This is a genomic window from Parasutterella muris (assembly GCF_009767915.1).
Taxonomy (GTDB): domain Bacteria; phylum Pseudomonadota; class Gammaproteobacteria; order Burkholderiales; family Burkholderiaceae_F; genus Parasutterella; species Parasutterella muris.
This window is the reverse complement of sequence record NZ_WSRP01000014.1, coordinates 1-57671: the sequence shown is the minus strand read 5'-3', so window position 1 is coordinate 57671 and position 57671 is coordinate 1. Positions and strand designations below refer to the sequence as shown.

47 protein-coding genes and 1 tRNA gene (1 of these 48 running past the window's edge) are annotated in these 57671 nt (G+C 50.7%); 14 read left to right on the top strand and 34 right to left on the bottom strand.

Annotated elements, in window-relative coordinates; genetic code table 11:
- Positions 1–578, bottom strand: the 5' portion of a protein-coding gene (locus tag E5987_RS05745; protein WP_160335143.1) for a ribonucleoside triphosphate reductase. The gene continues 1438 nt to the left of window position 1, outside the view; 578 of the gene's 2016 nt are visible here — the first part of the coding sequence; its start codon is at positions 576–578; the stop codon falls past the left edge of the window.
- Positions 579–1834: 1256 nt separating this feature from the next.
- On the opposite strand from E5987_RS05745, the gene E5987_RS05740 reads away from it, so the two are divergent.
- The 4 genes from E5987_RS05740 (at position 1835) to E5987_RS05725 (ending at position 6737) form a co-directional block, all read left to right on the top strand.
- Positions 1835–2656 carry a hypothetical protein gene (locus tag E5987_RS05740; RefSeq protein WP_160335142.1) on the top strand — a complete coding sequence of 274 codons (822 nt, stop codon included), beginning with the start codon at positions 1835–1837 and terminating at the stop codon, positions 2654–2656.
- 107 nt (positions 2657–2763) lie between these two features.
- Positions 2764–3054, top strand: a complete 291-nt coding sequence (locus E5987_RS05735; RefSeq protein WP_160335141.1) for an addiction module antidote protein — start codon at positions 2764–2766, stop codon at positions 3052–3054.
- 2 nt (positions 3055–3056) lie between these two features.
- Entirely contained in the window at positions 3057–4904 is a 1848-nt protein-coding gene (locus E5987_RS05730) for an AMP-dependent synthetase/ligase (RefSeq protein ID WP_160335140.1), read from the top strand.
- Positions 4905–6737, top strand: a complete 1833-nt coding sequence (locus E5987_RS05725) for an AMP-dependent synthetase/ligase (protein ID WP_160335139.1) — start codon at positions 4905–4907, stop codon at positions 6735–6737.
- 105 nt (positions 6738–6842) lie between these two features.
- Here the strand turns inward: E5987_RS05725 and cysE are convergent, their stop codons facing one another.
- Positions 6843–7532 (bottom strand): serine O-acetyltransferase, encoded by a 690-nt coding sequence (gene cysE, locus E5987_RS05720; protein ID WP_160335138.1) that lies wholly within the window; start codon positions 7530–7532, stop codon positions 6843–6845.
- An 8-nt stretch (positions 7533–7540) separates the two neighbouring features.
- Positions 7541–8332, bottom strand: a complete 792-nt coding sequence (locus tag E5987_RS05715; RefSeq protein WP_160335137.1) for an RNA methyltransferase — start codon at positions 8330–8332, stop codon at positions 7541–7543.
- A gap of 227 nt (positions 8333–8559) precedes the next feature.
- On the opposite strand from E5987_RS05715, the gene E5987_RS05710 reads away from it, so the two are divergent.
- Both E5987_RS05710 and mutS read left to right on the top strand, forming a co-directional pair.
- Complete coding sequence (locus E5987_RS05710; RefSeq protein WP_202074560.1) at positions 8560–9339, top strand: inositol monophosphatase family protein; 780 nt, start codon at positions 8560–8562, stop codon at positions 9337–9339.
- A gap of 75 nt (positions 9340–9414) precedes the next feature.
- Entirely contained in the window at positions 9415–12045 is a 2631-nt protein-coding gene (gene mutS / locus E5987_RS05705) for a DNA mismatch repair protein MutS (protein WP_160335135.1), read from the top strand.
- 9 nt (positions 12046–12054) lie between these two features.
- Here mutS and E5987_RS05700 read toward each other — a convergent pair whose 3' ends face one another.
- The 8 genes from E5987_RS05700 to E5987_RS05665 all read right to left on the bottom strand — a co-directional run bounded on the left by E5987_RS05700 (position 12055) and on the right by E5987_RS05665 (position 18547).
- A complete protein-coding gene (locus tag E5987_RS05700) occupies positions 12055–12576 on the bottom strand; it encodes an FKBP-type peptidyl-prolyl cis-trans isomerase (protein WP_160335134.1) in 522 nt (173 codons plus the stop codon).
- An 83-nt stretch (positions 12577–12659) separates the two neighbouring features.
- Positions 12660–13139: a pyridoxamine 5'-phosphate oxidase family protein gene (locus E5987_RS05695; RefSeq protein ID WP_160335133.1), complete on the bottom strand. Its 480-nt coding sequence runs from the start codon at positions 13137–13139 to the stop codon at positions 12660–12662.
- Positions 13140–13197: 58 nt separating this feature from the next.
- A complete protein-coding gene (bamC, locus tag E5987_RS05690; protein WP_160335132.1) occupies positions 13198–14373 on the bottom strand; it encodes an outer membrane protein assembly factor BamC in 1176 nt (391 codons plus the stop codon).
- 92 nt (positions 14374–14465) lie between these two features.
- A complete protein-coding gene (gene dapA / locus E5987_RS05685; RefSeq protein WP_160335131.1) occupies positions 14466–15347 on the bottom strand; it encodes a 4-hydroxy-tetrahydrodipicolinate synthase in 882 nt (293 codons plus the stop codon).
- 94 nt (positions 15348–15441) lie between these two features.
- On the bottom strand, positions 15442–16002 hold the full coding sequence (locus E5987_RS05680; RefSeq protein WP_160335130.1) for a class I SAM-dependent methyltransferase: 561 nt from the start codon (positions 16000–16002) through the stop codon (positions 15442–15444).
- A 10-nt stretch (positions 16003–16012) separates the two neighbouring features.
- Positions 16013–16666, bottom strand: coding sequence for a site-2 protease family protein (locus tag E5987_RS05675; protein WP_202074556.1), 654 nt, complete (start codon positions 16664–16666; stop codon positions 16013–16015).
- Positions 16667–16758: 92 nt separating this feature from the next.
- Complete coding sequence (locus E5987_RS05670) at positions 16759–17382, bottom strand: L-threonylcarbamoyladenylate synthase (protein WP_160335129.1); 624 nt, start codon at positions 17380–17382, stop codon at positions 16759–16761.
- Positions 17383–17707: 325 nt separating this feature from the next.
- The gene (locus E5987_RS05665) at positions 17708–18547 is read right to left on the bottom strand and encodes a PHP domain-containing protein (protein ID WP_160335128.1); all 840 of its coding nucleotides are present in this window, start codon (positions 18545–18547) and stop codon (positions 17708–17710) included.
- A 492-nt stretch (positions 18548–19039) separates the two neighbouring features.
- On the opposite strand from E5987_RS05665, the gene hslO reads away from it, so the two are divergent.
- Positions 19040–19990: an Hsp33 family molecular chaperone HslO gene (hslO, locus tag E5987_RS05660; RefSeq protein WP_160335127.1), complete on the top strand. Its 951-nt coding sequence runs from the start codon at positions 19040–19042 to the stop codon at positions 19988–19990.
- A gap of 66 nt (positions 19991–20056) precedes the next feature.
- Here hslO and E5987_RS05655 read toward each other — a convergent pair whose 3' ends face one another.
- The 4 genes from E5987_RS05655 to E5987_RS05640 all read right to left on the bottom strand — a co-directional run bounded on the left by E5987_RS05655 (position 20057) and on the right by E5987_RS05640 (position 24882).
- Positions 20057–20461, bottom strand: a complete 405-nt coding sequence (locus tag E5987_RS05655) for a cytochrome c3 family protein (RefSeq protein WP_160335126.1) — start codon at positions 20459–20461, stop codon at positions 20057–20059.
- Between the two features lie 10 nt (positions 20462–20471).
- The gene (locus E5987_RS05650) at positions 20472–21995 is read right to left on the bottom strand and encodes an FAD-dependent oxidoreductase (RefSeq protein WP_160335125.1); all 1524 of its coding nucleotides are present in this window, start codon (positions 21993–21995) and stop codon (positions 20472–20474) included.
- 102 nt (positions 21996–22097) lie between these two features.
- The gene (locus E5987_RS05645; protein ID WP_160335124.1) at positions 22098–22811 is read right to left on the bottom strand and encodes a response regulator transcription factor; all 714 of its coding nucleotides are present in this window, start codon (positions 22809–22811) and stop codon (positions 22098–22100) included.
- A complete protein-coding gene (locus E5987_RS05640) occupies positions 22777–24882 on the bottom strand; it encodes a sensor histidine kinase (protein ID WP_160335123.1) in 2106 nt (701 codons plus the stop codon). The genes E5987_RS05645 and E5987_RS05640 overlap by 35 nt, the downstream gene beginning before the upstream one ends.
- A 144-nt stretch (positions 24883–25026) precedes the next feature.
- On the opposite strand from E5987_RS05640, the gene E5987_RS05635 reads away from it, so the two are divergent.
- Positions 25027–25788, top strand: coding sequence for a sulfite exporter TauE/SafE family protein (locus E5987_RS05635; RefSeq protein WP_160335122.1), 762 nt, complete (start codon positions 25027–25029; stop codon positions 25786–25788).
- 111 nt (positions 25789–25899) lie between these two features.
- Here the strand turns inward: E5987_RS05635 and alr are convergent, their stop codons facing one another.
- From alr to pncB, 10 genes are all read right to left on the bottom strand, one after another.
- Positions 25900–26982 carry an alanine racemase gene (gene alr / locus E5987_RS05630; RefSeq protein WP_160335121.1) on the bottom strand — a complete coding sequence of 361 codons (1083 nt, stop codon included), beginning with the start codon at positions 26980–26982 and terminating at the stop codon, positions 25900–25902.
- A 60-nt stretch (positions 26983–27042) separates the two neighbouring features.
- Positions 27043–27945 (bottom strand): ZIP family metal transporter, encoded by a 903-nt coding sequence (locus E5987_RS05625; protein ID WP_160335120.1) that lies wholly within the window; start codon positions 27943–27945, stop codon positions 27043–27045.
- A gap of 132 nt (positions 27946–28077) precedes the next feature.
- The gene (locus E5987_RS05620) at positions 28078–28383 is read right to left on the bottom strand and encodes a septum formation initiator family protein (protein ID WP_160335119.1); all 306 of its coding nucleotides are present in this window, start codon (positions 28381–28383) and stop codon (positions 28078–28080) included.
- Between the two features lie 5 nt (positions 28384–28388).
- Positions 28389–29678 carry a phosphopyruvate hydratase gene (eno, locus tag E5987_RS05615; protein WP_160335118.1) on the bottom strand — a complete coding sequence of 430 codons (1290 nt, stop codon included), beginning with the start codon at positions 29676–29678 and terminating at the stop codon, positions 28389–28391.
- A gap of 21 nt (positions 29679–29699) precedes the next feature.
- Positions 29700–30557, bottom strand: coding sequence for a 3-deoxy-8-phosphooctulonate synthase (gene kdsA / locus E5987_RS05610; RefSeq protein ID WP_160335117.1), 858 nt, complete (start codon positions 30555–30557; stop codon positions 29700–29702).
- Positions 30558–30560: 3 nt separating this feature from the next.
- Entirely contained in the window at positions 30561–32210 is a 1650-nt protein-coding gene (locus E5987_RS05605) for a CTP synthase (protein WP_160335116.1), read from the bottom strand.
- Between the two features lie 165 nt (positions 32211–32375).
- Complete coding sequence (locus E5987_RS05600; protein WP_160335115.1) at positions 32376–33293, bottom strand: cation diffusion facilitator family transporter; 918 nt, start codon at positions 33291–33293, stop codon at positions 32376–32378.
- Positions 33290–33985, bottom strand: coding sequence for a hypothetical protein (locus E5987_RS05595; protein ID WP_160335114.1), 696 nt, complete (start codon positions 33983–33985; stop codon positions 33290–33292). Before E5987_RS05595 ends, E5987_RS05600 begins: the two co-directional genes overlap by 4 nt.
- Positions 33986–34140: 155 nt before the next feature.
- Positions 34141–35559, bottom strand: a complete 1419-nt coding sequence (locus E5987_RS05590) for a sodium:proton antiporter (RefSeq protein ID WP_160335113.1) — start codon at positions 35557–35559, stop codon at positions 34141–34143.
- Positions 35560–35753: 194 nt separating this feature from the next.
- On the bottom strand, positions 35754–36917 hold the full coding sequence (gene pncB, locus E5987_RS05585; RefSeq protein WP_160335112.1) for a nicotinate phosphoribosyltransferase: 1164 nt from the start codon (positions 36915–36917) through the stop codon (positions 35754–35756).
- 184 nt (positions 36918–37101) lie between these two features.
- On the opposite strand from pncB, the gene fdxA reads away from it, so the two are divergent.
- Genes fdxA through nth form a run of 4 tightly spaced genes read left to right on the top strand, consistent with a single transcriptional unit; the run spans position 37102 to position 39440 of the window.
- Entirely contained in the window at positions 37102–37437 is a 336-nt protein-coding gene (fdxA, locus tag E5987_RS05580; protein WP_160335111.1) for a ferredoxin FdxA, read from the top strand.
- On the top strand, positions 37434–38207 hold the full coding sequence (locus E5987_RS05575; protein ID WP_160335110.1) for a ferredoxin--NADP reductase: 774 nt from the start codon (positions 37434–37436) through the stop codon (positions 38205–38207). The genes fdxA and E5987_RS05575 overlap by 4 nt, the downstream gene beginning before the upstream one ends.
- The gene (locus tag E5987_RS05570; protein ID WP_160335109.1) at positions 38200–38766 is read left to right on the top strand and encodes an RnfABCDGE type electron transport complex subunit B; all 567 of its coding nucleotides are present in this window, start codon (positions 38200–38202) and stop codon (positions 38764–38766) included. The genes E5987_RS05575 and E5987_RS05570 overlap by 8 nt, the downstream gene beginning before the upstream one ends.
- Positions 38763–39440, top strand: coding sequence for an endonuclease III (gene nth / locus E5987_RS05565; RefSeq protein WP_160335108.1), 678 nt, complete (start codon positions 38763–38765; stop codon positions 39438–39440). Before E5987_RS05570 ends, nth begins: the two co-directional genes overlap by 4 nt.
- Before the next feature lie 50 nt (positions 39441–39490).
- Here the strand turns inward: nth and E5987_RS05560 are convergent, their stop codons facing one another.
- A complete protein-coding gene (locus E5987_RS05560; RefSeq protein ID WP_160335107.1) occupies positions 39491–40243 on the bottom strand; it encodes a spermine/spermidine synthase domain-containing protein in 753 nt (250 codons plus the stop codon).
- 129 nt (positions 40244–40372) lie between these two features.
- Positions 40373–42280: a molecular chaperone HtpG gene (gene htpG, locus E5987_RS05555; RefSeq protein ID WP_160335106.1), complete on the bottom strand. Its 1908-nt coding sequence runs from the start codon at positions 42278–42280 to the stop codon at positions 40373–40375.
- A gap of 230 nt (positions 42281–42510) precedes the next feature.
- On the opposite strand from htpG, the gene E5987_RS05550 reads away from it, so the two are divergent.
- On the top strand, positions 42511–43719 hold the full coding sequence (locus E5987_RS05550; RefSeq protein ID WP_160335105.1) for an aminotransferase-like domain-containing protein: 1209 nt from the start codon (positions 42511–42513) through the stop codon (positions 43717–43719).
- A gap of 57 nt (positions 43720–43776) precedes the next feature.
- Here the strand turns inward: E5987_RS05550 and ypfJ are convergent, their stop codons facing one another.
- From ypfJ to E5987_RS05535, 3 genes are all read right to left on the bottom strand, one after another.
- Positions 43777–44649 (bottom strand): KPN_02809 family neutral zinc metallopeptidase, encoded by an 873-nt coding sequence (gene ypfJ, locus E5987_RS05545; RefSeq protein ID WP_160335104.1) that lies wholly within the window; start codon positions 44647–44649, stop codon positions 43777–43779.
- A 115-nt stretch (positions 44650–44764) separates the two neighbouring features.
- Positions 44765–47140: a DNA topoisomerase IV subunit A gene (gene parC / locus E5987_RS05540; protein WP_370267717.1), complete on the bottom strand. Its 2376-nt coding sequence runs from the start codon at positions 47138–47140 to the stop codon at positions 44765–44767.
- A gap of 393 nt (positions 47141–47533) precedes the next feature.
- Positions 47534–49510: a DNA topoisomerase IV subunit B gene (locus tag E5987_RS05535; RefSeq protein ID WP_160335102.1), complete on the bottom strand. Its 1977-nt coding sequence runs from the start codon at positions 49508–49510 to the stop codon at positions 47534–47536.
- Positions 49511–49924: 414 nt separating this feature from the next.
- Between E5987_RS05535 and E5987_RS05530 the strand changes: the two genes are divergently transcribed.
- Positions 49925–49999, top strand: a tRNA-Arg gene (locus E5987_RS05530).
- 523 nt (positions 50000–50522) lie between these two features.
- Here the strand turns inward: E5987_RS05530 and E5987_RS05525 are convergent.
- The 4 genes from E5987_RS05525 to E5987_RS05510 all read right to left on the bottom strand — a co-directional run bounded on the left by E5987_RS05525 (position 50523) and on the right by E5987_RS05510 (position 57306).
- Positions 50523–51146, bottom strand: coding sequence for a MarC family protein (locus E5987_RS05525; RefSeq protein WP_160335101.1), 624 nt, complete (start codon positions 51144–51146; stop codon positions 50523–50525).
- Between the two features lie 25 nt (positions 51147–51171).
- Positions 51172–52398 (bottom strand): DUF401 family protein, encoded by a 1227-nt coding sequence (locus tag E5987_RS05520; RefSeq protein WP_160335100.1) that lies wholly within the window; start codon positions 52396–52398, stop codon positions 51172–51174.
- Positions 52399–52478: 80 nt separating this feature from the next.
- The gene (locus E5987_RS05515) at positions 52479–55520 is read right to left on the bottom strand and encodes a DEAD/DEAH box helicase (RefSeq protein ID WP_160335099.1); all 3042 of its coding nucleotides are present in this window, start codon (positions 55518–55520) and stop codon (positions 52479–52481) included.
- Positions 55521–55656: 136 nt separating this feature from the next.
- Entirely contained in the window at positions 55657–57306 is a 1650-nt protein-coding gene (locus tag E5987_RS05510; RefSeq protein WP_160335098.1) for a fumarate hydratase, read from the bottom strand.
- Positions 57307–57671 lie beyond the last annotated feature (365 nt).

Below are 57671 nucleotides of genomic sequence, written 5' to 3'. Positions count from 1 at the left end.
TTAAGACCTTCGTTGAGCAGTGTCTTTAGCGACCAGCCGGCACAGTAGCCGGAAAGCATGTCCAAATCATGAATATGAATATCAGCTTCACGATGCGCCTGACCGACTTCTTTCGGATAAACGTAACTGAGCCAATAGTTGGCAACAACCTTACCGGAAACGTTCAGAATCAGACCGCCCAGAGAATAGCCCTGATTGGCGTTCGCATTGACGCGCCAGTCAAGCTGCTGCAGATATTCGTTCATGGAGCTTTCCACATCAACGAGACTGCGGCGGGCGTCGCGGGCTTTTGCACGCTGTTCGCGGTAAACAATATAAGCACGCAGCGTCTTACGGTAACCCGTATCAAAAAGTGCGTTTTCCACCGCGTCCTGAATCTGCTCAATGGTCGGTGTTGTGTACTGTTTGAGCCTTTCCATCACTTCAACATGCGTGATCCGGTTGGCAGTGGCGTCATCAAATTCACCGGTCGCAGCGCCGGCTTTAGCCAGGGCCGCGGAAATCTTATTCATGTCAAAGTCTTTTACGGTACCGTCACGCTTGATTACGTGAAGCGGCATCACTATAGATAGGCTCATTAATCACTCCGTTTGGAAAATTCTGGTTCAAAGTTGATGGCCTCGATACTACTATGCAAACTTTGAATATACAAACGGCCTCGCTCATTATGAACACAATCAATTGTAGGTTAGCAAATCATTGCAACTAAATAAAGGGTTATTGGAGAACCGCTAAGGATTGTGGGTGCGTCATTTCAATTTTTTTCCGTCATTTCATACGGATAACTTTTAGCAATCGGAGTTTGATCAGCTCAGACAAAACACAAGATGTTGAAGGCAAGATATTCGGACTGAATTCAGCAGACCCGGATTCATTGTCCTGACAGATTAAAAATTTAGGCTAGAGAGCATAAAAACTAACAAATAAAGTTCTTTTATAAAAACATGAAGTTATCGGTATGCACGAAGAATCCGTCTTTTAAGAGAAACAAATCTAAAAAAGAGAGTATATTTTTTAATTATTGTTTTTTAGATATACGCTTAAATTTTTCATTAGATTTATATTTTATTGGTGTCAAATTAAATTAAATTCACTTCTTTACAGATAAGGAATAGTCCTAATTAGGGATAGTTCTAATGAGATTTTTATCAAATAGCTGCCCGGTGAACTGTTCTCCAGTTCAAAGGACCGCAAAAAGGTCCCTTTAGTGAACCGCTGCTGGATGAATTTATAACATCCCGGACGCTTGGCGTTTCCAATGCAGCCTCGATGTTTCTTCAGCAATTGCGAGATCAAAATATCGAAGGCAAGAAAAAACCGCCTTGCCGGCGGTTTTTGGGTCTTAGACATACCATCCGGGACCAACCGGAGGTATCTCGCGTTAAATAGAGGAGAAACGCATTTAATAAGACAGTGCCAATAGAATACATAAAAAAATTTTCTTTTTGCAAAATTGAAACAAGAAAATTTAATAAGAAACAAGTTGTTAATCAAATTTCAATAATTTTAGATAAATAATTAATAAATATATCAAGATTTTTTCAATTTTATTTCATGATTGATTTCATTAAATTGACACTATTTAGTTTTTCAAAAGTATTCAAATGGAATTTTCTAGTCACAAACCAGGCTAAAAAGGGTAAATTACTTTCTATACGAAGATTTCAAAATTCAACTTTTCAGCTGATTTGTTCGTAGCGTTTGAAAATCATACCGCTGCGCAGTTTTTCGTCTTTTGTTTTATTTTTTTGTATCTGTCCTCTTTGTTGCGCACAATCTATTTTTTGAATCGGTACAATGTATTCCCCGTTTAATTTTTACTTAGTTTTTTGCAATGCGCCTCACTACTCCGAATCGAACTTTGCCCGCGATTTGTCTCGCCGTATACGGCTGCGGACAGCTCGAACGCGTCGCTGAGTTCATCAGCGCCCTGCCTGCTGATTATCGTGAAGAAGGCGTTCGTTTTACTGCCGGTCAGATTGCCGGCCAGTATGCATTCGAACAGGTAAAACTTGACCGTAAAGGCTATGACACAAGAAGACTGCTGCGCTGTCTTTCTATTCTGAATAACGCCGGAGCCGTTTTCCCGACCGATGAGGCGCTCGCTCATGCCGATGATCTAATCAACAACTTCACCGCTGACTTCGGTCACGATGAAGACGGCGAGGCGACTTTCCGTATCAAAGCTCAGAGCTACCGTCTTAAAAAATATGACTGCCACGCTCTTTGGGCGCGTATCCGTCAGGCCGACCTTCTTGTGGATTCCGTGTCAAGAGAAAAACTCTTTGACGCGGAAGAATCCGACGATCTTTCCTTTATGGACGATTCGCTCGACTTCCGCCTGACCGCACATCTTGTCGACCCTCAGGGCGAAAAATTCGCCTCGGTGCAGCAGTACTTTACCGTCACCGACGGCCGCCTCTCCGTTGAAGATCTGATCGATTACGATTTCACCGACTATCCCAACTTTCATGACGAAAGCGGAAACACCTATCGCCTAATTGAACTTCTGACCGAAAAGTTCATCGATCGCTCCGTCGGCGCTGTCAAGAACTTCCTTGCCAGCCAGAACATGACGCCGCCCTCAGAAGTTCAGAAAAGAGAGACTATCCCTGAATACGTCTACTCTGTCAGCCCGTACAGCTTTAACCAGTAGATCATTGCGGCAAACCCGTATCTACGCTTCTACGCGAACTTCCGCTGCTTCTGTATCCTGTAGGCTACACTTCAGCCCTGATACTTGTGAAACAACGGGAAATAACCATGTCACAAATACAAGACTTCCCGGTGCGGGCGGAGTCGGCGGAAGCGAGAACGCTCAACGACATCCTTGACCGCACCCAGGACGATGCTGCGCAGATTATTCTCGCGCTCGGCGCTCTTGCCAAAAATTACGGCATGTCGCGTCTTGCCAGAGAAACCGGCCTTTCTCGAGAAAGCCTCTATAAGTCGCTCTCGGGAACGCGTTCACCGGAATTTGCGACCATTCTTAAAATTCTTTCTGCCTTAGACCTCGACCTTGTTGTCCGGGATAAGCCGATTTCTGCGAGATAACAATGACAATGTTTGACGACAGCCGGGAAAGAGCCGCTGAAATTAGAAAACTTTCCATTATTCCCGAACTCATTTCTCACCACCTCAGCATTCGGGGAGACGATCCCGCGCTGAGCGAATATGATGCCAAAAAACAGGAATGGGTCACGCTTTCTTTCAAAGAACTTTGGGAGCGCGCTCAGCTGTGGCACAAAGCCATTACCGCGAGCGGACTTAAAAAAGGCGACAAAGCGGCAATGCTGCTTCCCAACAGCATCGCTGCGGTCTGCTTTGACCAGGGCACACTCATCGGAGGACGCGTCCCGGTTCCGCTTCATATCATCGACACCGCCGCAAACTGCGCATATATTCTGAACGACTCAGAAACCAAACTTCTGGTTATCCTGAATCGAGCCCGCTGGCATGCCATCGAACAGGCCGGAATCGATCTGCCACACCTTAAAACCGTTGTCTTTATCGATGACGAAGGCGAAGGCATCAGCAGCAGCGGCGTCGAAACACTCGGGTTAAACGAGTGGCTCGCAAGGGGACAGGAAAGCACTCTCCCTTTCGAGGGCCCGACCGAAGAGGACCTTGCTGCTCTCGTCTACACGTCCGGCACGACCGGCAAACCCAAAGGCGTTATGCTGACGCATAAAAATATCATGAGCGACATATCCGCCCTGCTCTACAACCTTGCGCCGGTCGGCGGAGACGAGTGGCTCTCATTCCTGCCGCTTTCACACACGTTTGAGCGCACAACCTCTTACTACATTGGTCTCGGCATGGGAAATAAAGTGACGTTCAGCCGCGGCGTCACCCGAATCCTTGATGATTTAAAACATACTCGTCCCACTATCATGATGTCGGTCCCGCGTGTGTACGAAAAAGTCGCGGCCAAGATTAAAGAACGCCTGAAAACGAAGGGATCTGCCGCGCAGTTTGTTTTTAACAGCGCCGTCAATGCGGGCTACCGCCGTTTTGAGCGCCGCAACGGCTTAGCCGCTCACAATCCGTTTATCAATACGCTCGACGATCTGCTTGATCCCTTCTACAACAAAACCGTCCGCAATCAGATCAGAAATTCATTCGGCGGCAGACTGCGCGTCGCCGTCTCCGGAGGTGCGGCCCTAAGTACGGATGTCGCGCGCACACTGATCGGACTTGGCGTGGAAATCTATCAGGGCTACGGCATGACTGAAACTTCGCCGATCATTTCTGTCAATAAAATAGGCGCCAACCATCCGGATACGGTCGGACCAATCCTTCCCGGCATCGAAGCAAAAATCGGAGACAAAGACGAGCTTCTCGTCAGAGGTCCTCAAGTCATGAAGGGTTACTGGAAGCGACCGGAAGATACCGCTAAAACCATCAGTCCTGAGGGCTGGCTCTCAACCGGAGATCAGGCAGAAATCGGAGAAGGCCGATACCTGAAAATCAAAGGCCGAATTAAGGAAATTATCGTAACGTCGACCGGCGAAAAAGTTCCGCCCGTTGACATCGAACAGGCGATTGAAACTGACCCGCTGTTTGATCAGGCGATGATCTACGGCGACAATCGGCCGTTTATCTGCGCGCTGCTCGTAGTGAACCAAGATCAGTTTGCGGATTTTGTGAAGCAGCTCTCTTTGGACCCGAACGATCCGGACATCATGACCAACAGCACGGTGATACGCGCGGTCCTCAAACGTTTGAAATCTGACTGCCGACAGTTCCCTCAGTACGGCGTACCGCGTGCGGTTAAGCTCCTCTCTGAGCCGTGGACAATTGATAACGGCGCCCTGACTCCGACGCTCAAAATCAAACGCCGCGTTATCGTTGCGGATAATCAGACAGATATCGACAACCTTTATAAAAATTTTGGAAAATAAATGACAGCCGAAAATTCCATAGAACCCAGGGTGCTTCCCGACCTGCTCAGAAGAAACATCCGAATTCGTCCCGATAAAGTCGCTTACCGCGAATTTGACGCCAAAACCAACGCTTGGGTCACAATGACCTGGAAGGAGTTTGGAGACGGTGTGATGCGCTGGAGAAAAGCGCTTGCCGCTTCCGGCCTGAAGCAAGGCGATCATGCGGCTATACTGATGCCCAATTCCACCACCGCCGCGCTCGCTGATCTCTCGCTTCTGAGCTCGGGCCTGGTCCCGGTGCCGCTGCACGCGGTCGACACCCCGGCGTCAAGCGCATTCATTCTGAATAACTCGGAAGCAAAAATCCTTTTTGTCCCGCGCACGTTGCGCTGGAACGCGATGCTCAACGCCGAGCGCGACTACCCTAATCTGAAAGCGGTCATCACTTCCGGAGAAGATGCCGATACGGCTGATAAAGATTCTCCCGTTCCGGTCTATAACCTCTCTGATTGGCTTAACGCGGGCAGCGGCACTGAGATCGAAGACCCGTACATTGATTCCGAAAGTCTTGCCGCCATTGTGTACACATCCGGTACCACCGGCAAACCCAAAGGCGTCATGCTGACGCACGGCAACATATTTGCCAACACGATCGGCATTTCCAACGCACTCGATATGGGGCCGGATGATGTGTTCCTTTCTTTCCTGCCGTTCTCGCACACCTTCGAAAGAACCGTCACCATCTATAACGCGCTGAATCTTGGCGCAGAGGTCGGATTCGCCCGTTCCGTGCTCAAGCTGCCGGAAGATCTTCAGATCATTCGCCCCACGATCTTCGTTGCGGTTCCCCGAGTCTTTGAACAGTTCTACAACAAGATCAAACATTCGTTAAGAAACAAAGGCGGATTTACTGCTTCTCTTGCTGATCAGGCCGAGATTATCGGCTGGAGAAAGTTCTGCAAAGAAAACGATCTGGCCATTCCCTCTTCCTCCTACTCTTGGATGGACAAATTCCTAGCGCCCTACATCCTGCCCAAATTCAGCGAACAGATTCTCAAGCTCTTTGGCGGCCGCCTGAGAACCGCGGTCGCGGGCGGCGCCGCGCTGAATAACGCAATCGGCCACTTCTTCTGCGGCATGGGTATCGATATCAGACAGGGGTACGGTCTCACAGAAACCGCCCCTGTGATTTCCGTCAATCGTCAGGGCGCTAACAATCCGACAACCGTCGGAGAACCGCTTGAAAAAATCGAAGTACGCCTTGGTGATATGGATGAGCTTCAGGTGAGAGGACCCTCGGTCATGAAGGGTTACTGGAAACGTCCCGAAGCGACCACAGAGGCCTTTACCTCAGACGGTTGGTTCCGCACCGGAGATCAGGCAGAGCTCTCGGACGCCGGACGCATCCGAATCAAGGGCCGTATCAAGGAAATCATTGTGACTTCGACCGGAGAAAAAATCTCGCCGACTGACTTGGAGCTCGCTATACAGACAGACCCGCTCTTTGAACAGGTCATGGCCGTCGGTGAAGGCCGTCCCTTTATTACAGCTCTTGCTGTCGTAAACGAAAAAGAATGGGAACATTTTGCCGCAGAGCACGGTATTGATCCGAAGGACGACAGCGCAATGATGCGCCGAGACATTAGAATGGCCGCCCTGAAGCGCCTGAAGAAAGCCGCCGCGAATTTCCCGCAGTACGGAATTCCGCGAAATGTCCGCCTCCTTCGTGAGGGCTGGAATGTGGATAACGGCGCGCTGACAGTCACTATGAAGCTGCGCCGCCCCATCATTAAAGAGCGTCTTGCGGCGGAAATTGAAGAACTCTATACGGTTCCTCAAAACAAACCCTAAATTAACCCAACGGTGCGGTCCTGTCAGGCCGCCCTAAAAATAACGGCAGCCTCGCGGACTGCCGTTATTTTTTTACTTCTCGTGTAATACAAAGACTTAATCGTCTTATTTTGCTGAGCTCTTTTCCAGCGCTTCTATTCTTGCCTGCTGTTCCGCAAGCTTTGCTTCCATTTGCTTGAGCTTCAGCACATACGGGTCTTCCTCATTGGCGACGATACCGTAGGCGGCAAGCCGAACCTGAGCTTTTGCATCTTCGACCGCTTTTTTCTCGGCGCTCTTTTTCTTATCGACAATTCGTGCCGGATTACCAACCGCGGTTGAATTAGCCGGAAGCGGCTTAATCACCACAGCGTTGCTGCCGATACGGCAGTTATCGCCGACTTCGAAGCCGCCAAGCACTTTGGCGCCCGCGCCGATAATACAGTTGCGTCCGATCGTCGGATGACGCTTCGTCCCACTCTCAAGGGACGTACCGCCGAGGGTCACACTGTGATAAATCGTGCAGTCATCACCTACTTCAGCGGTCTCGCCGATCACGACGCCCATCCCGTGGTCGATCAGCACTCTGTCTCCGATCTTAGCTGCCGGATGAATCTCAATCCCGGTTAAAAACCGACTGACCTGCGAGAGCCAGCGGGCGCAGACGCGCCAATTCTTCTGCCACAGCCAATGAGAGACGCGATGCGCCATCACGGCATGAAGCCCCGGATAACACAGCAGTACTTCCCATTTGGAATGCGCCGCCGGGTCTCGTTCATAAATTGAGTCTACGTCTCCCTTGATTCTGCTGAACATGCTTTTCCTTACTTGTTTCTTTGAGTTTTTCTGCCGGCTCTTTCTTCCCTCGGGCAGATAATTGCCCCGCAGATACCTCTTAGCATATCGACATCTGAGGACGAAAGCCCCGATCTCGACAAGATTCTTCTGAGTTTCGGCATCATAAATTTGGGCTGCTGCGGATTAAGCGCCCCGCAGCTGATCATCGCTTTTTCCAAGTGCTCAAAGAGTCCTTCGATCGCTTCAACTTTGGCGGGCTCTTCATCTTCAAAACGATGCGCATGCGCGTCAAGCGCCCTTCCGCGAAGCGTCTGCTGAAGCTGATACGCCGTGACCTGCACAGCCTGAGCTAAATTAAGAGAATCGCACTCGGGATTGGCGGGTATCGCCGTACAGAGCTGACAGAGCTCCATCTCCTCATTCGTGAGACCGCTTCTCTCAGTGCCGAATACAAAAGCGATCTCAGCGTCCTCAAATCGCTCCAGACGATCGCGAACCTCCTCGCAGCTGCTCTGAAGATCTTTAAGCGGAGGTCCGTATTCACGGTCATAGCCGGACAGCGCACAGGCAAAAGAGACACCGTCAAGCGCTTCAAGCAGTGTCGGAGCGGACACGCTCTTTTTCAGAACGTCGGCCGCGTGCGTTGAAAATGCGAGCGCGTCTGCGTTCTCCCGATAATCCTCATGACGGGGATTGACAACATAAAGCCGATCAAAACCCATGGTCTTGATCGCCCGAGCGGCGGCTCCGATATTGCCCGGGTGACTCGGAGAAACAAGGATGAAACGGATCCGCCCGCCGTGAGTGACAAATTCCATATATTGCCTGTGGTTGCGTTAAAATCGCATACTAGTTTAAAGCACCTATTTCGGTGCATCCGATTCTTACAGAGGTTTAAATGGCAGTTACTAATAAGCCCGCAGCCAAGCCGCAGCGCGCGAAATCCGGTGCGGGCAAGCGCTCCGCTTCCGCTAAGACAAAAGAACGGTCCGCAGAAAAAAAATTGTTCAGACCTGCTCCGACAATGCCGATGCAGAACAGCGGCATGCTTAACATCGCGATTAAAGCAGCAAGAGAAGCTGCCCGCATTCAGATGATGGCTTTCCGCGACAGAACCCGCCTGCACATCACGAACAAGGCCGCAGGCGATTATGTCACCGAGGTTGATAAGGAATGCGAACGCGTCATTACCGAAACCATTAAAACGGCTTTCCCGAATCATGCGATCCTCGGTGAGGAAAGCGGAGAAAGCGGTACTGTCGGCGCTGAATATCTCTGGGTTGTCGATCCGCTTGACGGAACCACTAATTTCATCCACGGCATCGACGTTTTTGCCGTTTCCATCGCGCTTCTCAAAGACGGAGTTCCTCAGTGCGGCGTCGTTTATGATGCCAACCGCAACCAGCTCTTTACCGCCGAGAAAGGCAAAGGCGCTTACCTGGACGAACGCAGAATCCGCGTTTCCAGTCTGACTTCTATTCAGGATGCGCTGGTCGCAACCGGTTTCCCGTTCCGTGAAGGTGACGATTACGGCGCCTACATGGAAACCATGAAGAAAATGATGGAAAACACCTGCGGCCTCAGAAGATGCGGCTCCGCTGCCCTGGATTTATGCTGGACCGCCTGCGGCCGCTTCGACGGTTACTGGGAAAAAGGCATCAAGATTTGGGATATCGCCGCAGGAGCTTTGATCGCTCGTGAAGCCGGCGCCATCGTGACCGATTTCTCCGGCGAGGGCGATTACCTCTCCAAGGGCGAAATCGTTGCCGCGACACCGAAGGTCTATGCCGATATGATGAAAGTCATCAGACCTCAGTCCGAGTAATTTTTTTTATTTGCATTTATCAAGAACCTTCTGCAGTATTAGAAGGTTCTTTGTTTATTCAGAGAGACGTTTCATATGTCCGCTCAGTCCATCCGATTCGAAGATATTGACGAAAACCAGCTGCTCAGCTTCACACCGGCGATGAGACAGTTCGTCGAAATTAAGCAGGCCAACCCCGGACTGCTCATTCTCTATCGCATGGGGGATTTTTACGAAACGTTTTTTGACGATGCGGAAACCGTGCACCGCACGCTCGGGCTGACACTGACTTCAAGAAGCGCGCTCGTGAGCGGAGCGCGCATTCCGATGGCGGGCATTCCGTATACAACTCTTGATCAGTACCTGCTTCGCCTCGTAAATCAGGGCTTCAGCGTCGGCATCTGCGAACAAATCGGCGTACCGGGCAAGGGCACTATGGATCGGAAACTGGTCCGCACGATTACGCCCGGAACCCTTACCGATGAAAGCCTTCTGAGCGAGAGAAGCGAAAGCTGTCTTCTGGCTCTCTATGCTTCCGGGAAAAAAGGCAAGATCGGTCTGTCCTGGATGATTATTTCTTCAGGCGTTTTCAAAGCGATCGAAACCGACGAAAGCGCGCTGATGAGCGAGATCGAACGCATCAATCCCTCGGAAATCCTGATTCCCGATTCCATGAGGGACACCGCGGAAAGAGTCTTTCCGGACAGAAGCGTGACGGCGCTTCCCGACTGGCACTTTGATCGGGTGCGGGCAGAAAAAACGCTGCTGTCGCAGTTCGGAACATCGACCCTGGAGCCTTTCGGCATCAGCGACTCTGATCTCTTAATCACTGCGGCGGGCGTTGTCGCCGAGTATGCCCGCGGAACGCAGGGTACTGAGCTCACGCACATCACCGGCATCGTCCGTGAAACAGACAGCGAGCACCTCGGTTTGGATGCGGCAAGCCGCCGCAATCTGGAAATCTCCCGCACGCTGCGGGGAGAACAAACCAATACCCTGCTCTCGACGCTGGATCACTGCAAAACCGCGATGGGCAGCAGAAGACTGCTCTCATGGCTCACATCACCGGCAAGCGCTCAGAAAACCGCATCGGCTCGAAGCGACGCGATCGAAATTCTGCTTGAGTCGATGCCTGAATTGGAAAATATTCAGGACTTCTTAAAGTCCATACCGGATTTTGAAAGAACCGCGACACGAATCGCGCTATCGAGCGTCAAGCCGCGTGAGCTCGCCTCTCTCAGAGACTGCATCCCGTCTCTAAATGTCCTGACGGAGAATATTCAGAAACTTGCCGCGCCGCTGCTTGCGAACACCGCTGAGAAACTGCCGCTTCCTCAGAGTCTCTACGATCTGCTCGACAAGTCAATCAAAAAAGAACCCAATACGTTTATCCGGGACGGGGGCGTCATCGCCGAAGGCTACAGCGCAGAGCTTGACGACCTTCGAGCAATCAAAGATCACGGCGGCAAATTCCTTGTCGAATATGAAGCCAAAGAAAAGGAAAGAACCGGGATCCCTACTCTGCGTGTGGAGTTTAACTCGGTTCACGGCTACTTTATCGAAGTCTCTAAGGCACAGATCGATAAAGTACCCGACAACTACCGAAGACGTCAGACGCTGAAAAACGTTGAACGCTACATCACGCCCGAATTAAAAGAATTTGAGGATAAAGCGGTCAGCGCCGAAGAGCGTTCAAAAGCGCTTGAAAAGCAGCTTTTCGATGAAGTCGTTGAAGAGTGCAAAAAGTACGTCACCGAACTCTTTGAGTCCGCGCACGCGGTGAGTGTTCTTGACGCGCTCTCGTCGCTTGCGACACACGCCGACCTTTATCGCTGGGTGAAGCCTGAATTCACACTCAATCCCGGCATCGATATCAAAGGCGCCAGACACCCAGTGGTGGAACGCACCATTGAGAACTACGTGCCTAATGACTGCGAGCTGTCCGCACAGAGAAAGCTGCACATCATCACCGGTCCGAACATGGGCGGTAAATCAACCTATATGCGCTCTATCGCGCTGATTGTGCTGCTTGCCTACAGCGGAAGCTTTGTGCCTGCGGATTATGCTGAGATCGGACCGATTGATAAGATTCTGACACGCATCGGCGCGGCCGACGACTTAGTGCGCGGACTCTCGACATTCATGGTGGAGATGACCGAAACCGCTTCTATTCTTCGTCAGGCGACGGATCGCAGTCTTGTGCTGATGGATGAAGTGGGCCGAGGCACATCGACTTTTGACGGTTTGTCGCTTGCCGCCGCCATTGCTGAGGATCTGGCCGTCAATCGTCAGTGCTTCACGCTTTTTGCGACGCATTATTTCGAGCTGACGCAGCTGGAAAAAACCGTGCCGAACGTTGTCAACATGCACGTCGCGGCTACAGAAACCAACCGCGACATCGTATTTCTGCACGAAATCCGTGAAGGAGCCGCTAACCAGAGCTACGGCATCGCTGTGGCAAAACTTGCCGGAATTCCGAGAAATGTCATTCGCGGCGCATCAAAAGTTTTAGAAAAATTGGAAGAGAGGGCCGCTCAGACCGATGATCGGCAGCTCGACTTGTTCTGCGCACCGGCTGAACCTCAGTTCGAGCAGGCTGCGGAAAAAGAAACGGAGCTCAATGAGCTCCTTGATAAGATCGAAGATATCGATCTGGATGATTTATCGCCGCGTCAGGCTTGGGAAGCGCTTGCTGAGCTTCAGAAAACCGCGAAACAGTTCCGATAAATCGAGACCTTATTCGATATCTTTGCGCGTCACATCCGCGACCTGAAGGAAGTCCGGCATCATTTCCGAGGATTCCATTTCTTCGACTTCCTCAGGTGTGGCTTTCTCAACCTTCAAAACCTTGATGATGAACTTGAGCGACCATCCGGCAAGCGGATGGTTGCCGTCAAGATAAACGCGGTTCTCGTCGCTTCCGATTACCGTATAAATATGTTCGTCTGTCGGGTCGTTGGGAACACCTTCAAGCCTCATCCCCTCTTCCACGTTGTCACCGAGAAGATTCAGCGGGACCGCCTTAATCAGCTCCGGATCGCTCTCGCCAAACGCGTCTTCAGGCTCCAGCGTAACGTTGACAACATCTCCTTCTTTCTTGCCCAGGAGTGCTTTTTCCAGAGCCGGAAAAATATCGCCGTGTCCGAAAAGCACCGGGATACCTTCAGCGGGGCCTTTTTCAATTTCTTCGCCTTTGAGATCGAACATATCGATCTGCAGCCAGGCAACTGTATCCGGACCAATGGTTGTTTGTTCCATAGTTATCTCTTCTTCTCAGTATTTCAATCGGCTTATCCTACGTCCTAAAAACGGCAGGACAGCGCAAAATCCGCTCAGATCGGTTATTTCACACAAATTTTGCAGGAGAAACTCTCAAGCTCCATGCACAGAACTTCAACCGCCTCTGTCATTTCTTCAGTGAAGTTTTCTTCAATACCCGAATAATGCTTAAAGACAACTTTAAGTCCGTGCGCTTTTTCCTGAGCGTCTTCTACAATACGGAGCCGTCCGCTTCCCATGAAACTGCGGTAAGAAAATCCGCTGCGGCAGACCACCACCGGATCGAGATACAGTTTGCCGTCACAGAAAGCGCTGACAGCTGCACGATCATGTCCGTTTCTCAGAATACTGAGTCTTCTGCCTTCATGAGCGCAGTGACTGTAAAAACGCATTTTTCCGTCTTCAGTCATTTCATAGCCGAAGGACATCGGTACGGAGTAAGGCTCTTTGCCGTCATAGAGGCCGTAAGTCACCGCCTGGCAGTGATCAAGGACATCTTTGATTATTCCAATATCCGTAACTTCTCGGTCGGTTCTTCTCATAGCTTCACCTAAGAAAAAACCGGATAGCATTTATCCGGTTTGTGTTTTGATTAACTGACTAGCGAATCTGTTCCTGGAGCAGATTCAGGATTCTCGAAGAGGTACTCAGCGGATCTGTCTTATCGCTGTCGGGCATTGCCGTAACCTTTGTCTTATCTCCGTCGGAAGTCAGACATACGCGATACAGCGGAGCATCGATCGGTTTTTCTTTTCCGAACCAGCGAGCAAACAGTCCTTCATCATTTCTCTTCTTAACTTCGTAATCCGGGTCAAGGTAGCGGATAAAGTAAATGCCCTGTGCTCTGTCACGGTCGGCAATCGTCAGACCGACTCGATCAAGACCGACACCGACTCTGCGCCAAGCGCGATCGAACGGCTCATCAACTTCAAGCGCCTCGGTCTTGCCGTCAGCGCCTCTGATTTCGCGGCTGATATAAACCGGCTGTGCCTTCTGAAGTGCAGGCTGTTTTTCGATTTCTTCACGTGTCTTCTGTTTCGGGTTGTAGTCGTTTTCCAAACGCAGCGAGAGACGCGTCAGCATTTCGGCTTCCAGCTCTTTATCTGCGGGAGCGGGCTGCCAAGCGGTGTGTTCTTCGGAACTGTTGGTATAAACCTCGATCATGCGGCGGTTCGTCACATAAATATCAGTTCCGCCGTTGGCGTTGCGTTCCAAGCGGGTGCGGTAGCGATCTCTTTCGCCAGTGGAATACACGGTATCAAGGATCTTGCCAAGCGTCGCACGAATAATATCCTGCGGCAGATTAGCCTTGTTTTCCGCCCAGTTTGTTTCCATCACGCCTGCTCTCGGATCTTCACGTTCGACCTGAAGTCCGACGGAAGGCCAGAAATCTAAAACATTTTCCCAGACCTGATCGGGCGGGAGATTGACCTGCAGGTAACGCTGGCCGTCTTCCTTAATGATCTTGGTCATGACTGTCTTCGGCAGGACCGGAGCAGCGGCGCCGACTTCAGCCTGAACTCCGGCAGCAGCCTTGCGGGCTTCCTCGACATCCGCAACCTGTGTCGCTGTCACAACTTGAGGCTTGCCGGGAACCGTAAAGCGATCATCAACCGGGATCTGAGACAAATCCGGAGGAACTTCTAAAGGCGCACGGCTGGAAGTGGTTTCATACTGAATCTTCTCGTCAGTAAATTTAGAACCTAAATACTGACAGCCGGTTAACGATACGGCCGCTACAGCCAGGGTTAAAGCTCGCAGAGGAAATCTGCCCATTCTGAACTCCAAATCTTCCCTTGGTCGGGATACAAAAATTGATTTAAGGCGGTCATTTTAGACTATGCCGCCTTAATTTAAAAACTTACCGATTAAATACAGCCGCCGATCTGCAGCGCACGTTCAACCTGCTCTCTCTTACTCGGTGAAAGCGGCACCAGCGGAAGGCGAATACCGCCCGGGATCAGACCCATGCGCTGAAGCGCCCACTTCGGAGCAACCGGGTTAGGTTCGCAGAAGAGTTCCTTATGGAGCGCCATCAGACGGTCGTTGATCGCACGGGCACCCATCACATCATTCTGCAGAGCAAGCTCGCACATCTCAGACATCAGACGAGGCGCGACGTTGGCGGTGACGGAAATCACGCCGCTGCCGCCCATGAGCATCAGCGCAAGCGCGGAATCGTCGTTGCCGCTGTAAATCGCAAATTCTTTGTCTTTAGCAAGACGGCTCATCAAATCTGCCGCACGCGCCAAGTCTCCGGTCGCGTCTTTGACACCAATAATGCCCGGAACTTCGACAAGACGCAGGATGGTGTCGTTTTTCAGATCCGCAACGGTTCTTCCCGGTACGTTGTAAAGAATCATCGGCAGATCAACCGCTTCGGCGATTGTTTTGAAATGCTGATACAGACCTTCCTGAGTCGGTTTGTTGTAATAAGGAACAACCTGAAGAGAGGCTGCCGCGCCGACGCTTGCGGCATATTCGGTTAATTCAATCGCTTCGCGCGTGGAGTTGGATCCGGTACCGGCGATAATAGGAATACGACCGGCCGCCGCTTCCACCGCAACGCGAATCAGCTCGTTATGTTCGGGAAAATCCACCGTCGGGCTCTCACCGGTGGTACCAACCGCCACAATCGCGTTTGTGCCGGCAGCAATGTGCATCTCGATAAGATTTCGATAGGAATCGTAATCAATCGATCCGTCTTCGAACATCGGCGTCACAAGTGCAACAATACTTCCTTTAATCATTCTTCTCTCCTGAGACTTGATAGATTGAGTTGCTCCATTTTAACGAATAAGAACGCCTATCCGTTGTTTTAAAAATGATTATGCGAGCAAAACACTAGGACCTGAGGGATTTTTGAGCTAAAAACTGCTGGAAGCAGTCCCCCTTTTCTCCTAACTCCTGTCCGTAAGCAAGAATTTCCATCTGATCACGGTACACATCGATAAGCTCAAGCGGCTTCAGAACAAAGTCCGGGTTCTTCGCGCGATTGCCGTCAAATCCGGGATAAGGGAGCATGAACGTTTCGTAGATCAGGAATCCGTCTTCTTTCAAAACCTCAAAGAGGTTCTGATACAAACGACGCTCCAGATAGAAACTCACCAGAACCGCGTCAAAACTTTTCGGTTCAAAAGGCCAAGGGCTGCCCTCAAAGTCGGCCTGAACAAAAACGGCCCCGGGGATTGCTTCGATGTAGGGGCGGCAGCGCTCATCAATATCGGCGCCCACCACTTCAAAACCGCAGGAGGCCAAAAGACGCGTGTTGCGTCCGCAGCCGCAGGCCAGATCCAGAACTCTGCCGCCTTTAGGCAGCTTCGGAATAAAACGCTTCACCCATTCGGAGGGGGCCCCCTTCAGTCCTTTGAGCGAGTGTTCGCTCGGAATATACGGCTCTTTCATCTTTTTTTACTCACAGGAAAAGTCTGACAATGGAGCTTCCCAAGTGCATGAACGGTCTCATGAAGAAAGAAAGCGTGCCGGTAAGAATCAGCGCAAAAAGAATATACATTCCGTAGGGCTCAATTCTTGAATACTGCCAGGCCATTCCGGGAGGCAACAGACCTGTTACGATTCGTCCTCCGTCCAGCGGAGGAATCGGAATCAGATTCAGCGCCATCAGAACGATATTGCAGCTCACGCCGGCAAGACACATTTGCGCGAGAAAGTCGCTGTCAATGCCGGCAATAAAAAGAATCTTCAAAATAATCGCCCAAATAACCGCCTGAACAAGATTTGCGCCGGGGCCGGCCGCCGCGACCCAAATCATATCGGTCTTCGGATTGCGCAGGTTGCGGAAATTGATCGGAACCGGTTTTGCCCATCCGAAAATGATGCCGCTCATGCCGGTGACCGCGCTCATGATAAGAAGCGCGCCTGGAACCAGAATGGTTCCGACCGGATCGATGTGTTTAATCGGATTGAGCGTCAGACGCCCGAGCATATAGGCAGTTGGGTCTCCGCACATCCTGGCGACATAGCCGTGCGCCGTCTCGTGGATGGTGATCGCAAAGATCAGAGGAATCGCGTACACCGTGATCGTCTGAATGATTGAAGCAATATCCATGTTTTTTCTTTATTCCAATAATTATTCGTAATTTCTTACTCTAATCAATTGCGGTCCGCTCTCGGCCTTCTGTTTTGTTAGCAAATGTGCGGTTATAGACCGAGCGCCTTGACGCTTCCGAGTCCCTCTCGAACGATTTCCGGAGCGTCGCCCGAAAGATCCACTACAGTCGTGTCTCCGATTGCGGAGCTTCCGTCGTCGAGCACAAATGCCAGCTGATCTCCGATACGGTCCTGAATTTCCCAAGCGGAGGAAAGCGCCTCTTCTTCCCCCGGCATGATCACCGTTGTACCGATAAGCGGCTCTCCGATTTTTTCCAGCAGTGAATGAAGTACTTTATTTGATGGAACTCTGAGTCCGATTGTTTTTTTTGAAGGATGTGCGAGACGGCGAGGCACCTCGCGCGTCGCTTCCAAAATGAATGTATAAGGTCCCGGCGTCACGCTTTTTGCCATACGGTAACCGGTATTGTTGACTCTGGCGAGATGACTCATCTGAGAGAGAGATTCGCACAGAAGCGTAAAGTGTTTTTTTTCACCAAGCTGACGAATCTTTCTAATTTTATCCAGTGCTTCTTTGTCATCGAGACGACACACCAAAGAAAATCCGGTATCTGTCGGAACTGCCGCGACCTGACCGCGGCTGAGGAGCTCCGCTGCCTGATTAATTCGGTGCGGCTGAGGACTGTCAGGCATAACCTGAAGAATATATCCCATGATTGACTCCTATTGAATTCGTTATTAATTAATCTTTGTATAAATCCCCGATCCTTCGAGGCCTGCCTGATAATTGCCCTGCCTTGTCTGCTGCCGGACAAAACGCGGATTCATTGTAGATTTCTCATATTGCCCTGACAAGAGCGTTAGGTCCTGTTATGACGCATTGCTTTGCGGATTTCTTCAGCGCATTTTCGTCGTCTAAAGTTCACAGACAAAAAGACGAAGCCGATGAAATAGGATCAGACTTTCCGGCGCCGACTGTGCCGAGATATCTTATGTTTTTGATGCATGGACGAGTTCAGGCAGCCCTGACCGTTCGAAGCTACGAGAAATGGCGCCAAACCGGATCAAGATTGGACGGGAGATCGCCCTGAAGCCCCAGCTGCGCAGGCGAACCTTCAAAATGAAAATCACTTCCCGTGGAGACCCAGAATCCCAGCTTCTCAGCCATCTTGGCGTAAATTTCAGCCTGGCCGGGCTTATGACTTCCTGTCGTCACCTCAAAAGCTTTCCCGCCTGCGGCTGTGAACTGCGCAAACATCTCATCAAATGCCCACCTCTTGAGCGGGTAGCGTCCGGGATGCGCTAAGACAGTGATGCCGCCCGCATCCGATATTGCTCTGACAGCCGCGGCGATCGGGGTAGTTTCTCTCGGCACATAGGCCGGTTTGCCGGTGCCGACCCATTTGCGAAAAGCGTCCTGTCGATCTTCGGCCTTCCCGATTTTTACCAGCCAATCCGCAAAATGAGGCCTTGCGAGCAGCATGGAATTTGCCGCCTGCTCCCGAGCACCCTCCAGAGCTCCGTGCAGTCCGAGTTCTTCAAACTTCTCTGCCATTTTGAGGGCGCGATTAAAACGTTTTGCCCGAATATCTTTGAGAAGGTTCTGCAGTGCTTCATTTTTTTGGTCGAAATTCAGACCCACAATGTGGATCGGCACGTGAGCGAAATCCGTACTGACTTCACAGCCGGTCACAAAGTCCATACCAAGCTCTGAAGCCGCGTCTTTCATTCTTTCCAAACCTGCCGTTTCGTCGTGATCGGTAAGCGAAATCAGCTCCACACCATTGTCATACGCTTTTTTAGCCAATTCCTCCGGAGTCAGTACTCCGTCAGAAAAAATCGAATGCATATGCAAATCCGCTCTCTTGTACTCTTTCACACTTACCTCTTTTGCTGAGCTGCCCGCGACTTCAGCGACACACCAGCCGCACTCTTTATCAATGTATTCCGCGGCCGCTGAAGGAAGATCAGGTTAATTGAAAGACGATTCCTGCAGCTGCGCAGTTTCATATCTCATCGAACAGATTACCGTTTTTGTCTTAAAAAACTGTCCGCTGCGCTAGATTTTTTATCAGCGGAGGGCCGCTTCTGCAAAACTGATCTGTCTCTTTGGAAAGCGAATCTTAGATTTCCTTCCGCGATTTTGCCTCACTTAGTCTTAAGACGGATCCGACTTTACTAAGCGTGCTAAACAATCGCTTACAAACACTGCGAGCGAAGAACCTGCCTGGGATCCGCATGTTCCGCCTTCTTCGCACTATGGACACGACTGGTAAGATTGAGACCGTTTTGGACATTTTGGTTACTAAGTAATTTGAGCAGTCGATAAAATGACTGACCAGTCAGTGACTTAGTTGTAGATAAATTGAATATGACAGAAAATAAACAAGAAAACCTTTCGAACCGCATGATTAAGTTCCTCTTTGAAGGAGCTCCGGTTCGCGGCGCCGTCGTTCAGTCCTCTGACGAATGGCAGAACATGATTCGTTTCCATAAATACCCGGAAAATGTCGCTTCGCTGCTCGGACAGTTTGCTGCCGGTGCGCTTCTTTTATCAAGCACTATCAAATTCGACGGCGCTCTGATCCTTCAGGTTAAAGGCTCCGGTCCGATTCAGCTGATCGTAGTCGAAGTCAGAACACCGCTTTCGGTCCGCGCTATGGCTCAGCTTCGCGAGGGTGCAGAAATCACTCCGGATATGGACCTGCAGGCGCTGATCAATCAGGACAAAAAAGGCCAGTGCGCCATTATTCTTGATCCTAAAGGCCGCAGAGCCGGCGTCCAGCCCTATCAGGGCATCGTGCCTCTGTCCGGCGCCACCGTCGCGGAAAATCTCGAGGGCTACATGGTACGAAGCGAACAGCTCGAAACCAAACTCTGGCTTGCCGCAAACGGCCAAAAGATCGGCGGACTTCTGGTTCAGAAGATGCCGGGTACCGGCGGAACAGCCGCCGAAGCCAATGACCCTGACGCCTGGGGCAGAATCATTCAGGTCGCCAATACCGTCAAGAACGAAGAACTTCTGGAGCTGGCCGCGCCGGAACTTCTGCATCGCCTCTTCTGGCAGGAAAAAATGAAACCGATCGCCGAGGACGACGTCAGCTTCAGCTGCAACTGCTCACGCGAAAGAACTTCGTCCATGCTGCAGCAGCTCGGCTATAAAGAATGTATGGATATCATCAAAGCCGAAGGCAAGATCGATGTCACCTGCCGCTTCTGCAACCAGACACAGACGTACACGCCTGAAGAAGTTGAAGCGCTCTTTATCGAGGCCAATCCGGACGCCGGCGCCAAGGGCGCTGATCCGAAGCGTCCTCAGTAACCGCTTCTAGGTAAATAAATGCCTTCGATTCCGCAAGGACTCGAAGGCATTTTTGTTTATAGCGTGTTACTTCGGATCTTTCATATTCCACGCTTTAACGTCGTGGCACGTCGCGCAGTCATTAACGCTTGCCCTATGCTCTCTGTGGCAGTCGGTGCAGTCCTCCGTACGGCCGAAATGATAGCTGTCGTGCGGATTCACTAAAGCGATATGCTCCTTCACTTCGCCCGTCTTAGGATTTTTCATGCGGGACGTGTAGTTAAGACGTTCCGTACTTTTCGCAAGCTGATCCTGATTGTGGCAGGTGACGCACTGCGCGGTCGGTACCGGTGCAAACGTTCCGTTCTGATGACAGCCTGTGCATTGAATATTTCTCTGTGCATGCTTACTCATCTGCGGCATCTGAGCGGAAGCGGCAGCGGCAAAAATGAGCGAACACAGCAGGACTGAGGTTTTGAGTATTGTCTTCATTGATTTTCTCCTATTGACGCTTACGCTGGGCCGCGTTTTCCGCCGCAAGCATGGCAAATACACAGCATTCGGGCATTGAGCAGGCCGTCATGCGTTCCTGTCCGTGAAGACCGCCGGAGGCCTCTCCGACGACATAAAGTCCTTCAATCGGTTTGCCGTCGGCAAGCGCGATCGCGCGGCCCCTGAGGTCCGTACGAATTCCGCCGGGCGTGTAATTTAACCGCGGATTGATGACCATCGCATAAAGCGGACCGCTTAAGTCGAGCGTCTGCACTTTCCTTCCGGAGCGCTCCATCTGCTTATCAAAATCGGAGTCTTTGCCGGCTGCAATCAGTTTGTTGTACTTTTCAAGCTCATCAGCGACAACTTTGGGATCAGCGCCGTACGCCGCACACAAATCTTTCAGCGAATCGTACTTGTACATCGTGCCGTCAATACCGTTGAGGCCGTTCAGAGAACGCTGGACACGATTAAGGTTGTGGAATTTGCCGAGCGCTTTTTCGTCGTAAATAATGAAGGGCTTTTTATCGCCGTTAGTCATTCTTCTCAGAAGAACCGACTGCGCAAGCGCGTTTCTCGTGAGCCCCTCATTCAGGAACCTGCGGCTTGTCGCCGGATCGATCATAACGCCCCAGATCATATCTTCAGTCGGCAGCGGATAAGCGAAACGGAATAAGGACAAATGCATCGGCTGAGCGCCCGCTTTCACTAAAATCTTGAGCGCGCCGGAAGTCGCGCCGGGATTTGTCGTTGTCGCCACGCCGGCAAGAAACGGAACTTCCGCAGAACGAAATGCTTTGTCTCTGGCGTAACCGCCGGTCGCGAAGATGACGCCCTGATTGGCGCGGATCTTTTTCTCCACGCCCGTACGATTGGTCAGATCGTCGCTCTCAGGCGTATCAAAGTAATAATTCTCTCTGACTTTCAGACCGACCACCGCTTTCTTATCATCAAAGAGGACTTCATCGGCTTTGCAGTGCACTCGAACGGTCACGTTCTTAAGACCTTCCATGTACTTCCACAGCGCGTTCAGAAGACCGGCGCCGTCGCCCTCGGAAATCAGCACGCGCGGCTGGGAGTGACCGCCGAGCTTCAGAAGCCGTCCGTCCCACTTAACGCCTCTTGCAGTCATAAACGCTTCTGCTCTGGCGGTATTTTTCGCCATTTCCAGGGCTTTCTCATAGTCGCCCATAGAGCCGGACACTTTGTACATGTCAGAGGCAAGCTGCTCCGGAGAATCCTGAATGCCTTTGGCCTTTTGCGCGGGAGATCCGACACAGGCAAAATTCAGGCCGCTGATGCGGGAGGTACCCCCAAGACGGCTCATCTTCTCAATCATGAGCACTTTGGCGCCCTGCTCAGCTGCGCTCAGCGCGGCCATTGTTCCGGCAATACCGCTGCCAACCACAATAATGTCGAATGTCTCGTCAAAGGACGGTTTGTCCTGAGCCTGCGCGCCGCCTGCGGAGACCGCGGCCGCCGCGGCCGCGGCTGCCGTCTGAAGGAACTTGCGTCTGCAAAGAGATGAGGTCATATATTTTTCTCCTAGTGTTGAGAAATGGTTTTATATGACCCTCAGTGTGGCGCAAAGATGTTTCCAAGCCGCCACGAATTTTTCAAAAAGATTAAAAAAACGCTACAAAACTTCTTCCGAAAGATCTTCAATGTAGTAGCCGATGCCGGAGTAGGATGCGATCGCCGTTCCGGCCAAGCCCGCCTCCGTCAGCTTTTTGCGAATGCGGGAAAAAGACACGCGAAGATAATTGAGCTCGCCGATATATTCCGCGCCCCACACCTGACGAAGCAAATCCTCATGCGTGAAGATTGTTCCAGGACGTTTATTTAAAACCAGCAGCAGACGGAATTCGGTATCCGCAAACTTAATATCCGCATCTTTGTAGCGGCACATTCTTCGATCCGGGAACATCACCAAGTCTCCGTTGTGCACAGTTTGTTCGGGTGCCTTTTCCGAATTAACGCGGCTTCTTCTCAATACCGCTTTGATACGCGCCGTCAGCTCTTCCATCGAAAACGGTTTGACGACGTAGTCATCGGCTCCGAGCTCCAAAGCCTTTGTTTTAATGCGGACTTCATCACGAGCCGATAAGAATATCGTCGGAATCGAGTACCTTTTACGCATCTCACTAAGAAATGTCAGTCCGTCAACCTCCGGCATCATATAGTCAAGAATGATAATGTCCGGTTTGCTCTTCTCAAGCAGAAACATTGCTTCTTCGGCCGACGCAGACAGGAGAACATCAAATCCGAAACCGTCGAGTGAACGAGAGAGAAGGCGCCTGATCTTGCTTTCGTCATCAATAATCAGGACTGTCGGTCTGATGCTGTTCATCATTATCTCCGCCGGGTTTTAAAAAAATGGGTAATTCAATTGTAAAAACCGATCCGACTCCGGGCGTACTTTGCACCGAAATCGTTCCCTCATGAAGTTCTGCAAGCCGCTTGGTAATAAAGAGCCCGAGCCCTGTTCCGCTGATCCTGCGCGCAGAATCCATTCTGCACTGATAGAACCGATCAAAAACCTTTTCGCAATCAGCGCGTTCCATCCCGATTCCATTATCAGCAATTGTAATGACAAGACGGTCCTCTCTTCGTTCCGCATGCAGTGACACCCGACAAGGCCTTTCCGCCGAGCGGTAACGGTCCGCGTTGGAAAACAAATTCAGGAGTATTTGCAGAAACGCCTGTTTGTCGATAAACGCGGCTTTAGCCTCTTCGCTGATAGATACCTCGCAGCTGAAGTCATCCTGCCGAAGAAAACGTTTAAGCGCCTTTGAAATAAGCGGTTTTATGAGACAAAGCTCCCGATGAATCATATAGGAGCCGGACTCAAGTCTTGCCACATCAAGCCAGCGGGAAATTAAAGACTTCATTTCGTCTGCTTCATCAAGCAGCGCCTGAGCTGAAGATTTCAGCGCGTCACGGTCGGAGTTGTTGCGCAGATATTCCGCTTCGAGACGAATACAGGAAAGCGGCGTTTTGAGTTCGTGCGCCGCAACACCGATCAGCTCATCCTTTAATTTATCGACCTGAACCTCGGATGTGGCGTCCCGCATCAACACAACGACTAAGTCGTCTTTATCGATCTTCAGAGCGCGTAATTCATAAATAACTTTCTCGTGTTCACGGAAAATTTTCCCAAACGGGTTGGCGATGGCTGCTTCAATAACCTCATCAAGCTTGAGGGAGCGATCAGAGAGCACTGCCTTGGCCGCTTTATTGGAAAACAAAATACCGCCTTCTCTATTAAGAAGAACGACACCCTCGCTAATATCCGAGAAGACCACGCGCAGCATCGACTCCTGTTTATGAATCACATCCACCTGAGCCTGCACTTTATCTTCCAAGGATCGATTCAGCTGACTGAGCCTCTCGGTGGCTTCGTTCAATTTCTTCTGCATACGGCTGTAAAGCACCTGAAGCTGAACGATTTCTTTAGGAGAGCGTACTCGTTCGGATTTATCCGGAAGACTTCTGCCCGCCTGCATCTGCTTTGAGAGCTTTTCCACCGCACGCGCCACCGATACGGAAGCGGCATATCCGAACAAAATTGCCGTACACGCGGTAAAGAGCCAGACGATTAGATTGTTAAAAATCAGTTTCTTATAGACACCGGCTCGATCTGTCTCGCTTGAGAACACGCCAACCAGCCAGTCTGAGCGGCTCAGCGGCTGAAGTATGCCGAGAAAACCGTTGATCGATATGGCCGAGGCACCCTTCGTGACCACTTTCAGTTCCGAAGAAGTCAGGTTCACTGCACCGGTTCCTTTTGCGGATGAAGAAAAAATTTCTCTGCCCCTGCGGTCAAAAATCGCGATTCGAAACTTGTCATCAGGCAAATCCTTCAAAACCGAATCGGAAAGCTCCCTCAAATCGAGCGCCGCCACCGCCAAACCCAAAAACTCCGATCCTTCGTACACAGACTTAGTGATGTTGACAATATCGCTGCGGGTCGCACCAACCGCATGGACAAGCCCGGACACGGTGACATCGGAGCTTCCCGCTCCTTTCCAATGGTCCCGACCGTTATGTGAAATTCCGAAGTTCGGCTCCCCTCGATCATTGAACCGCGGAGAAAAGGCGACGCTTCTGCCCTCAGCATCATCGAAATGGATGTTCAGAATTTCGGGCGCGCTTCGTCTGAGTTCATCTAAATGCCTCGAGAGTTTTTCCTGCTGATGACGCTCCTCCTTAAAGTACTCGGCGGCAACGCTGATCAGTCTTAGAGAAGACTCGAGCTTTGCATCAAGGCGATCGGAAACATACAGCGAAATCTGCTTTCGATTGGTTTCTTCCTTTGCGAGCTCATTCTGTGCTGACGAATACTGAAGCAGCCCGAGCACAACACACGGGAAGGTCGCGGCGGCCGCAGAAATGCAGAAAAGGATCGTACGAAATCGCATGGACAGTCGCTTTTTAAGAAGGAAGCTCGACTCATTATCTCCTAATTTCGCAGGCCGTTCGCTTGGCGTTTTCCATACTACGGACTTTCATAAAATCAAACAGCAAAGAGGATAATGTTGGTAAACCACAAAAAAGCTCAATCCATGGAAATCACCTTAACCATCATTCTGATCTGCTGCGCAGCCTTCTTTATTGCAGGATTCGTCGACTCTATCGCCGGCGGAGGCGGTCTCATCACAATGCCCGTGCTTCTTCTGCTGGGACTTCCCGCGCATTACACGCTCGGCACAGCCAAACTCTCTTCCTGTCTCGGTTCACTGACTGCGCTTATCACCTTTTGGAGAAAAGGAGCCGTCATAAAAGAAGTCGTCATACTCGGCGTTATCACGTCCTACTTGGGCGCTGCGGGCGCTTCCGGCGTCACGCTTCTTCTCTCAAATGAACTGATGACGATCATCATGATTTTTATGCTGCCGCTCGGGCTTCTGATCTCGCTCTTTTGCGGAGCCCTAAAGCTGGACGATCAGCCGCTTCCGAAGAAAGGACTTTGGTGGCGAGTCAGCGCGATCGGTCTTTCCGTCGGCTTCTACGAAGGGTTTTTCGGGCCCGGCGCGGGAAGTTTCTTTCTGATCGGAATCCATCTGCTGCTCCATGCGGGTTTAGTGAAATCTTCCGGCACAGCCAAGGCGTTCAATATCGCGGGCAATCTCGGCGCAGTCACAACCTTTGCATCGGCCGGAACCGTTGTATACGCGCTTGCGGTTCCCTGCGCCATTGCCAGCATTCTGGGCAACCATCTCGGAGCCGCCTATGCGGTAAAAGTCGGCCCGCGTCTGATACGCAATATGCTTTATGTCGTGCTCTTCATGCTCCTCGTATCGCTGGTCGTTAAATTTGTTATCTAAGAGAATGCTCAGCGCTTCAGAACCTAACGGTTACAGCGCAATATTGAGAAAATATTGAATATCAATAAAGTCACAGCGGCAGGAGCGTTCGACGGGAAAATACCGGGGCGGTTACTTCAAAACGCGGGGAACGCGCTTGGCTACCGCGCATAGTAGTTCATAACCGATGGTGTCAAATGACGCGGCCGCTTCGTTCACTGAAAGCTCCCTGCCCCAAAAGACCACTCTGCTGCCTAAGCCCGCCTGCGGCACATCCGTCACATCAATCGTCAGCATATCCATCGAAACATTGCCAACCACCGGGGCAAAACGCCCTTCAACAAAAACTTTGCGGTCTTTGCCCGATTTCCTCGGATAGCCGTCCGCATAGCCGCAGGCGACAATCGCCAGACGCGTCGGCCGCTGCGCGATGAATTTGGAGCCGTAGCCCACCGCTTCTCCGACTTCGAGATCCTGCAGCGCCATAATCTCACTCTCGAAATTCATCACAGGCTCAACTCCAAGGGCTTCGGATGTGATGTTTCCATCAGGGCTTACACCGTACATTGCAATGCCTGCGCGCACCGCATGATCCAGCGCCTCGGGATGCCAAAGAATGGCTCCAGTATTGGACAGACACATATTCCCATACGCTCTGAGCGCCTGAAGGGCCGCAAGCTGCTTCTCAACCGTCACCGGCCGATCCTGAGGATAGGTCAATTCAGCGTTCGCAAAATGCGCCAAAATATCCGCGACTACCACATTGGGAATTGCCTGAAGCCGCTCAAGCACGCCTTGAATCCGATCCGGCCTAAAACCCAAACGATTCATGCCGGTGTTGCATTTCACATGCACGCGAAGCGGTTTTTTAAGCTGCGCGCGCTCAAGCCACTCAATCTGCCGCTCCTGATGAATCAATGTTTCAAAGTCATACTCGGATGCGGTTTGAATATCCGCTTCACTGAAAACGCCTTCAATCAGAAGAATGGGCTTGCGCCAGCCCGCTTTGCGCGCCTGCACGCCTTCGGAGGGATCGAGCAGCGCAAGACCGTCAACCGCTTTGTCAAAGACCGGCAAAAGACCGATAAGTCCGTGTCCGTATGCGTCCGCCTTAACAACCGCCCAAAAAAAACGCGCTCCGGCTTTTTCACGAAGACGTTCAATGTTTCTTAAAAGCGCAGAAGAATCAATAACGGCACGAATAGGTCTTGTCATGACGATAAATCCAAGGATTGAGCAATTCCTACATTCTAGCGACTTACCGTCACGAAATATTTAACCGAGCCCTCGATCCAATACCATCAGCAGACAAAAACCAAACATCAGACCCAGCGTCGCGGCGGTCTGATGGCCTCTGCGATGAGTCTCCGGAATCACTTCGTGGAAGACCACAAAGAACATCGCACCCGCTGACAGCGCTAAACCGAGCGGGTAGGCATAGCCGAGCTGCGCGGTAAGACTGACTCCGAATAAGGCGCCAATCGGCTCCATGAGCCCGGAGAGCACGCCGATCATGACAGCTTTCACACGTGAAATGTTCGTTGTACAGAGCGCAAGAACAACCGCTAGCCCCTCAGGCAGATCCTGCAGAGCGATCGCCGCGGTCAGCGGAACGCCAATCTGCATATCTTCTGCGGCAAATGAAATACCCATCGCCATGCCTTCAGGAACGTTGTGAATAATAATTGCAAGCACAAACAGCCAAATCCCGTCGCGAACCTGGATTTCCGGCCCTTCCGCGCCGCTCTCAAAATGCTCATGCGGCGTAATGGCGTTGATGCCCAGCAAAAACACAATGCCGAGAAATATGCCGAATATGACCCACGCCATTGAAAGCCATTCATTGGCAAAAAGCTTATCGCTCGCTTCCAGCGCCGGCATCAAAAGAGAGAAGAAGGCTGCCGCGATCATCATTCCGGCCGCGCTTCCTAACATCAGATCCTCAGTTCGATCCGAAAGCTTGTTCATGAAGAGCCCGGGAATCGAGCCCGCAGCGGTGGCGGCAAACCCGACCATGCCCGCGCCTAAAGCATAGAGCGGCGCTTTCTCGTTGAGAACGAGAATGTCATAGACAGCTCTCGCGCAGCTAAAGAAAACAATCAGAAAAAATAAAGCGCAGAAACACGCCCAAAGTTTATGCCTGCGGGCGTAATCTGCAATCGTAAGCGGCTGAATCAAAATCTGTCCTCCGAGTTGCTTCAAGCATATTGAATCTCAGAGTCCGTTCGATCCCGAATCGGCTAATCTGAGTACACAAAAAAACGGACTGTCGTCAAAGGCAGTCCGTCTCGCTGAGTCATTAAAGCACTGCTATGGTTTTAACCGAATCAGCACTTCGTTTTCCTTAATCATGTTCAGCCTGCTGCGCGCCCGGCTCTCCATCGCCTGCTCGCCGCCGCGAAGGCTCTCGGCCTCCGCGGAGAGTCGATCAAGCTCTTCTTCGAGCGCTTTGTTGATGCGCTTCTGCTCATCAACCTGGGCACGCAACTCCGCAAGATTCGCGACACTGCCCTTGCCTTTCCAAAGCGGATACTGAATCGCGGCGACTAAGCCGAGAAGCAGAATCGCGAGAAGACGAGGAACAGTCAGATTGACCTTGCGGTTATAGCGTGACATAAATACTAGCGGCGTTTGATGTTGTAGAAGGCGTCAAGGCCCGGATAAACCGCAACTTCGCCAAGCTCTTCTTCAATACGAAGCAGCTGGTTGTACTTGGCCATGCGGTCGCTGCGGGACATTGATCCGGTCTTGATCTGGCCGGCGTTGGTGCCGACGGCGATGTCAGCAATCGTGGAGTCCTCGGTTTCACCGGAACGATGAGAGACAACCGCGGTGTAGCGAGCGCGTTTGGCCATCTCAATCGCTTCAAATGTCTCGGTCAGCGTGCCGATCTGGTTAATCTTGATCAGGATCGAGTTGGCGATGCCGCGTTCAATACCCTCTTTCAGAATCTTGGTGTTGGTCACGTAAAGATCGTCACCGACGAGCTGGATTCTGTCGCCGAGCGCTTCGGTAAGCTTGGCCCAGCCTTCCCAATCGCCTTCAGCCATGCCGTCTTCAATCGAGATGATCGGATACTTGTCGCACCACTCAGTCATCTTCTGAATCCATTCATCAGCTGTGAGCTTCAGGCCCTGTCCCTTCTGGTCATAAATACCGTCGTGGTAGAACTCGCTCGAAGCGCAGTCAAGGCCGAGGAATACGTCTTTGCCGGGCTTGTAACCGGCCGCTTCGATCGCTTCCAGAATAAATTCAATCGCGGCTTCGTGGCTGTCAATGTTGGGTGCAAAACCGCCTTCGTCACCAACCGCTGTGGACATGCCCTTGGCGTTCATAATCTTCTTGAGCGCGTGGAAAATCTCCGCGCCGCAGCGCAGGGCTTCACGGAAAGAAGGCAGACCGGCCGGAATAATCATGAATTCTTGGATGTCCAGGTTGTTGTTGGCGTGCGCGCCGCCGTTCACCACGTTCATCATCGGAACCGGAAGGTTGCAGCCGTTAATGCCGCCGAAATAGCGATAAAGCGGCAGGCCGAGCTCATCAGCCGCGGCTCTGGCGACCGCCAGAGAAACAGCCAGAATCGCGTTGGCGCCGAGACGGGCTTTGTTGGGCGTACCGTCAAGCTCAACCATGAGCTTGTCAATGAGCGCCTGCTCGGTCACTTCAAGACCGAGAATTTCATCACGAATCTCACCGTTGACATGGTCAACCGCGGCTAAAACACCTTTGCCGAGGAAACGGGATTTGTCTCCGTCGCGAAGCTCAATTGCTTCACGGCTGCCGGTGGATGCGCCGCTCGGAACCGCTACGCGGCCAAAGGCGCCGGATTCAAGAATAACTTCCGCTTCAACGGTAGGATTGCCGCGGGAGTCCATTACTTCACGGCCGATTACTTCAACAATTGCACTCATTGATGCCTCTTTGATGTTGGGTTAACGTAATTGATTTTCTAAAAACTGATCACCGGTCTTAACCAGCGTGTCGATCTGCTTGAGCGTGGTCAGAAGCTCTTCCATCTTGTCAAGCGGAACCATGTTCGGACCGTCGCTCTTGGCGCAGCACGGATTCGGATGCGTTTCCATAAAGAAACCGGAAACACCGACCGCGGCGGCCGCTCTCGCAAGCGGCGGAACAAATTCGCGCTTGCCGCCCGAAGAAGTTCCCTGTCCGCCGGGAAGCTGCACGGAATGCGTCGCGTCAAAAATCACCGGCGCATTGCACTCACGCATAATCACCAGACTGCGCATGTCCGCGACTAAATTGCCGTAGCCAAAACTCGCGCCTCTTTCGCAAACCATAAAACGGTCTTCATCCAGGCCGGCTTCTTTGGCAGCGTGACGCGCCTTCAGAACAATCTGCTTCATATCCTGCGGCGCAAGAAACTGACCCTTCTTAATATTGACGGGCTTGCCGCTTCTTGCACACGCGACGATAAAGTCAGTCTGTCGGCATAAAAACGCCGGAGTCTGAAGCAAATCCACAACAGCGGCTGCTTCAGGCACTTCTTCGGCCGTATGCACGTCTGTGACGACGGGAACTCCAATCTGACGGCGAACTTCTTCCAAAATACGCAGACCGTTCTGCATGCCCGGACCTCGGAAACTCAGATCCGAGGAACGGTTCGCTTTGTCATAGCTCGCCTTAAAAATATAGGGAATCCCAAGTTTATCGGTGACTTCCTTCATCTTGCCGGCAATATCAAGAACCAACTGCTCGCTCTCGATGACACAGGGGCCAGCCAGCAAAATAAACGGATGATTCAGACCGACTTCAAAACCGCAAAGCTTCATAAATTATTTCTGATCCTTCTTCTCGTGTTCGTGGTGGTACTTGGCTGCCGCGTTAATGAACGCGTTAAACAGCGGATGACCAAAACGCGGGGTGGAGGTAAATTCCGGATGGAACTGAACACCCATAAAGAAAGAGTGGTCAGGCAGTTCCATAATTTCAGGCAGATTTTCTCCCGGAGTGCGGGCGGAAATCACCATGCCGGCCTTTTCAAACTGATCGCAGTAGGCGTTGTTCACCTCATAGCGATGACGATGACGTTCGGCTACCTCATTGCCGTAAATAGAAGCGGTCAGTGTGCCGGGCTTAACCGGAACGATCTGCTTGCCTAAACGCATTGTACCGCCGAGGTCGCTGTCCTCGCTGCGGCGTTCAATAACACCGGTGTGATCCTTCCATTCGGTGATCAGCGCGACCACAGGATGCGGCGTATCGGCGTCAAGCTCGGTGGAGTTGGCCCTGCCTAAACCGCAGACATTGCGCGCGAATTCAATCACAGCAAGCTGCATGCCCAGACAAATGCCGAGATACGGAATATCATTTTTACGAGCATACTCAATCGCTTTGATCTTGCCTTCAGTGCCGCGCTTGCCGAAGCCGCCCGGAACCAAAATTGCGTCCATGCCCTTGAGGCAGTCAGTACCGTCTTTCTCAAGAATTTCCGCTTCAATAAAGGTCACGTTGACTTTATGACCGGTGTGAATACCGGCGTGAACCAGCGCCTCATTCAGAGACTTGTAGGAATCCTTCAGGTCATACTTTCCGATCATCGCAAGATTGACTTGATCTTTAGGATGCTCCAGACGGTCTACAACCTTGTCCCATGCGGACAGATCCGCCGGCTTCGGGTTGATGTCAAGCGTCTTGCAGACGATGTCGTCAAGTCCCTGCTCATGCAGCATCATCGGGACTTTGTAAATAGTGTCCACGTCCCAAACGGAAATCACGGCGTCCATCGGAACATTGGCAAAAAGAGAAATCTTGGCGCGCTCATCATCCGGAATCTTGCGATCGGCTCGACAAAGCAGCACGTTCGGAATGATGCCGATCTTGCGCAGCTCACCTACAGAATGCTGAGTCGGCTTTGTCTTCAGTTCTCCGGCGCTTGCGATATAGGGCACGAGCGTCAGATGAATGAAACAGGTATTGTTTCTGCCGGCACGCAGCGACAGCTGACGAACCGCTTCAAGGAACGGCAGAGATTCAATGTCGCCCACCGTTCCGCCGATTTCAACCAGCGCGATATCTGGGTCGCCCGCGGCATGCGCGCCGCGCGCAATGAAGTCCTGAATCTCGTTTGTAATGTGCGGAATCACCTGCACGGTCTTGCCCAAATACTCTCCGCGGCGCTCCTTGCGCAGCACGTTGCTGTAAATCTGGCCGGTTGTAAAGTTATTGGCCTTGTGCATCTTCGGAGTAATGAAGCGCTCATAGTGACCTAAATCCAGGTCGGTTTCCGCGCCGTCTTCCGTTACGAAGACTTCGCCGTGCTGAAACGGGCTCATCGTGCCCGGGTCAACGTTAATATAAGGATCCATCTTAATGATGGTGACGGTTAGTCCTCTGGACTCCAGGATGGCGGCTAAGGAAGCGGCTGCAATACCTTTCCCCAGTGAAGAAACCACACCGCCTGTAACAAATACATATTTCGTCATCTTATTCTCAGCAGAAAAAAAAAAGAGACGCGCTTCAAGTGAGTTGGCGTAATCCCGCTAATTATAACTTTAGTGTCCTAATTTGTAACCCGCTCGAGGTTCGTTCTGACGGTTTGATACATGTACGCGGACACAAAAAGGGCAAACACGGAGCTACTCAGCGCTTTAATGCGTCTCAGTCTTCGAAGAGGCAGGCTCCGGCTGAAGCGTAATGTGCGAAATACCGTACCGCGTTTCCAGCATTTGACGGCACTGCTCAAGTACTTCCGCCCAAGTGTTCATATCCTCAATCAGCACGTGCGCCGACAACGCTATTTCATTGGGCGTCATATCCCAAATGTGCAGGTCATGCACGGCATACACATTCGGAATCCGTTCAAGATCTGATCCGACCTCCGCGTAAGGAATCCCCTCGGGAACACCGTCTAAAAGCAAATGTACGGAATCACGAAGCACGTGATACGAAGAGTTCAAAATCAGCAGACTCACAAATATCGACAGAATCGGGTCCACAACCGTCGGACCGCCGAAATAAATCACAGCGCCCGCAATAATCGCAGCCACCGAGCCGAGCAAATCTCCAAGCACATGAAGAAGCGCCGCCCGTGTATTCAGACTGTCCTTATCGTGTGAAAGTGTCTTGGCGACCACAATGTTGATAATCAGACCAACCGTCGCCACGATAAACACACTCGCGCCGTTTACGCTCTGCGGATCGGTAAATCGCTCAACCGCTTCAAAAACAATCCAGCCGACTACCCCGAACATCACAATCGCATTGATGAGCGCGGCCAGTACTTCGACCTTGGCCAGACCGAATGAATACTTTCCAGTTGCCGGACGAGCCGCCAGGAGATTCGCCGCCAGCGCAAAAAGCAGCGAAGCCGAATCCGTTACCATGTGACCGGCGTCTGAAATAAGCGCTAGAGAATTGGATAAAAAACCGCCGACCGCTTCAACCAGCGCATAGCCAAGCGTTAAACACACCGCGGCAATAAGCACTTTCTTGGATGTTCCGCCGCCCTGATGGGTATAGCTGCTGTCACCGTGAAAATGCTTGGTAAGCTGACTCTCTAAATTCATGGCTGTTCACTGTTCCCGACCGCCTGCAGCAGCGACAGATCGCTAAGTTTCAGTCGATAGCCGTCAAGGAGCTGTTCCATCAGGCACTTTTCTTCATATTTCGGATACCGGCGCCCTTCTGCCGCTAAAAATTTCTCAATGACTTTTTTAAGCGTTTTTTCGGGCTCATGCCGGTCAAGCTCACGGATGACCGCATCCGTGGTCAGCACGCTTCGTTTCATGAGACCGGTGCCTAAGATGTTAATAATGGTCTCTCTGAAACAGTCAATCTTGTATGACATCGCTCGCTTACGGCTCACCAGCGGAATGAAAATAAAAAACAGGCCCACGCCGATGCTGATCGGAATGGAAACTCGTCCCGCAACCGATTCAGGGATCGACAAAACCGCCAGAAGAACCGCCGCCAAAATAAAGCTTCCGCCCACAATCCACATCATAAACGCGTCTGTCAAATGCTCAAACCGACCCATACGGCTGACGTCAGCCTCTAGCCGGTCAATCTGATTAAGGACATGAACCGCTTCTTTGCGGGAAATCGAAGCTTCCCGAACCAGAGTTCCGATCGGAATCATGTTCAGAAAATCCCACTCCGCTTTGGAGAGCGCCGACGGATTGCGGCTCAGCTGCAGAAAAAGCGCAGCAAGCTTTAATCCGACATCCGAATCCTCTTGATAATAATGGTTGTATGTCATAAACGCGTGTCAACAGAAGTGTGCCGCATATGCAGTACTTATCTTCGTGAATCTTAACAAATCGAATGCGCCGTCAGTGACTTGCCGCACCGTTTTGCACGCAAAAAACAGGTCTGACACAAGCGCATCAGACCCGTTTGGGATTCAGGCGGAAATTACATTAGGAAAATGTAAGTCAGCACCAGGAAGATCGGTACCAAAATACCGTAGGACCAGGCCATGAAGCCGAAGAAACTCGGCATACGGACACCCCGGTTCTGAACGATACTGACCACCATGAAGTTCGGAGCGTTGCCGATGTAGGTCATCGCGCCCATAAACACCGCGCCCATGGAAATCGCCATCAGGGTATGCGCTCCGCCGGTCATCAGGAAAGTCGGATCATTGCCGGCAAGATTGAAGAACGCGAGATAGGTCGGCGCGTTATCAAGGAAGCTGGAAAGCATGCCGGTGAGCCAGAAGTAAGCCGCATTGATGGGCTGTCCGTTCGCGTCGGAAACTAGAGCAACAACCGGAGCAAACGCGCCGGAAGAACCCGCTCTCAGCATCTCAAGCACCGGCACAATCGTCACGAAAATGCCGAAGAAGAGCTTGCCGACTTCCAAAATCGGCTCCCATGAGAACTGGTTCGCGTCTCTGTATTCTTTCTTCGTCAAAACCAGAGAAAGAATCGCGGCGAGCACAAAAATGCCGTCACGTACTAAAGACTCAAGCTTGAAGTGGTTGCCGAGGAATTCATACTCGACACCGCTCTTCCAGAAACCGGAAAGAAGGACCGCGCCGATAATCAGAGCCAGAAGAACAAAGTTCACAACACCTTCAAAACCAACCGGAATATTGCCGGCGGGCTTCTTCAGCTCTTCGTTGTCTTTGAGCTCTTTGCGGTACAGGTAGCTGTCAAGCAGGAAGTAAATAACCAGGAGCATACCGACCGCAAGTCCGGTCACTTCCCATAAGTGCTGAGCGGTCCAGAAGAATGTGACGCCTCTCAGGAAGCCTAAGAAAAGCGGAGGATCGCCGAGCGGAGTCAGAGAACCGGCAATATTGGCGACAATGAAAATAAAGAAAATATAGGTATGCATCTGATAGCGTCTCATGCGGTTGGCAGAGAGCAGCGGACGAATCAGAAGCATCGCGGCGCCGGTTGTGCCCATGAAGTTTGCGAGAACCGCGCCCGTCAGAAGAAATGTTGTGTTGAGCTTCGGTTTGCCGACAAAAGATCCCTTCAGATGAATACCGCCCGCAACAATGTAGAGCGAGCCCACAAAGATAATAAAGGGAACGTAATCGCCGAGCAGTGCGTGCGCTAATGCGTGAATACTGGTGTCGGAACCGTAAAACACAAACAGCGGAACCGCCGAAAGAATGGCCCAGCCAAGCGCGATCTTGCCGTAGTTCTTATGCCAGAAATGGGCAAAAAGCAAAGGTCCGAGGGCGATACTTAAAAGAATTCCCGCAAAAGGAATTGCCCAGCAAAGGGAAAGCTCACTGCCCGGAAGCGCCGCATTCGCCGTCATCGGCAAAAACGCGCCCAGAGCAGCCGCGAGCACAGCCCCTATCGATTTGTTGATCATTATTTTCCTTAAAAAAATGCTGCCCACGATCCCATCAGTCGGTCCGTGCTTTTGCCAACTGAAAAGTCCCGTCGAGCTTAACGATCGAATAAAAAAGGACAACCCCCGCGTCTGTCGCACAAACGCGGGAGAAAAAATCTTCTTATTCAAGAAATAAGCACGAAGTCTATCAAATTTTACTCTGCGGCATTAATTTATCGCATGTTGAAAACGCTTTTCAGATAGTTCAAATACGACTCGTCTTCGCACATGCTCTTTCCGGGCGAATCTGAAACTTTCGCCACCGGCTGATCATTGCAGCGCACAAGTTTCAGCACATTCTGCAGCGCGGGCACCCCGACGTCATTGACAAGATTGGTTCCAATACCAAAACCCACCCGAATTCTTCCGTTAAAGCGTTCATACAGACTGATCGTTTTAGGAATATTCAGCATGTCGGAAAAGATCAGGGTCTTTGTACGCGGGTCACAGCGATTTTTCTTATAGTGCTCAATAATTCGCTCGCCCCACTGATAAGGATCGCCCGAATCATGGCGCGCTCCGTCAAAGAGCTTGCAGAAGTACATATCAAAATCCGAGAGGAACGCGTCAATGCCGTACACATCGGAAAGTGCGATACCCAAGTCTCCCCGGTACTCCTTAGCCCACATTTCAAAGGCGTACTTCTGAGAGTCTCTCAGACGAGGACCGAGCGCCTGACAGGCCTGTAAATATTCATGCGCCATCGTGCCAAGCGGCGTGAGCCCCTCGGTCATCGCGAAATACACATTGCTTGTGCCGGTAAACTGCAGCCCCATCTGATCACGCATCGTACAGATCACTTCTTTCTGCCACTCTTTAGAAAAGCGCCGTCTTGTTCCGTACTCGGAAATGCCCAAACCCGGATGTTTTTTTACATCCGCAATCTTCTGCGCAAGACGCTCGCGACCCAGCGTGAAGTCGGTATCGGGATAGAATTTGCGGTAGTAGCACTCGCAGACAATCGCCAGTACCGGAATTTCAAACATGATGGTGTGCAGCCACGGGCCTCGTACTCGGATCTCAATATCAGTATCGCTGCCCTCGGCGCGTGTCACGCTTACCGCGCTGCGCTTCAAATGAAAGAGTTCGAGGAAATCGACAAAATCACTTTTGATGAACCTCAGACTTCTCAGATAATCCAGTTCTTCGCGGCGGAAATGAAGCGCGCATAAATGATCAAGCTCTTCGTTGATCGGACCGATCACGGCCTGCAGATCCGTCCCTTCATTGCGGCATTTGAATTTATATTCAACCTGAGCCGCAGGAAACTGATGCAGCACGCACTGCATCATGGTGAATTTGTATAAGTCTGTGTCCAACAGTGAATCAATAACCACGAGGTCACTCCAATCAGGTGAATTGAAATCTTCTAAAGTGAGTATAGGACACTGAGGCTTGGCTTTTTCTAATTGACTGAAGAGATGTTGCCTACTATTGGAAATACTCCGATTTTGACGCCCTCAAAAGTTTTAAAATACCAGGTTTGACTATTAATGAACAAAGAACAAACGGAGTTACTGAATGGCACATGTTGTGACCGAACCCTGCATCCTTTGCAAGTACACCGACTGTGTGGACGTCTGCCCGGTTGACTGCTTCCGCGAAGGTCCGAACTTCCTCGTAATCGATCCGGATGAATGCATTGACTGCGCGGTCTGCATTCCGGAATGCCCGACCAACGCGATTATGGCTGAAGAGGATGTTCCTGAAGATCAGCAGGAATTTATCGCCCTGAACGCGGAACTTGCCCGAGTATGGCCTTCCATTACTCGTATGAAACCGCACACCGACGAAGCGGAAAAATGGAGAGACGTGCTCGATAAACGTCAGTACCTGAAGAAGGAACTCGACGAGTGAGCGCAGAACGCATCCAAATCCGCCTTCTGGAAAGACGCGAATGGCGCAAGGGCCTTGTGTCCCTGCGCTTTGAAAAACCGAGAGACTTCACATTTAAGCCCGGTCAGTTCGTACGCCTCGGCATAACGACAGCCGACGGACAATACAGCGCCAGAGCTTATTCCATGGTCTCTCTGCCCGAGGATAATTTCCTCGAATTCTTTATCGTGGAAGTTCAGGGCGGCACTGTCTCCCCGCTTCTTGTTTCGCTTAAAGCGGGAAGCTCAGTATGGCTTGAACCCGACCTCTTCGGGAGCATGCTCCCTGAGAGACTGCCTGCGGGCGAAAGCCTGTGGTGCCTGAGTTCAGGTACTGGTCTGGCGCCTTTTCTCAGTATCCTTCGCGAGGAAAGCACTTGGCTCAAGTGGCGTAAAACTGTACTGGTGCACTCAGTCCGCTGCAGCGAAGACCTTGCCTACACTCAGCTAATTGAAAAAATCCGGACCGACTCTTCTTTGGCCGGCGCTAACGAGCGTGAGCTTATCTATATCCCGATCGTCACGCGTGAGGCAACGCAGTTCCTCTCTCAGCGCATCCCGAAACTTATCGTCGGCGGAGAGCTCGAAGACGCCGCCGCGCTGAAACTCGATCCTCAGAATGCCCGCGTCCTTTTATGCGGCAACCCCGATATGATCAAAGAAACCCGAGCCATCCTGAAAGACAAAGGCTTTAAAGCGCCCCGTCGCACCGAGCCCGGCAGCCTTCTCGCGGAAAACCTCTGGAATGACTAATCCTGTCGATATCGAAGCGATCCTGCCGCAGACGCAATGCCGTCAGTGCGGCTATAAAGACTGCGCCGATTACGCCCGCGCGATCGCCGGCGGAGAAAAACACAACCGCTGCCCTGCGGGCGGAGACGCAGTCATTTATCGTCTCTCCCAATTGCTCGGCCGGGAAGTACTCCCGCTCGACGAAACCTGCGGCCGACACGTTCCTCCCGAAATCGCCGAGATCGATCTCAAGCGCTGCATCGGCTGCACGCTGTGCGTGGCCGCATGCCCGACCGAAGCGATTATCGGCGCGCCTAAGCACCTGCACATGGTCGACGCCGATCGCTGCAACGGCTGCTGCCTCTGTCAGCTCGCCTGCCCTGTCGACTGTATCCGCATGATTGAGGTTCCAAGAGCGTGGACGGAAGATCTTGCTCAGCGCTCCCGTAGCAACTACCTCAGGGGCAAAGCGCGCAAGGAAGAACGCAGTCGCCTTGAAGAGGAACGCCTCAACTCAAAGAGCCAAAAAGATAAAAAGGATTTTCTGGCGGCTCTTCTCAAGCGCAAACGAAACAAATGAACCCGCAAAAAAGACTGGAAATCCTGCAGCGCCTGCAGGCTGACAACCCAAACCCGAAAAGCGAACTCGAGTACTCGTCTCCCTTTGAACTGCTGATCGCGGTTGTTCTTTCCGCGCAGGCAACCGATAAAAGCGTCAACGAAGCAACCCGAGTACTGTTTCCGCTTGCCAACACACCGGAAAAAATTCTTGAACTCGGCGCGGATAATTTTCTGGAAATCGTCCGTCACATCGGACTTTTCCGCAGCAAAACCAAAAACGTCATGCAGCTGTGTCAGGAACTGATCGACAAATACGACAGCCGGGTGCCGGAAGACTTCGAAGCCTTGGTCGCTCTGCCGGGTGTGGGCCGCAAAACCGCCAGTGTCGTGATGAACGTCGCATTCAATCATCCGCTCATCGCCGTGGACACGCACGTTTTTCGAGTCGCCAACCGCACCGGTTACGCAAAGGGAAAAACACCGGAAGAAATTCAGAAAAAAATGGAGCGCTACACCCCGCTGCCGTACCGCGTCGACGCGCACCACTGGTTTATTCTTCTCGGCCGCTACATCTGCAAGGCAAGAAGCCCGGAGTGCTGGAAATGCTGCATCAATGATCTTTGCGAGTACAAAGAAAAAGTTCTGGTAAAGCCGGAGAAAAAGAAAGTTAAAAAAATGATTCCCGGGACCTAAATGAGTTCCTGTAAGCCGCCGTTAAACGGGCGGCTTTTTTGTCTCGTACCCTAAAAAACAATATCGCCTTTGAAATTGTTCTCTTTGCGCAGCATCTTTAAAAGTTTCTTTGCGGGGATCTTGCGCGAAGCGGTCAGCTCAGCCGCCCTCTGATCCAGAAGCTCCGCGGGATAAGTCTCTTTAGGACCGTTCTTTGCAAGAATAATGCGGTTGCCCTCCGCGACCTCCGGCATCACCAGCACATGCCCGTTAAACGCTTCAGAGATCGCGTCAAGACTCTTCGTGAAATCCTCTCCTCCGAACACGTTGTAGCTGGAAACGCCTCCGTCCCGAAGCGCCTTTCGGCACAGCCGATAAAAGGGCACGTCGTTGTAAACCGGCCCCCACGCCTCTGCGTCGTAAATATCCGTAAGCAGCCAGTCCGCGCTCTTTTGCGCGCCGACCAGATACTTTTTGCAGTCTTCAAAAATCGTCTCCAGATGATCGTCGTCATCGGGCATCTTGAACCACATGCGCGAGGCCATGTAGACCTCTTCAGCGATCTCTACCACACGCGTCTTCGCCTCGGGAAAGTACTTCCATGTGTATTTGGCCAGACCGCCGGCACCCAGCCCAAGCTGCAGAATCTCTTTAGGTTCCGGCACAAACAGCATCAGCGCCATCATCGACTGCTGATAATCCAGCGCGAGCTGATACGGACGATTAATTCGCATGCCGCCCTGAATCCACTCCGTACCGAAATGCAGGAATCGAAAACCGCCAAGTTCGGAAAAATCAACCGGTGTTTTTTTGCGTCTGGACATATCGAACCTCTCATCAAAACAGTCTGCTATGTTAACAGTACTCGCCCCTAATCTCTTTTAGGAGCATAAATGAAAAACGGACAGCCGCCTGAGCTGTCCGCCTTATAAATACCAGCGATCAATCAGTCATTAATTGATGGTCGTTCCGTCCTTTGCCGTGTCAAGAAGCATCTGATTCATTCTCTTGACGAAACCGGCCGGATCCTTCAGCTGCTCGCCTGCCATCAGCTGAGCCTGCTCAAGCAGAAGTTTTGCCCACTCGCCGGAGAAGGCACCGCTTTCCTTGAGTCTGGAAACCAGCGGATTGTTCGGGTTGAGCTCAAGAATCGGTTTCGGATCGGGAACATCCTGACCCGCGGCGCGCATCATGCGAACAAATGCCGGATTAAGTGCGTTCGGATCCGTCACGATGCAAGCCGGAGAATCCGTCAGACGAAGCGTCATGCGGACATCTTCAACCTCGTCGCCAAGAGACTCTTTGAAGCGTTCCACCAAGGGCTGATATTCCGTCTGAACTTTGGCTTTCTCTTCTTTCTCTTCAGCGTCGCTAAGCTCTCCAAGATCGAGATCCCCCTTGGCGATATTGACGAGCTGCTTGCCGTCAAACTCAGTCATAAACTGAGTCATCCATTCGTCAATCGGGCCGCTCAGAAGAAGCACTTCAATATCCTTCTTTCTGAAGAGTTCCAGAAGCGGGCTCTTGGCAGCGGCTTCGGTGGTTTCTCCTGTGACGTAGTAAACGGAGTTCTGACCGGTCTTCATGCGGCTGATATAGCCCTCAAGCGTGACAGAGGGTTTGCCTTCGCTTGACGTGGAAACGAATCTCAGCAGTTTGGCGATACGGTCCTTGTTGCTCGGATCTTCGCCAAGGCCTTCTTTCAGAACGTTGCCGAACATCGCCCAGAACTTGTCGTAATCAGCGGCACGGTTTGCGGCCAAGTCTTCGAGCATGGAAAGCACACGCTTTGTTGTGCCGTCTCTGATCACACGCAGATCGCGGGTCTGCTGAAGAATTTCACGGCTGACGTTCAGCGGCAGGTCTTCCGAATCAATAACACCGCGGATAAATCTCAGATATCTCGGCAGAAGCTTGCTCGAGTCATCCATAATGAAGACGCGCTTTACGTAGAGCTTTAAGCCGTGCACGCTCTCTCTGTCCCAAAGATCATAGGGAACGGTCGAGGGAACATACAACAGCTGAATATATTCGTTGCGGCCCTCCACCTTGTTGTGCGTCCAGCAAAGCGGATCACTCGAATCGTGGGAAAGGTGATGGAAGAATTCTTTGTACTGATCTTCCGTAATCTCGGATTTCGGACGAGCCCAGATGGCCGAGCCCTGGTTAACCGCTTCCCATTCACCGGTCTCAATTAATTTGTCTTCCTTATACTCGTCTTTGCCCATCAGGATCGGCGTGGAAATATGGTCGGAGTATTTCTGAAGAATATTGCGGATACGGTATTTGCTGACCAGATCGCGGTCTTCGCTCTTAATAGAAAGAATCACATCCGTGCCGAAGTGGTCACGCGTTGTATTTTCGACCGTGAACTCGCCCTCTCCGCTGCTCTCCCACATGGTTGCGGCGTCAGCCGGATCACCGGCTTTGCGCGTAATCACGGTAACTTTGTCCGCGACAATGAATGCAGAATAAAAACCGACGCCGAACTGACCGATCAGCTGAGCATCCTTCTGCTGATCACCGGAAAGGTGCGCAAAAAATTCTTTTGTGCCGCTCTTGGCGATCGTACCAAGGTGTTCAATGACTTCACTGCGCGTCATGCCAATGCCGTCATCGCTAATCGTAATTAACTGTTTTTGTTCATCCACTCCAATACGAATGGACGGGTGCGGATCCTGTTTTAACAAGGCCGGATTGTCCAACGCCGCAAAACGCAGCTTATCAATAGCATCCGAAGCGTTAGAAACCAATTCACGCAGAAAAATCTCCCGATTGGAGTACAGCGAATGCACCATCAGGTGAAGCATTTGTTTTACTTCAGTCTGGAAGCCCAAAGTTTCTTTTTTGTTTTCTGACATTAATAACCTCACAGAAATTAATTACCTATCTAACACTCTATTTGGTGTCAATTTTCTAATTTTCAAACACCTTTTGTTGTAATATCTTCTGCGCATAGGCAAATAGGGGAACTCACCCTCTTCCCTTACCCGTTTTGGTTCAATGCCTGTACGTAGAACTGTCAAAAGCAGCTAAAAAATTTCAGTTATCCTCGCGTTCGTCGAGGCATTCAATAATTAAAGGCCTATCAATGTCAGAATTTGAACTTTCCGCGACCCCGCCGAAATCCGTTCGCACGCGCGGGTCTCAACGATCTATTATTCGCGAGCTTTTAAAGCTCGCTTCCAAACCGGACGTTATTTCTTTCGCGGGTGGTCTGCCTTCACCGAAAAGCTTTCCGGTTGAAGCCATTGAAAAAGCGACTGACTGGGTTTTGGAACACCACGGCGCTCAGGCGCTTCAGTACTCAAGCACGGAAGGCGAACCGGCTCTGAGAAAAGCAATCGCCGAACGCGAAACAGAATTGAGCGCTCCGGTTGAAGCGGACAATATTCAGATTGTCTCCGGCTCTCAGCAGGCGCTGGACCTCATCGGCTCGGCCTATGTTGATGAGGGCTCCGTCATCGCGGTGGAAAATCCGACTTACCTCGGCGCGCTCTCCGCTTTCAAACTGCAGAGACCGACTTTCTTAACCATCCCGACTGACGAATACGGCCTCAACCCCGATAAAATCGGTCCGGAATTCCGCGGCATCCGCTTCGCCTACGTGATTCCGACATTCCAGAATCCGACCGGCATTACGCTTTCCGAAGAAAGAAGAAAGAAACTTGCGGAAAAAGCCCGCGAATACGATTTCTGGATTATTGAAGACAACCCCTACGGTGAGCTCTGGTATGATCATCAGCCGCCGAAACCGATCCGCTGCTACGCTCCGGAAAGAACGTTAACTTTGGGTACCTTCTCAAAGGTCCTCTCCCCCGGATTCCGACTCGGTTATGTCGTCGGCCCCAAAACCGCTCTTGATCCGCTTATCGTACTCAAACAGGCGGTTGATCTGCACACTTCCACATTCACGCAGCTGATTTCCGCTCGCTGCCTGGATACCGGCCTGATGAATGCGCATATGCCGGCCGTTCGCGAACTCTACAAAACACAGTGCAGCTGTATGCTCGAAGCGCTCGAGAAATACTTCCCGCAGGGAACAAGCTGGACTAAACCCGACGGCGGAATGTTTATTTGGGTCACTCTGCCCGAATACATCAATACCGATGAGATGATGAAAGAAGCACTCGATCGTAAGGTCGCCTATGTTCCGGGTTCTGCTTTCTATGCTAATGAACCGGAACTCAATAAGATGCGTCTGTCTTTTGTCACCGTTCCTCCGGAAAAGATTGACGCCGGTATTAAGATCCTCGCTCAGCTCGTCAAAGAAAGAATCGACGCCCGCGAGGCCAAATAAATAATTAAGGGCGTCCGAAAGACGCCCCGCCGAAAGCCGCTGTCCGCAGCGTTTTTTTTATTTAGCGCCCGCCGCAAACGTATTGCATGCTTCCGGATTTCCGCTGTCAAACCCGGTCTTAAACCAGTAATAGCGCTGCTCGGACGAGCCGTGCGTGAAACTGTCCGGAACCACTCTGCCCTGCGCTTGTTTCTGCAGGCGGTCATCTCCGATCGCAGTCGCTGTCTTAAGCGCTTCTTCCAAGTCGCCCTTTTCAAGGATACCTTCTTTATTCATTTGATGGCCCCAGACACCCGCGAGGCAGTCGGCCTGAAGTTCAAGACGGACAGAGAGCTGATTGGCTTCCTTCGGACTCACCTGCGACTGCAGTTTCTGAACCTGAGGCGCGATGCCGAGCAAATTCTGGACATGGTGTCCGACTTCGTGCGCCAGCACATAACCTAACGCGAAATCTCCTCCGCCGCCAAGCCTCTTCTGCATATCCTTATAGAAGGACAAATCCACATAAAGCTTCTGATCCTGCGGACAGTAGAACGGGCCCATAGCCGCCTGACCGTAACCGCAGGCCGTCTTTGTGGAACCGGTATAAAGAACCATCTTCGGTGGCGTATACGCCTTTCCGGAATTTCTGAAAATTCTTCCCCAGGTGTCCTCTGTGGATTTCAGCGCAACAGAAGAGAACTTCGCAAGTTCTTCCTCCTGAGCCGTCGGTTTGTAGGGAACGGACTGAGTGGTCTGCGTCTGCATCGAGGAGTCCAGACCCAGCAGCGGTGTGAGATCGATGCCGTAATAACCGGCGACAAGCACAACCGCTAAGACCGCAAGCCCGAATTTCCCTCGCGGCATAGGAAATCTTCCGCCCGGCATTCCGCCGCCCTGACCTCTTCGGTCTTCAACGTTCTGACTGCCTTCTCTGTCTTTCCACAGCATCACAGCACCTTTATAAAAATGCACGTCTACATTGTAGATTTGAGCGTCTGCGGCAAAAGAAGAAACGCCCCAATTGAGGATATCAACGGGGCGTTGCTGCAGCTGCCGAATTTCGCTAAATAATGGTTGACTCTGTCTGAGCTCTTTCTTCCGGCGACATTTCTTTTTCAGGCTTGTTCTGTCTGAGTTCCAGGAATGTCCAGCGAGCTTCAACAAATCTTCCTTTGCGGCCTCTTCTGGTGCGGAAATCTTCAACGGAACGCGGACCAACCACCAGTTCCTGAATCTTTCCGCCTCTGCCCTTACCGACAACAATAACGCCGTTGGGCGCAATCGGGATCGCAGAAACAAGCTTTTCTCCCTCGCTGATCATCATCAGCGAAACGCCTTTGCCTCCGCTCGATCGTGCGCTCAGCTCGTCGACGGAGAAGACAACCAGTCTGCCTGAACTTGAGAGCGCGGCGATCCATCCGGTAATCGGGGAAACCGTACGGATCGGAAGCGGCTTCGCGCCTTTTTCCAACGTAAAGAATGCCTTACCGGCTTTTTGACGAACCGCAAGGTCGCCCGCCTTGCAGAAAAAGCCCACACCGCTGTCCGAAGAGAATAAAAGCTTTGTATCGTCCGAACCTGCAAAGTAATCTAGCGGCCTGTCGCCGTCCTGAAGCTGAACAAATGCGCTGATATGTGTTCCGTCTCCGCGTCCGCTCGGCAGCTGCGAAACCGGAACACAGTAAATTCTTCCGCTGTCAGAGAGGACATATAAGTTGTCGACACTGCGGCACTCAAACGACATGCGATAGGCGTCTCCGAGCTTATAGTTCATCGATTTGCAGTCGATAGAATGACCGCCTCTGCTGCGCACAAAACCCTTTTCACTGATAATGACAGTGACGGGTTCGTCCACAACACGCTTGGTCAGAGCCGCGGTCTGCGCTTCCTCAATTAACGTTCTTCTTTCATCTCCGAACGTTTCGGAATCTTCCTCAATCTCTTTAATAATCTGTTTTCTGAGCTTGCGGTCATTATCAATCAGCTCCGTCAGTCTCTCTTCTTCTTTGCGAAGCTTATCTAGCTCTTTCTGCATCTTGATCGGATCCATGCCGGAGAGCTGACGCAGACGGATTTCCAAAATGTCTTCCGCCTGTTTATCCGTTAAATGGAAATGATCCATAAGTCCGACCTTAGGATCGTCCGCTGTACGGATAATTCGGATTGCCTCATCAATATCGATAATGATCGTGAGACGACCTTCCAAAACATGAATACGCGCGCGGATTTCCTCTCGGCGGAAGCCGCATCGCGCAAGAACTGTTCTGATTCGGAAAGAAATCCATTCGTTCAGGATTTCTCTGAGCCCTTTCTGCTTCGGCTTGCCGTCAACACCGATAAGAACGAGATTAAATTTACAGCTGACTTCAAGGCTGGTCTTGCTGAATAAAACATTCAGCAGTTCATCCCGGTCAACCGTTTTGCTCTTCGGATCAATAACAATTCGAATCGCGGCCTCTCCGTTTGATTCGTCTCTGACAGAAGAGATCACGTTCATGAGAAGCTGCTTGTCCTGCTGCTGTTTGGCGCTCAGCGTCTTTTTACCGGATGATGCTTTCGGATTGGTCAGAGAGTCAATTTCCGACAGTACTTTCTGCGCGGATACTTTATAAGGAAGCTGATCAATCACCAGCTGCCAGAGACCTCGGCTCAAATCCTCGAAGTGATAAACCGCGCGAAGCTGAAGCGAACCGTAGCCGGACTGATAAGCCGAAAGGATATCGGACTGCGGCGAGATGATCTGGGCCCCGCCCGGAAAATCCGGACCGGGAATAATTTCCAAAAGTTCTTCCGTTGTCGTTTCCGGCTGATCAATTAGTTTGACAGTAGCGGCCGCGACCTCTTTAAGGTTATGAGACGGAATCTCAGTGGCCATACCCACCGCGATACCGCTTGAGCCGTTTAAAAGGAGCATCGGAAGGCGAGCCGGCAGAAGCGTCGGTTCTTTGAATGCGCCGTCGTAGTTCGGGACAAATTTAACGGTTCCTTCGTCAATTTCGCTCAGCAGAAGTTCCGAATACTTAGACAGTTTTACTTCGGTATAACGCATTGCGGCCGCGCCGTCACCGTCGGCCGAACCGAAGTTGCCCTGACCGTGCACCAGCGGGTAGCGCATCGTGAAGTCCTGAGCCAAGCGCACCATTGCGTCATAGGCCGCCGAATCACCGTGCGGATGGTATTTACCGAGCACGTCACCGACGACACGCGCACTCTTGACGGTTTTAGCGTCCGGGGACAGCCCCAAGCGCTTCATCGCGTAGAGAATACGGCGCTGAACAGGTTTCATGCCGTCGCAGACATCCGGAAGCGCGCGCCCCTTAACGACGGAAATCGCATACTCCAGATAGGCGCGGCTTGCGAAATAAGCCAATGTCAGTTCATCAACATCCGTTTCGGCGTTCTTCATCGCCTCTTCAACGATGTCTGTTCCGCTGAGCATCGCAGGCTGAGGGACCATTTCCGCGTCAACGATTTCCGCTTCAACTTTTTCAACTACGGCTTCTTCGTCTTTGGCGTCCTGCTCAATCAGCTCAGCCGCGGCGCTTTCTGCCTGCGCGACTAAAGTCTCCGCCAAATCGGTCTGAGCGGTGTCTTTTTCTTCGACACTCTCGCTTTCCGATCCGTATTCGTTTAAATCAAACAGGAAACCGGAGCCGGCACCGATGTCTTCCTCCTGAGCGGAGTCAGCGGATGTATTTTTTTTCGTATCACTGTCAGTTTCTTCCGGAATCTGAGGCTCTTCAGCCATCATTTCCTCATCAAAGAAGCTGGTTTGATCCTTTTCAGTTAATTTTCTTTTTTTATTTTCTGCCATTTGACTGTCCGCAATACGTTAAATATCCGGTTCAAACTGATCGCCGTGACGTTCAATCCATTCCTTGCGCGAATCCGCTTCTTTTCCGGCCATCAGAATATTCATCGCCTTTTCGGTCAGCTCGTCACCCGGCGCGCCGACTTTAATCGGCAGCAGTCTGCGGGTTTCAGGATCAAGCGAAGTTTCTTTCAGCTCCTGCCAATCCATTTCTCCCAGACCTTTAAAACGCGAGATTTCAATCTGATTTTCTTTGTACTTTTCCTTTTTAAGCCTTTCCAAATTCTGTCTCAGTTCTTCCTCGTTAAGGCAGTAAATTCTTCGCTCTTTTTTCTTCGCGGTCTTAGCCACTTTAATCTTAAAGAGCGGAGGCATCGCGATAAAGATGTGTCCAGTCTCCATAAGGTAGGAGAAATGACGGTAGAAAAGCGTCAGAAGAAGCACCTCGATGTGAGAACCGTCAACGTCGGCATCTGCCATGATGCAGATTTTTCCATAACGCAGGCCGGAGATGTCTGGTTTTTCCCCAACCGCATGAGGATCCACACCGATCGCAACAGAAATATCATGAACTTCCTTATTGCCAAAGAGCAGGTTTCTGTCCACTTCCCATGTATTCAGGACCTTGCCTCGAAGCGGAAGAACCGCCTGATATTCTTTATCTCTTCCTTTCTTTGCCGAGCCGCCCGCGGAGTCGCCTTCCACCAGGAACAATTCATTTCTGGTGATGTCTCCGCTCGTGCAGTCGGTCAGTTTTCCGGGCAGAACCGCGACGGACGAACCTTTTTTCTTTTCAATTTTCTGAGAAGAATGCTGTCTTGCCTGAGCCTGTTTCACAAACATCTCGGCGAGTTTCTTCCCCTCTTCGATATGGCTGTTCAGCCAGAATTCCATCTGAGGGCGAACGAAGGAAGAGACCAGCTTTAACGCTTCCTTACTGATCAGTTTTTCCTTAACCTGGCCTTGGAACTGAGGGTCGAGAACCTTCGTATTCAGCACGAAGCTTGCTCTTGCGAACACATCCTCGACGATCAGACGAACACCTTTGGCACCGAGGCCGTGGGTTTCCATAAAAGATCTGACCGCCTGATAAATTCCGTCTCTCAAACCGGCTTCGTGAGTTCCTCCGAGCGGGGTAGGAATCAGGTTAACGTAGCTTTCGCGCTCGAGATTACCTTCTTCCGTCCAAGTCACAACCCAGGCTGCGCCCTCTCCTTCTGGGAACATTTCGTCCTCTTCGGTCGCATATCCTTTTGCTTCGAACGGAGTGACGATCGACTTACCGGAAACCTGATCGAGCAGATACTCTTTGAGGCCGCCCGTATATTTCCAGGTTTGGCGAATGTCTTCGGCTTCATTGATGTAGATGACTTCGCAGCCCGGGAGCAGTACTGCCTTGCTTCTAAGAAGACGAATCAGCTGAGCCCGCGGAATCTTCGGGCTGTCAAAGTACTTAGGATTCGGCCAGCAGCGAACTCTTGTTCCTGTGGCCCGCTTCGGCCTGGGAGATTTGATGCTTTTCAGCTCTTCTTTAACAAAGCCGTTTTCAAAAGCGATCGTACTTTCGAGGCCGTCACGCCATACGGTAACTTCCAGGCGGTTTGACAGAGCGTTTGTCACAGACACGCCTACGCCGTGCAGACCGCCGGAGAATGAGTATGCTCCGCCTTCTTTCTTATTAAATTTACCACCCGCGTGCAGTCGTGTGAACACCAATTCGACCACCGGAGTCTTTTCCTGCGGATGCAGACCGACCGGAATGCCGCGTCCGTCGTCTTCAACGGAGATTGAACCGTCCGCGTACTCGGTAAAAATGATTTTTGTTCCGTATTCCGCAAGAACCTCGTCACTGGAGTTATCAATAACTTCCTGGATAATATGCAGCGGACTATCCGTCAGAGTGTACATACCCGGTCTTTGTTTAACCGGCTCCAGACCTTTTAGGACTGTGATGGAACCTTCTGAGTAGGTTTGAGCTGCTTCATTAATTGCGGACATACGGTTGGAATAAGTAAAACAAAAGACAAAAGCGCAAAGTTCTATTTTATCAAAAGGCCTGCAGGTGTTAATTCATATTTTCACTGCCGTGTCCGACTTCGAAGCAGGGAGTCGGTTTCGTCGCTCATGAGCCGAAAATCAAAGAAGAAATGCCATCGAAAATTGAGCAGCGCGTCTCCGGTACCGACCGCTGAGAGACTCAAACAGCCGCCGAAATAGCGATTTCCTTCTCTTAAAAAACGGCTTTGCCGTACAAAAAGAACCTTTAAGCCGATTCAAACAACCGGATAAGGCCGCACTTCAGAACCTCGGCCTGTTGAACGAAAAGTCTCCAGACACAAACCACAAGAATTTTGCCCTGTTTGGAAGACGTTCCAACTCGTAAATTAAAAATGCTTTAAAATTACTCGCTCCGGCCCCATAGTTGAATGGATACAACGTGGTCCTCCTAAGACTGAAGTACAGGTTCGATTCCTGTTGGGGCCGCCAGAACCCAGTATCCATGCGGGTTTTCAGAGTTTTCAATCATCTAATACACAGAATAACCACAGTCGATATCTGTTTGTCTTTGCCTGCGGTTTCTCAAAACCCCGAATCAGAATCTTCGCGAAAAACTCCCCGCATGACTTATCTTCAGCAGAACAACCTTCTCCGGCTGCGGCAGTTGTCTTTTCGCGGCTCTGAGCCTGCAGGACGACCGCCTCGGAAACGAAATTTTTCCGACGAACCGCCATAAACAAAAAAACCGTCCCGGCCTCTTCAGCCTAGACGGTTAAAACTTACTTCGATTTTATTAGCCGATTACATGCGACACAGCTAAAAGCAGTGCGCTGCCGATCATAGACATCACTGTGGATATCGCAATAATCTTAGCGGACTCTTTGTTTTCTGTTCTTCCGTTATCCATGTTATACCCCTCCTTTAATTGAGCCGAGCAATATACACGAAGATGCTCAATTGTTCAAGAGAGGCTGTGTAAGCAAATAATACGGGGTTATTTCCGCTAACACACTTATTTTAAAGCGTTCTTAATCGCCTCCTGAAGAAAACCGTCAGCCCCCATGAAAATCATCTGAGCCGATAGCGCAGCGAGAATTAGACCGGTCAGCTTACTCAGCACTACGAGGCCGTTTTTCCCAATCGCCTTCTGAATATAGTTCGACACAAACAGAAGAAGGCCCACACAGATCACCGCGGCACTGATCGAAAGATAAGCAAGGAAGAAACCAAGGCCTGTTTTTATTTCGCCGCCGTAAACCATCAGTACGCCGATTGAAGCAGGCCCAAGTGTGATTGGAATCGCCATTGGAACCACAGCAAGAGATTGAATAGAATCTCCCTGAGGAACACGGATGGAATTTCCGCTCACCAAACCGACCGACGTTAGAAAAAGCAATGCGCCCGTTCCGACACGGAAGGCATCAAGAGTAATACCAAAGATTTTGAAAATAAATCCGCCAAAGAAAAGCAATATTCCGGAAATAATCAAAATCCATAAAGTAATCCACAACGCCAAATAATTGCGCTCTTTAATCGAATTGTCTTTCGTTACCGACAAGAAGGCGGACATAACAAAAGGCGGCGTCAGCAGGAAGAAAAACTTCACAAAAAGCGCAAAGCAGTCAGCAAGAGACATTTATCTCCTCCGTAAGTCCAATCCGTCAATTGTAGTAACGGAAATACGTCCAAACTGAAAAGATCAGCGCAGTTAAAAATGACAGCCAGGCACATTTACCAATCGTTTTCCACAGACTGCTCTTGAAATAGTCAACCGTTACAAGAATGCAGAGGTGAGTCGGAGTAATCATTTGACCGACTAAGCCGTAAACCATAGTAATGCCAACCAAGATAATATTTCCCGGTGCCATAAGAGCAACGATCGGCATCACAATCGCAATGTAGCCTTGTCCCATTCCGGTCATCACACCAAAAATGAAGGCCAGACAGGCAACAATGGCAGGAGCCGGAAGACTCGAATGATTAAACGCATTCACAATTTCATCCAGTGTTCCAATGACGGTCAACAGCTGAATGAAATACAGAATACAGATCACATTAAAGAAAAGCTTTTTGTCCAAACTCTCTGTAAATACACTGAGAATAGGAATCTGACGCTTGAAAAGGAAATAAAGCGGAATGAAACCGACTACGACCAATCCCATCGCAAGAGCCGCCTGCATATTAAAGGCGACAATCAGAACAAAGCTGGCGATGATAGGGCCAAAAGCGAGGAACAAACTCTTCCAATCTATGGAGTGATCGTTTGTCGTGTTGGTGGCTTTTTCCGGATCGGTAATTCTGAGCGGACGAATCAAAACAATCCAACCCAGAACAAAACACAGAATCGTAACCCAGCCGACGTGTGTGATCAGATCCGAAATTGTGACGTTCGCAATACCGCAGGCAAGAATGACGCCGGGCATCAGAGGGTTGGAAAATTCAAAAATATGACGGAACCAAAGATTAATAGCGCTCTTTTCTTCGTCATCTACGGCAATGCCTTCGCTCGCCTCCTTCACAATCGGAGCGGAGAAACGCGCGCCTCCAAGGGAAGGCAGCAAGCCTAAAAATGCCGGCATAAACGCAAGCGTCACTTTATTGCTGGAGAAAATATTGCGCATCGTGACGACCATTCCATGCAGCGATCCGCTCTTTCTCAGTTCAACCTCAAGACACATCACAAAATACAAACACAGGACTAGGTCCCATGTTCTCGGCATCACCAGCGTCTGCTGCATCGCCTTCCAAAGCATTTCCAGCGATCTCGACTCAAACAGCCAGATCAAAAGGCCGCCCGAGAGAATCGATAAGCCGATAATAACTTTAAAGCGTAAGAGAACGACGATTAAAACCATCGCCGCTATCACAATCCAAAACACTGAATCCATACTAGTAGTTCCATGAGACTTGTCGGACCTGGCTGTGCAATTCGCGCCGCATCCTAATTTCTCGTTATTGTATCTACTTGTTAACCATTTATCGGTAATTCCGTCAAAATACCGAGTCCATCCTGCTCCAGGGCGTCAATTACCGTGCCCATCGGCATAAAAGAATGCCAGTCTTCGTAATTTCCAATAACGATAAGTGTTTCTCTGGCACGGCTTACGGCTACATTCAACAGATTAGGCGGTTCACAGACCCAGCTCCTTGCGTAGTAACCGGCTTTGCCGTTTCGCGAACCTAAAATAAAAATTACGACATCTGCCTGACGCCCCTGCATCGTATGGATCGTTCCAATCTTCTCTATCGTAAAGTTCATACGATTCTTTGTAAGCCCGGAAGCTTTCAGAGCACCCGATACTGCCCTAAACGGCGTACAAATCATCAGCGTTTTGGGTTCGGAATCGCGATTAAAGAAAGCCGTCCGGCCAAGCTCATTATCCAGCCAGTCAAGCAGTTGCGACGCCGCTTCCATCTCCTCCGGAATACAGTTGCTGTCGCTTGGAGACTGAGGCGAGACATCAAGCCAAAAACTACGGATAAATTTCCCTTTTTTGAATTTTTCTTCCAAATGACCGGGAAGAGACATTTGTCCGGAGTATGACAGAGCATTGGAAATTCTAAACATCGGTCTGATCGACCTTCTCTGTACTCGCAGCGGAAGTCCGGTCCATTCTTTCCCGCCGGAGAAATTTCTAAACCATGTCCCGTACTCCTGGGTATTATCCGCAAGAGTTTGGAGGCTGCAATACGGTGATATCCATCGTTCGTAGTATTTATCCTTTCCAATGAGCATCTCGATGATCGGGAGCGGAAGCGAAACAACCGGCGGAAGCTGACGCGTATCTCCAATCACAATAAGCCGTTTTGCTCTCTGCATAAGACAAAGTGCCGACTGAGGCGAAGCCTGAGAAGCTTCATCAATCACAACCCACGGAAGCGTTTTCTTTGTACAGCATCCAAAGCGAATGACTGACGCGGCAAACGTCGTAGAAATAACAGGAACTAAAAACGTAATCGTCCCGAGCATTTGAGCTCGATAAACCGAAGAGACATTCCTCATCGATGCTAGACTGCAGGTCTCGATCGCTCGAACAAAACGCTTCGCATGAATAAGAATGGTCAGACGATGAAGCTCAAGCGCGCTCAAAAAGAGCTCTGTTCTCGTGATATCAATTTCCTTAGTCGAATACAGGCGTTTTTCATGGTTGATTTCCTTTACACCCCGCGTCGAAAAATCAAACAACGATATCGGCTGTGCATCTTCGTCTTCTAAACCGTCTGCAAAGATTTGGTCCAATAGACCGCTTCTGCGCTGCTGAACCTTCTGTGAGACGCTCTCAGGCAGATCTTTACGCTGATTCTTATAAATGCTGTCCTGCTGTTTAAGCAGAGAAACTGTTTCTCCAAGAAGTTTTTTGAAATTTGCACGCTGCTCCTCCCATTTCTTTTCAACAGCAACCTGACCGCCTTCCTGATCTCTTTGCTCTAACAGATATCCTTCGAGATAAGTTTTTTTTACCTTAGTTCCGTTCGAATCGAGCGTCTTCCGTCTAAAAAGTGTTTTATAAAACCGCTGCCAGTTTATGCCTTTTCCCAAAGCGGCAGAGATCAGTCCCCAAGCGCCTTCCGTGTGATTTAACTCATCAGCGAGTTCCGGAAAATAAAACGTCTGCCTTTCAAATCCGTACGAATAAGGCAGTTCCTTCGTAATATTTTCAACCGCGTTATTGTTGTTGGAGGCAACAATAATTGAGAAGTCTTCTGAAAATTCCGACTTGAGAGCCAGCCCTTCGGCGATATCGTCAAATAATTCTTCAACTCCGATATTTTTAATTTTGCTGAGCACGAACGCTCTTCTGACCACTACATCAGCGACAAGCTCTTTCACTATTTCTGTCTTGCCGGTACCCGGAGGTCCGCTAATTGAAACGACCGGCGAATAATCATCACAGGAACAAATCGCTTCAACTGCCGCCTGCTGCAGAGGAACTAAATAGTGCTGAATGAGATTTGGCCAGCGTCCGAGATTAAAGTGCTTAGGGTTTGCCAAATCGGCAAATGCTTTGGGAGAAGTCAGAATATCTTTGCGATCCGGACCGGGAGAATCGTCCAAGATACTGTAAGTGATTTTGCTCAGAATATCTTCCGGGCTTGCAAAGTTATCTTTAAGCAGCGCAAGGATTCTTTCTATCTCCACTACATACGGCGAATTCATGAAAGGCATAGGTGCGGGCTGAGTTGAAACCTGAAACTGTTTAGCCACCCAAATTTCATACGGTACATCCAGCTCTGCTTCTTTAAGCAAAAATTTCACGATTTCGTCGACGATGTTTGCATCAAAGATTGGAAGGCTGGGACTAAGATCATTCAGCTGCATGATCCTTCTCGATTTTCCATCTCGAGTTTTTGCGCCTTTCATCCGTCTGCACTTCATCTGATAAAGAATTTTTGAGTCAGGGAGCTCCGCCTGCGCGTCCTCCGCAGAAGATATTGACGTATCCAGTTCGGGCCAAAACCTGCTTTGGATTGAAATCGCAACGGACACGGCCTGAGAAACGGGATCCGCGATCTTTTCCCTGTCCTTCACCATTCTTGAAAGTTCAATCAAATAAGCAAAAGCGTAGGAAATATGAATTGAATCCGGGACGAATTTTCCAAAGTGATTTACGCGAAATCCGCCGAGCGCGATGCGTCCGTTACTGCGCATCTGTTCGTAAGAATAGTCTTTTAGAAACTCTGAACAGTCAGGACGCAGTTTGCGCAGGAGTTCTTCTACCCGTTTGACGTAGAGTTCTGTCGGAATCACTCCTGCACAGATCGTATAGACCGTGATGTGTTCTGCCGTATCTGTGCCGACCGGCGACTTATTAAGTTCGTGCTGAAAGGCAGTTCGGCCGCGGTTGTTTTTTTCGTCCCATTTAAAAATAGAACTGCGCGGTGAATGTGCAGAATTATTCGGGTCCAGCAGAGATTCAAAATCATTTTCGTGAATTTCGAACGGGGTCAGACACTCAATATCTCTCCATAGAGAAAAAATCTTTTTTAATTTTTCTGTTTCTGTATTCATTCTGCTCTGCCTTATGTTTTTATCTATTTGTACAAAAATACGGATACCTATGCAACAGCTTCCGGGAGAGAAAATTTTAGCCGTTTGCATAAATAAAAAGCCCGGCAATTTGCCGGGCCGTTCTCAAAGACGAGTATTAGTCGACGAGATTAATCGGATGCAGGGGCTTGAGCTGTTTGAAGAAGTCGTTGCCCTTGTCATCGACCAGGATGAATGCCGGGAAATCTTCCACTTCAATTTCGTAAACCGCTTCCATACCGAGTTCAGGATACTCAATACACTTAATGCTGCGGATAGCTTCTTCTGCGAGGTCCGCGGCAACACCGCCGATCGTTCCAAGATAGAAGCCGCCGTGTTTCTTACAGGCTTCGGTAACTACGTCAGTACGATTGCCCTTAGCGATCATAACGAAGGAACCGCCGGCAGCCATGAACGGATCAGCATAAGGATCCATACGGTTAGCTGTTGTCGGGCCCATTGAGCCGCAGGCATAGCCTTCGGGAGTTTTTGCGGGACCTGCGTAGAGAACCGGATGATCTTTAATGTAGTCAGGCAGGGGTTCACCCTTATCCAGACGTTCCTGAAGTTTGGCGTGCGCGATGTCGCGAGCCACAATGATCTTGCCGGTCAGAGAAACGCGTGTAGAAACCGGATACTTAGACAGTTCGGCACGAATCTGTTCCATCGGCTGATTCAGATCGATCTTAACAGTCTCGCCTTCGCCCTTAGTTCTGTATTCTTCAGGGATCAGTTCACCCGGGTTCGTATCGAGCTGTTCAATCCAGAGGCCTTCTCTATTGATCTTGCACTTGACGTTACGGTCGGCAGAGCAGCTGACGCCGATACCGATCGGGCAGCTGGCGCCGTGACGCGGCAGGCGAACAACGCGAACATCGTGAGCAAGATACTTGCCGCCGAACTGAGCGCCTAAGCCGATGCTGTTAGCAAGTTCAAGCAGTTTGTTTTCGAGCTCAACATCACGGAAAGCGCGGCCTGTTTCGTCGCCGGTTGTCGGCAGGTTGTCGTAGTACTTAGTAGAAGCAAGCTTCACAGTCAGCATTGTCTTTTCTGCAGAAGTACCGCCAATCACGACAGCGATATGGTAAGGCGGGCAAGCAGCTGTACCAAGACCCTTGATCTGTTCGAAGAGGAAGGGGATCAAAGCTTTCGGATTAAGAATTGCCTTAGTCTTCTGGAAGAGATAAGACTTGTTGGCAGAACCGCCGCCCTTAACTACACACAGGAAGCGGTATTCTTCGCCCTGAGTGGCTTCGATATCGATCTGAGCGGGGAGATTGCAGCGGGTATTGATTTCTTTATAGAGAGAAAGCGGGGCATTCTGAGAATAACGAAGCGCGTTCTGTGTGTAGGTGTTGTAAACACCGCGGGCAATTGCTTCTTCGTCTTCAAAATTGGTCCAAACGCGCTGACCTTTTTCGCCATGAATGATTGCAGTGCCGGTATCCTGGCAGATCGGAAGGACGCGTTTAGCAGAAATCTCAGCGTTGCGAAGCATTGTCAAAGCGACATATTTATCGTTTTCAGAGGATTCCGGGTCTTTCAGAATCTTTGCGACGCATTCATTATGGGAGCGACGCAGCATAAAGTTGACATCAGTGAAAGCTCTTTCAATAAGCATTGTGAGTGCTTCCGGTTCAACTTTAAGAATTTCTTGACCTTCAAATTCGCCCAGAGAGACATATTCACTGGAGAGATGATAGTACTCGGTATCATCTTTTTCGATCTGGAACATAGGGGCGTATTTGAATTCGGGGGCCTGAGCCATCTTGATATCTCCTGATTTAAGTTTTTAGAGCGAACACAAAGATACACTTTTATTTACGTTTCGTCGATATATTATTTTTTTATTCAGGGTTAATGCTTAGCTTACTATTGTTAACTTACGAATTATTAATAGGTCAACCAAATGATTTAAATAGATTAATTATTAATTCTCAAGAAGAGCAATAAATTCGATAAATTATCCTAAATATAAGGGTTTTTTCGGATTATTTATGCATTCAGATTTAAACCAGAAATGAAAAAACCTCTCACCGCGTTCGCAGCAAGAGGTTTTAAGAATGGAGAGCCCGGAGACTACCTACTTTCGCAAGAAATACAACTCACTATCATCGGCGTGGAGGCGTTTCA

Bases quoted from the DNA above. Each gene is read 5' to 3' on its own strand.
- E5987_RS05740 (WP_160335142.1), top strand. From the start codon at position 1,835: ATGCGCCTCACTACTCCGAATCGAACTTTGCCCGCGATTTGTCTCGCC.
- E5987_RS05735 (WP_160335141.1), top strand. From the start codon at position 2,764: ATGTCACAAATACAAGACTTCCCGGTGCGGGCGGAGTCGGCGGAAGCG.
- E5987_RS05730 (WP_160335140.1), top strand. From the start codon at position 3,057: ATGACAATGTTTGACGACAGCCGGGAAAGAGCCGCTGAAATTAGAAAA.
- E5987_RS05725 (WP_160335139.1), top strand. From the start codon at position 4,905: ATGACAGCCGAAAATTCCATAGAACCCAGGGTGCTTCCCGACCTGCTC.
- cysE (WP_160335138.1), bottom strand. From the start codon at position 7,532: ATGTTCAGCAGAATCAAGGGAGACGTAGACTCAATTTATGAACGAGAC.
- E5987_RS05715 (WP_160335137.1), bottom strand. From the start codon at position 8,332: ATGGAATTTGTCACTCACGGCGGGCGGATCCGTTTCATCCTTGTTTCT.
- E5987_RS05710 (WP_202074560.1), top strand. From the start codon at position 8,560: ATGCTTAACATCGCGATTAAAGCAGCAAGAGAAGCTGCCCGCATTCAG.
- mutS (WP_160335135.1), top strand. From the start codon at position 9,415: ATGTCCGCTCAGTCCATCCGATTCGAAGATATTGACGAAAACCAGCTG.
- E5987_RS05700 (WP_160335134.1), bottom strand. From the start codon at position 12,576: ATGGAACAAACAACCATTGGTCCGGATACAGTTGCCTGGCTGCAGATC.
- E5987_RS05695 (WP_160335133.1), bottom strand. From the start codon at position 13,139: ATGAGAAGAACCGACCGAGAAGTTACGGATATTGGAATAATCAAAGAT.
- bamC (WP_160335132.1), bottom strand. From the start codon at position 14,373: ATGGGCAGATTTCCTCTGCGAGCTTTAACCCTGGCTGTAGCGGCCGTA.
- dapA (WP_160335131.1), bottom strand. From the start codon at position 15,347: ATGATTAAAGGAAGTATTGTTGCACTTGTGACGCCGATGTTCGAAGAC.
- E5987_RS05680 (WP_160335130.1), bottom strand. From the start codon at position 16,002: ATGAAAGAGCCGTATATTCCGAGCGAACACTCGCTCAAAGGACTGAAG.
- E5987_RS05675 (WP_202074556.1), bottom strand. From the start codon at position 16,666: ATGGATATTGCTTCAATCATTCAGACGATCACGGTGTACGCGATTCCT.
- E5987_RS05670 (WP_160335129.1), bottom strand. From the start codon at position 17,382: ATGGGATATATTCTTCAGGTTATGCCTGACAGTCCTCAGCCGCACCGA.
- hslO (WP_160335127.1), top strand. From the start codon at position 19,040: ATGACAGAAAATAAACAAGAAAACCTTTCGAACCGCATGATTAAGTTC.
- E5987_RS05655 (WP_160335126.1), bottom strand. From the start codon at position 20,461: ATGAAGACAATACTCAAAACCTCAGTCCTGCTGTGTTCGCTCATTTTT.
- E5987_RS05650 (WP_160335125.1), bottom strand. From the start codon at position 21,995: ATGACCTCATCTCTTTGCAGACGCAAGTTCCTTCAGACGGCAGCCGCG.
- E5987_RS05645 (WP_160335124.1), bottom strand. From the start codon at position 22,811: ATGAACAGCATCAGACCGACAGTCCTGATTATTGATGACGAAAGCAAG.
- E5987_RS05640 (WP_160335123.1), bottom strand. From the start codon at position 24,882: ATGCGATTTCGTACGATCCTTTTCTGCATTTCTGCGGCCGCCGCGACC.
- E5987_RS05635 (WP_160335122.1), top strand. From the start codon at position 25,027: ATGGAAATCACCTTAACCATCATTCTGATCTGCTGCGCAGCCTTCTTT.
- alr (WP_160335121.1), bottom strand. From the start codon at position 26,982: ATGACAAGACCTATTCGTGCCGTTATTGATTCTTCTGCGCTTTTAAGA.
- E5987_RS05620 (WP_160335119.1), bottom strand. From the start codon at position 28,383: ATGTCACGCTATAACCGCAAGGTCAATCTGACTGTTCCTCGTCTTCTC.
- eno (WP_160335118.1), bottom strand. From the start codon at position 29,678: ATGAGTGCAATTGTTGAAGTAATCGGCCGTGAAGTAATGGACTCCCGC.
- kdsA (WP_160335117.1), bottom strand. From the start codon at position 30,557: ATGAAGCTTTGCGGTTTTGAAGTCGGTCTGAATCATCCGTTTATTTTG.
- E5987_RS05605 (WP_160335116.1), bottom strand. From the start codon at position 32,210: ATGACGAAATATGTATTTGTTACAGGCGGTGTGGTTTCTTCACTGGGG.
- E5987_RS05600 (WP_160335115.1), bottom strand. From the start codon at position 33,293: ATGAATTTAGAGAGTCAGCTTACCAAGCATTTTCACGGTGACAGCAGC.
- E5987_RS05595 (WP_160335114.1), bottom strand. From the start codon at position 33,985: ATGACATACAACCATTATTATCAAGAGGATTCGGATGTCGGATTAAAG.
- E5987_RS05590 (WP_160335113.1), bottom strand. From the start codon at position 35,559: ATGATCAACAAATCGATAGGGGCTGTGCTCGCGGCTGCTCTGGGCGCG.
- fdxA (WP_160335111.1), top strand. From the start codon at position 37,102: ATGGCACATGTTGTGACCGAACCCTGCATCCTTTGCAAGTACACCGAC.
- E5987_RS05570 (WP_160335109.1), top strand. From the start codon at position 38,200: ATGACTAATCCTGTCGATATCGAAGCGATCCTGCCGCAGACGCAATGC.
- nth (WP_160335108.1), top strand. From the start codon at position 38,763: ATGAACCCGCAAAAAAGACTGGAAATCCTGCAGCGCCTGCAGGCTGAC.
- E5987_RS05560 (WP_160335107.1), bottom strand. From the start codon at position 40,243: ATGTCCAGACGCAAAAAAACACCGGTTGATTTTTCCGAACTTGGCGGT.
- htpG (WP_160335106.1), bottom strand. From the start codon at position 42,280: ATGTCAGAAAACAAAAAAGAAACTTTGGGCTTCCAGACTGAAGTAAAA.
- E5987_RS05550 (WP_160335105.1), top strand. From the start codon at position 42,511: ATGTCAGAATTTGAACTTTCCGCGACCCCGCCGAAATCCGTTCGCACG.
- ypfJ (WP_160335104.1), bottom strand. From the start codon at position 44,649: ATGCTGTGGAAAGACAGAGAAGGCAGTCAGAACGTTGAAGACCGAAGA.
- parC (WP_370267717.1), bottom strand. From the start codon at position 47,140: ATGCTCAGCGGAACAGACATCGTTGAAGAGGCGATGAAGAACGCCGAA.
- E5987_RS05535 (WP_160335102.1), bottom strand. From the start codon at position 49,510: ATGTCCGCAATTAATGAAGCAGCTCAAACCTACTCAGAAGGTTCCATC.
- E5987_RS05525 (WP_160335101.1), bottom strand. From the start codon at position 51,146: ATGTCTCTTGCTGACTGCTTTGCGCTTTTTGTGAAGTTTTTCTTCCTG.
- E5987_RS05520 (WP_160335100.1), bottom strand. From the start codon at position 52,398: ATGGATTCAGTGTTTTGGATTGTGATAGCGGCGATGGTTTTAATCGTC.
- E5987_RS05515 (WP_160335099.1), bottom strand. From the start codon at position 55,520: ATGAATACAGAAACAGAAAAATTAAAAAAGATTTTTTCTCTATGGAGA.
- E5987_RS05510 (WP_160335098.1), bottom strand. From the start codon at position 57,306: ATGGCTCAGGCCCCCGAATTCAAATACGCCCCTATGTTCCAGATCGAA.